The organism is Pseudomonas sp. N-137 (assembly GCF_034555295.1).
GTDB classification, from domain to species: domain Bacteria; phylum Pseudomonadota; class Gammaproteobacteria; order Pseudomonadales; family Pseudomonadaceae; genus Aquipseudomonas; species Aquipseudomonas rhizophila.
Genome location: NZ_JAXUDQ010000031.1, coordinates 57,249 through 114,919 on the forward strand (window position 1 = coordinate 57,249; position 57,671 = coordinate 114,919).

General features: G+C 61.0%; 48 protein-coding genes (1 of these 48 only partly in view). 27 read left to right on the forward strand and 21 right to left on the reverse strand.

What is annotated here, in order from left to right; all coding sequences use genetic code 11:
- Window positions 1-52 precede the first annotated feature (52 nt).
- Window positions 53-940 carry a 3-keto-5-aminohexanoate cleavage protein gene (locus T3A99_RS25930; protein ID WP_076383396.1) on the reverse strand — a complete coding sequence of 296 codons (888 nt, stop codon included), beginning with the start codon at window positions 938-940 and terminating at the stop codon, window positions 53-55.
- Between the two features lie 72 nt (window positions 941-1,012).
- Complete coding sequence (gene choX, locus T3A99_RS25935) at window positions 1,013-1,957, reverse strand: choline ABC transporter substrate-binding protein (protein WP_047230375.1); 945 nt, start codon at window positions 1,955-1,957, stop codon at window positions 1,013-1,015.
- 168 nt (window positions 1,958-2,125) lie between these two features.
- Here choX and T3A99_RS25940 point away from each other — a divergent pair, with 168 nt between their 5' ends.
- Window positions 2,126-3,085 (forward strand): GlxA family transcriptional regulator, encoded by a 960-nt coding sequence (locus T3A99_RS25940; protein WP_047230376.1) that lies wholly within the window; start codon window positions 2,126-2,128, stop codon window positions 3,083-3,085.
- A gap of 268 nt (window positions 3,086-3,353) precedes the next feature.
- Here the strand turns inward: T3A99_RS25940 and T3A99_RS25945 are convergent, their stop codons facing one another.
- The 4 genes from T3A99_RS25945 to T3A99_RS25960 all read right to left on the reverse strand — a co-directional run bounded on the left by T3A99_RS25945 (window position 3,354) and on the right by T3A99_RS25960 (window position 4,870).
- Complete coding sequence (locus tag T3A99_RS25945) at window positions 3,354-3,770, reverse strand: DUF3010 family protein (protein WP_274090681.1); 417 nt, start codon at window positions 3,768-3,770, stop codon at window positions 3,354-3,356.
- A gap of 32 nt (window positions 3,771-3,802) precedes the next feature.
- Window positions 3,803-4,129, reverse strand: a complete 327-nt coding sequence (locus T3A99_RS25950) for a helix-turn-helix domain-containing protein (protein WP_076383397.1) — start codon at window positions 4,127-4,129, stop codon at window positions 3,803-3,805.
- Window positions 4,113-4,367: a type II toxin-antitoxin system RelE family toxin gene (locus tag T3A99_RS25955; protein ID WP_047230379.1), complete on the reverse strand. Its 255-nt coding sequence runs from the start codon at window positions 4,365-4,367 to the stop codon at window positions 4,113-4,115. Before T3A99_RS25955 ends, T3A99_RS25950 begins: the two co-directional genes overlap by 17 nt.
- A gap of 101 nt (window positions 4,368-4,468) precedes the next feature.
- Window positions 4,469-4,870, reverse strand: coding sequence for a lysozyme inhibitor LprI family protein (locus T3A99_RS25960; RefSeq protein WP_076383398.1), 402 nt, complete (start codon window positions 4,868-4,870; stop codon window positions 4,469-4,471).
- 235 nt (window positions 4,871-5,105) lie between these two features.
- Here T3A99_RS25960 and T3A99_RS25965 point away from each other — a divergent pair, with 235 nt between their 5' ends.
- From T3A99_RS25965 to T3A99_RS26010, 10 genes are all read left to right on the forward strand, one after another.
- Complete coding sequence (locus T3A99_RS25965) at window positions 5,106-6,083, forward strand: dipeptidase (protein ID WP_047230381.1); 978 nt, start codon at window positions 5,106-5,108, stop codon at window positions 6,081-6,083.
- Window positions 6,084-6,161: 78 nt separating this feature from the next.
- The gene (locus T3A99_RS25970) at window positions 6,162-6,692 is read left to right on the forward strand and encodes a DUF5943 domain-containing protein (protein ID WP_065760209.1); all 531 of its coding nucleotides are present in this window, start codon (window positions 6,162-6,164) and stop codon (window positions 6,690-6,692) included.
- Window positions 6,693-6,707: 15 nt separating this feature from the next.
- A complete protein-coding gene (gene dgcA, locus T3A99_RS25975) occupies window positions 6,708-8,768 on the forward strand; it encodes a dimethylglycine demethylation protein DgcA (protein WP_322834948.1) in 2,061 nt (686 codons plus the stop codon).
- 160 nt (window positions 8,769-8,928) lie between these two features.
- Window positions 8,929-10,893, forward strand: a complete 1,965-nt coding sequence (gene dgcB / locus T3A99_RS25980) for a dimethylglycine demethylation protein DgcB (RefSeq protein ID WP_047230383.1) — start codon at window positions 8,929-8,931, stop codon at window positions 10,891-10,893.
- A complete protein-coding gene (locus T3A99_RS25985) occupies window positions 10,893-12,113 on the forward strand; it encodes an electron transfer flavoprotein subunit alpha/FixB family protein (RefSeq protein WP_322834949.1) in 1,221 nt (406 codons plus the stop codon). The genes dgcB and T3A99_RS25985 overlap by 1 nt, the downstream gene beginning before the upstream one ends.
- A gap of 15 nt (window positions 12,114-12,128) precedes the next feature.
- On the forward strand, window positions 12,129-12,899 hold the full coding sequence (locus T3A99_RS25990; protein ID WP_047230385.1) for an electron transfer flavoprotein subunit beta: 771 nt from the start codon (window positions 12,129-12,131) through the stop codon (window positions 12,897-12,899).
- A 329-nt stretch (window positions 12,900-13,228) separates the two neighbouring features.
- Window positions 13,229-13,795 carry a GNAT family N-acetyltransferase gene (locus tag T3A99_RS25995; protein WP_047230578.1) on the forward strand — a complete coding sequence of 189 codons (567 nt, stop codon included), beginning with the start codon at window positions 13,229-13,231 and terminating at the stop codon, window positions 13,793-13,795.
- Between the two features lie 1,137 nt (window positions 13,796-14,932).
- Window positions 14,933-18,385: a GMC oxidoreductase gene (locus T3A99_RS26000; RefSeq protein ID WP_047228152.1), complete on the forward strand. Its 3,453-nt coding sequence runs from the start codon at window positions 14,933-14,935 to the stop codon at window positions 18,383-18,385.
- 163 nt (window positions 18,386-18,548) lie between these two features.
- Window positions 18,549-20,417, forward strand: a complete 1,869-nt coding sequence (locus tag T3A99_RS26005) for a hypothetical protein (protein ID WP_047228151.1) — start codon at window positions 18,549-18,551, stop codon at window positions 20,415-20,417.
- Between the two features lie 27 nt (window positions 20,418-20,444).
- Entirely contained in the window at window positions 20,445-21,689 is a 1,245-nt protein-coding gene (locus tag T3A99_RS26010) for a metallophosphoesterase (RefSeq protein ID WP_322834950.1), read from the forward strand.
- A 107-nt stretch (window positions 21,690-21,796) separates the two neighbouring features.
- Here the strand turns inward: T3A99_RS26010 and gbcA are convergent, their stop codons facing one another.
- Window positions 21,797-23,092: a glycine-betaine demethylase subunit GbcA gene (gbcA, locus tag T3A99_RS26015; protein ID WP_047228149.1), complete on the reverse strand. Its 1,296-nt coding sequence runs from the start codon at window positions 23,090-23,092 to the stop codon at window positions 21,797-21,799.
- A gap of 282 nt (window positions 23,093-23,374) precedes the next feature.
- Between gbcA and gbcB the strand changes: the two genes are divergently transcribed.
- Window positions 23,375-24,475: a glycine-betaine demethylase subunit GbcB gene (gene gbcB / locus T3A99_RS26020; RefSeq protein ID WP_047228148.1), complete on the forward strand. Its 1,101-nt coding sequence runs from the start codon at window positions 23,375-23,377 to the stop codon at window positions 24,473-24,475.
- Window positions 24,476-24,647: 172 nt separating this feature from the next.
- Here gbcB and T3A99_RS26025 read toward each other — a convergent pair whose 3' ends face one another.
- Together T3A99_RS26025 and T3A99_RS26030 are read right to left on the reverse strand one after the other, a co-directional pair.
- A complete protein-coding gene (locus T3A99_RS26025; RefSeq protein ID WP_047228157.1) occupies window positions 24,648-25,181 on the reverse strand; it encodes an REP-associated tyrosine transposase in 534 nt (177 codons plus the stop codon).
- A gap of 236 nt (window positions 25,182-25,417) precedes the next feature.
- The gene (locus tag T3A99_RS26030) at window positions 25,418-26,458 is read right to left on the reverse strand and encodes a threonine aldolase family protein (protein WP_047228147.1); all 1,041 of its coding nucleotides are present in this window, start codon (window positions 26,456-26,458) and stop codon (window positions 25,418-25,420) included.
- Between the two features lie 195 nt (window positions 26,459-26,653).
- Here T3A99_RS26030 and T3A99_RS26035 point away from each other — a divergent pair, with 195 nt between their 5' ends.
- From T3A99_RS26035 to fdhA, 8 genes are all read left to right on the forward strand, one after another.
- The gene (locus T3A99_RS26035) at window positions 26,654-27,358 is read left to right on the forward strand and encodes a TraX family protein (protein ID WP_076383400.1); all 705 of its coding nucleotides are present in this window, start codon (window positions 26,654-26,656) and stop codon (window positions 27,356-27,358) included.
- A 342-nt stretch (window positions 27,359-27,700) separates the two neighbouring features.
- Window positions 27,701-28,954: a serine hydroxymethyltransferase gene (glyA, locus tag T3A99_RS26040; protein WP_047228145.1), complete on the forward strand. Its 1,254-nt coding sequence runs from the start codon at window positions 27,701-27,703 to the stop codon at window positions 28,952-28,954.
- A 21-nt stretch (window positions 28,955-28,975) separates the two neighbouring features.
- A complete protein-coding gene (locus T3A99_RS26045; RefSeq protein WP_003177603.1) occupies window positions 28,976-30,226 on the forward strand; it encodes a sarcosine oxidase subunit beta in 1,251 nt (416 codons plus the stop codon).
- Window positions 30,227-30,240: 14 nt separating this feature from the next.
- Window positions 30,241-30,570: a sarcosine oxidase subunit delta gene (locus T3A99_RS26050; RefSeq protein ID WP_003206305.1), complete on the forward strand. Its 330-nt coding sequence runs from the start codon at window positions 30,241-30,243 to the stop codon at window positions 30,568-30,570.
- Window positions 30,567-33,584: a sarcosine oxidase subunit alpha gene (locus T3A99_RS26055; RefSeq protein WP_047228144.1), complete on the forward strand. Its 3,018-nt coding sequence runs from the start codon at window positions 30,567-30,569 to the stop codon at window positions 33,582-33,584. Before T3A99_RS26050 ends, T3A99_RS26055 begins: the two co-directional genes overlap by 4 nt.
- Window positions 33,585-33,719: 135 nt before the next feature.
- Complete coding sequence (locus T3A99_RS26060; RefSeq protein WP_076383401.1) at window positions 33,720-34,352, forward strand: sarcosine oxidase subunit gamma; 633 nt, start codon at window positions 33,720-33,722, stop codon at window positions 34,350-34,352.
- 126 nt (window positions 34,353-34,478) lie between these two features.
- Window positions 34,479-35,336 carry a formyltetrahydrofolate deformylase gene (gene purU / locus T3A99_RS26065; RefSeq protein ID WP_160893951.1) on the forward strand — a complete coding sequence of 286 codons (858 nt, stop codon included), beginning with the start codon at window positions 34,479-34,481 and terminating at the stop codon, window positions 35,334-35,336.
- Window positions 35,337-35,561: 225 nt separating this feature from the next.
- Window positions 35,562-36,761, forward strand: a complete 1,200-nt coding sequence (gene fdhA, locus T3A99_RS26070; protein ID WP_047228141.1) for a formaldehyde dehydrogenase, glutathione-independent — start codon at window positions 35,562-35,564, stop codon at window positions 36,759-36,761.
- A gap of 574 nt (window positions 36,762-37,335) precedes the next feature.
- Here fdhA and T3A99_RS26075 read toward each other — a convergent pair.
- On the reverse strand, window positions 37,336-37,548 hold the full coding sequence (locus tag T3A99_RS26075; protein WP_076383403.1) for a cold-shock protein: 213 nt from the start codon (window positions 37,546-37,548) through the stop codon (window positions 37,336-37,338).
- A 275-nt stretch (window positions 37,549-37,823) separates the two neighbouring features.
- Between T3A99_RS26075 and T3A99_RS26080 the strand changes: the two genes are divergently transcribed.
- On the forward strand, window positions 37,824-38,405 hold the full coding sequence (locus T3A99_RS26080; RefSeq protein WP_047228139.1) for a DUF2780 domain-containing protein: 582 nt from the start codon (window positions 37,824-37,826) through the stop codon (window positions 38,403-38,405).
- On the opposite strand, the gene T3A99_RS26085 is transcribed toward T3A99_RS26080, so the two are convergent.
- The gene (locus T3A99_RS26085) at window positions 38,406-39,293 is read right to left on the reverse strand and encodes an acyltransferase (RefSeq protein WP_288912926.1); all 888 of its coding nucleotides are present in this window, start codon (window positions 39,291-39,293) and stop codon (window positions 38,406-38,408) included. It abuts the gene before it with no gap.
- A gap of 288 nt (window positions 39,294-39,581) precedes the next feature.
- Between T3A99_RS26085 and T3A99_RS26090 the strand changes: the two genes are divergently transcribed.
- The 4 genes from T3A99_RS26090 to creD all read left to right on the forward strand — a co-directional run bounded on the left by T3A99_RS26090 (window position 39,582) and on the right by creD (window position 43,853).
- Complete coding sequence (locus T3A99_RS26090) at window positions 39,582-40,085, forward strand: ATP-dependent zinc protease (protein WP_047228137.1); 504 nt, start codon at window positions 39,582-39,584, stop codon at window positions 40,083-40,085.
- 69 nt (window positions 40,086-40,154) lie between these two features.
- The gene (creB, locus tag T3A99_RS26095; RefSeq protein ID WP_173406475.1) at window positions 40,155-40,835 is read left to right on the forward strand and encodes a two-component system response regulator CreB; all 681 of its coding nucleotides are present in this window, start codon (window positions 40,155-40,157) and stop codon (window positions 40,833-40,835) included.
- On the forward strand, window positions 40,835-42,253 hold the full coding sequence (gene creC / locus T3A99_RS26100) for a two-component system sensor histidine kinase CreC (RefSeq protein ID WP_274090692.1): 1,419 nt from the start codon (window positions 40,835-40,837) through the stop codon (window positions 42,251-42,253). Before creB ends, creC begins: the two co-directional genes overlap by 1 nt.
- Window positions 42,254-42,479: 226 nt before the next feature.
- Window positions 42,480-43,853 carry a cell envelope integrity protein CreD gene (gene creD, locus T3A99_RS26105; RefSeq protein WP_274090693.1) on the forward strand — a complete coding sequence of 458 codons (1,374 nt, stop codon included), beginning with the start codon at window positions 42,480-42,482 and terminating at the stop codon, window positions 43,851-43,853.
- 183 nt (window positions 43,854-44,036) lie between these two features.
- Here creD and T3A99_RS26110 read toward each other — a convergent pair whose 3' ends face one another.
- From T3A99_RS26110 to T3A99_RS26145, 8 genes are all read right to left on the reverse strand, one after another.
- Entirely contained in the window at window positions 44,037-44,666 is a 630-nt protein-coding gene (locus T3A99_RS26110; RefSeq protein WP_076383408.1) for a glutathione S-transferase, read from the reverse strand.
- 188 nt (window positions 44,667-44,854) lie between these two features.
- A complete protein-coding gene (locus T3A99_RS26115; protein WP_076383409.1) occupies window positions 44,855-45,034 on the reverse strand; it encodes a hypothetical protein in 180 nt (59 codons plus the stop codon).
- Window positions 45,031-46,161 carry a PepSY-associated TM helix domain-containing protein gene (locus T3A99_RS26120; protein WP_173406477.1) on the reverse strand — a complete coding sequence of 377 codons (1,131 nt, stop codon included), beginning with the start codon at window positions 46,159-46,161 and terminating at the stop codon, window positions 45,031-45,033. Before T3A99_RS26120 ends, T3A99_RS26115 begins: the two co-directional genes overlap by 4 nt.
- Window positions 46,162-46,226: 65 nt before the next feature.
- Window positions 46,227-48,665, reverse strand: coding sequence for a TonB-dependent siderophore receptor (locus T3A99_RS26125; protein ID WP_322834951.1), 2,439 nt, complete (start codon window positions 48,663-48,665; stop codon window positions 46,227-46,229).
- 212 nt (window positions 48,666-48,877) lie between these two features.
- Window positions 48,878-49,858 carry a FecR domain-containing protein gene (locus T3A99_RS26130; RefSeq protein WP_188251818.1) on the reverse strand — a complete coding sequence of 327 codons (981 nt, stop codon included), beginning with the start codon at window positions 49,856-49,858 and terminating at the stop codon, window positions 48,878-48,880.
- A complete protein-coding gene (locus T3A99_RS26135; protein ID WP_047228128.1) occupies window positions 49,855-50,373 on the reverse strand; it encodes an RNA polymerase sigma factor in 519 nt (172 codons plus the stop codon). The genes T3A99_RS26130 and T3A99_RS26135 overlap by 4 nt, the downstream gene beginning before the upstream one ends.
- A 215-nt stretch (window positions 50,374-50,588) precedes the next feature.
- Complete coding sequence (locus T3A99_RS26140) at window positions 50,589-51,296, reverse strand: PolC-type DNA polymerase III (RefSeq protein WP_047228127.1); 708 nt, start codon at window positions 51,294-51,296, stop codon at window positions 50,589-50,591.
- Window positions 51,293-53,227 (reverse strand): putative nucleotidyltransferase substrate binding domain-containing protein, encoded by a 1,935-nt coding sequence (locus tag T3A99_RS26145; RefSeq protein WP_305468590.1) that lies wholly within the window; start codon window positions 53,225-53,227, stop codon window positions 51,293-51,295. The genes T3A99_RS26140 and T3A99_RS26145 overlap by 4 nt, the downstream gene beginning before the upstream one ends.
- 257 nt (window positions 53,228-53,484) lie before the next feature.
- On the opposite strand from T3A99_RS26145, the gene T3A99_RS26150 reads away from it, so the two are divergent.
- Window positions 53,485-53,931, forward strand: coding sequence for a response regulator (locus tag T3A99_RS26150; RefSeq protein ID WP_047228125.1), 447 nt, complete (start codon window positions 53,485-53,487; stop codon window positions 53,929-53,931).
- 126 nt (window positions 53,932-54,057) lie between these two features.
- On the opposite strand, the gene T3A99_RS26155 is transcribed toward T3A99_RS26150, so the two are convergent.
- Complete coding sequence (locus tag T3A99_RS26155) at window positions 54,058-56,235, reverse strand: malate synthase G (RefSeq protein ID WP_047228124.1); 2,178 nt, start codon at window positions 56,233-56,235, stop codon at window positions 54,058-54,060.
- Between the two features lie 553 nt (window positions 56,236-56,788).
- Here T3A99_RS26155 and T3A99_RS26160 point away from each other — a divergent pair.
- Entirely contained in the window at window positions 56,789-57,307 is a 519-nt protein-coding gene (locus T3A99_RS26160; protein ID WP_047228123.1) for a glycine cleavage system protein R, read from the forward strand.
- A gap of 217 nt (window positions 57,308-57,524) precedes the next feature.
- Here T3A99_RS26160 and rarD read toward each other — a convergent pair whose 3' ends face one another.
- Window positions 57,525-57,671: the end of an EamA family transporter RarD gene (rarD, locus tag T3A99_RS26165; RefSeq protein WP_047228122.1), read on the reverse strand. 741 nt of this gene lie beyond the right edge of the window; the window shows 147 of its 888 coding nt (coding positions 742-888); the start codon falls outside the window, past its right edge; it ends in the stop codon at window positions 57,525-57,527.

Below are 57,671 nucleotides of genomic sequence, written 5' to 3' on the forward strand. Positions count from 1 at the left end.
TCACCGCTATCGCGAGCAGGCTCGCTCCCACAGGGGAAGGTGTCGGTTGGGTTTAGCCGCGGGTGGTCAGACCCATCTTCTTGCGCCCCTCCGCCGGCGTGAGCACGCGCGCGCCGAGGCGGCTGAGGATTTCGCTGGCGCGTTCCACCAGTTGGCCATTGGTGGCGAGCACGCCTTTGTCCAGCCACAGGTTGTCTTCCAGGCCGACCCGCACGTTGCCCCCCAGCAGCACCGCCTGGGCCGCCATCGGCATTTGCATGCGGCCGATGCCGAAGCCGGCCCACACGGCGTCCGCCGGCAAGTTGTCGACCATGGCTTTCATGGTGGTGGTGTCGGCCGGCGCTCCCCACGGGATGCCCAGGCAAAGCTGGAACAGAGGGTTGTCCAACAGGCCTTCCTTGATCATCTGCTTGGCGAACCACAGGTGGCCGGTGTCGAAGATCTCCAGCTCGGCCTTGACCCCCAGTTCGGTGATGCGCTTGGCCCCGGCCCGCAGTTGCGCCGGGGTGGAAACATAAATGGTGTCGCCGTCGCCGAAGTTCAGGGTGCCGCAATCCAGAGTGCAGATTTCCGGCAGCAACTCCTCGACGTGGGCCAGGCGGGTCAGCGGGCCCACCAGGTCGGTATTGGGGCCGAACTCCATGGGATTTTCGCCGCCGCCGATCTCCAGATCGCCGCCCATGCCGGCGGTGAGGTTGACGATGATGTCCACGTCCGCCTCTCGGATGCGCTCCATCACTTCGCGGTACAACGCCACGTCACGGCTGAACTTGCCGGTCTGCGGATCGCGAACGTGACAGTGGACCACCGTGGCGCCGGCCTTGGCGGCCTCGACGGCGGCTGCGGCGATCTGTTTCGGGGTGACCGGCACGTGTGGGCTTTTGGCGGTCGTGTCGCCAGCACCGGTGAGTGCGCAGGTGATGATGACGTCGTGGTTCATGGTGCAGGTTCCTTACAGGCGTGATGAGTCACTGCGCAGCCGATTGGCGCTGCGCAGATGGATGGCGTTTGTTCAGTTGCTGGTCAGTTTCAGGTTGTCGGCGGCAGGCTTGCCATCGAAGGTGGTAACGCCTTCGAGCCAGCGTTGCTTGTCTTGCGGATTATCCTTGAGCCATTGCTTGGCCGATTCGAGCGGGTCCTTGTGATCCAGCAGTGGCTGCATCATCCGGCTCTCGTCTTCGGCGGTGAACGTCAGGTTGCTCAGCAGACGGCTGACGTTCGGGCATTTTTGCGCGTAGTCCGGCGCGGTGACGGTCCATACGGTGGCCATGCCTTCGTTCGGGCCGAGGGCGTCTTCGCTGCCGGTGAGGTAGGTCATTTGCACGTTGACGTTCATCGGGTGCGGCGCCCAGCCGAAGAACACCACGGCTTCCTTGCGGCGCACGGCGCGGTCCACGGCGGCGAGCATGCCGGCTTCGCTGGATTCCACCAGTTGGAATTTGCCCAGGCCGAACTGGTTCTTGGCGATCATCGCCTTGATCTGGGTATTGGCGCCGGAGCCAGGCTCGATGCCGTAGATCTTGCCGCCCAACTCTTTTTCGAATTTGGCGATGTCGGCGAAAGTCTTCAGGCCCTTGTCGGCCAGATAAGTCGGCACGGCCAGGGTGGCGCGGGCGTCCTTGAGGCTGGGTTGCTCCAGGACCTTGACCTGCTTGGCCTCGACGAACGGGGTGATGGTCTGGGTCATCAGTGGGTTCCAATAGCCCAGGAACATGTCCAGGCGCTGGTCGCGGATGCCGGCGAAAATGATTTGCTGGGAGGCGCTGGTCTGTTTGGTCTTGTAGCCGAGGCCGTCGAGCAACACTTGGGTCATGGCGCTGGTGGCGATGACATCGGTCCAGTTGACCACACCCAGGCGCACGTTCTGGCACGCGGCGGGATCGGCTGCCATCGCAGCGGAACTCAGGAAGGTGGTGGTGCTGAGTGCAAGAACGCAGGAGCTGATCAGTCGTTTCATGTCGGGTTCCTCGGCAGTCTTTGTTATGGGTTCCGGCATCTGCGCGCCGGTGATGCCAAGTTACGCAGCCAGTCCGCCGGCAAAACGCACAGCGGCGACTCGCTCTTGCACTGCAGCGACCTGTGGCGTATCAAGGAGCGCACGCTACCCGCCAACCGAGTGCGCTACATGTCCCAGGATTTCTACTTCTTGTTGATGCCGGGTTTTTCGGCCATCGGTTTCATTTCGGCCATCGAACCGTTGCGGGTCGCCAACCGCTTTCGCGGTGAGTTGTACCGCTGGCATGTGTTGAGCGCCGATGGCGGGGCGGTGCTGGCAAGCAATGGCATGTCGGTCAACGCCGATGCCGCGTTGGAGCCATTGAAGAAAGGCGCGACCCTCTGGGTGGTGGCGGGGTTCGAACCGCTCAAGTTCGTGACCCCGGCGTTGGAGCGCTGGCTGCATCGGCTGGACAACGAGGGCGTCACCCTGGGCGGCATCGACACCGGCAGTGTGGTCCTGGCTGAGGCGGGGCTGCTGGAAGGCCATCGCGTAACCCTGCACTGGGAAGCGATCGAGGCGTTCAAGGAATCTTATCCACAGCTGAGTGTGACCCAGGAACTGTTCGAAATTGACCGCCGGCGCATCACCTGCGCCGGCGGCACTGCGTCCATCGACCTGATGCTGGACCTGATCGGCCAGGCCCATGGCCCGCAACTGGCGATTGAGGTCAGCGAACAATTCGTGCTCGGCCGCATCCGTCCGCGCAAAGACCACCAGCGCATGGAAATTGCCAGCCGCTATGGCATTCGCAACAAGAAGCTGGTGCACGTCATCGGCGAGATGGAAACCCACAGCGAGCCGCCCCTGAGCACCTTGGCCCTGGCCGAATCCATCAACGTCACCCGCCGCCAGCTCGAACGCCTGTTCCGCCTGCACCTGAACGACACTCCCAGCAACTTCTACCTGCGCCTGCGCCTGGAAAAGGCCCGGCAACTGTTGCGCCAGACCGACATGAGTGTGCTGGAAGTGAGCATCGCCTGCGGTTTCGAGTCACCGTCGTACTTCACCCGCAGTTATCGGGCGAGGTTTGAACGGTGCCCGCGGGAAGATCGGCGGCGCCAAGGGGATGGGCGGGAGGTGGTTTGACAGGTTTTTATACTCAACTATGTTCGCGACTATAAATTACACCTGTCGCCATAATTGAGTATGAAAGCATGCGTTGACCACCGAGGCAGGGGGCAACGCCATGTTCACCGGCTCCAATCGCGACAAGCTCGTTCGGACCTCTGTGGGAGCAAGGCTTGCCCGCGACGAAAGCGGCGCGGTGCATGGGAGAGCGAGGCGCCTGTATCGCGGGCAAGCCTTGCTCCCACACACAAAACTGCCGCAAGTCCAGTGTTTGGCTGAAAGAGGCTTACTTCTTCACCAACGCCGAACACGCCGCCTTATAAGCCTCATGCTGATACTTGTTCAGCGTCGCGGGCAATGCGAAGTCGTGTTTCTTGTTCTGCGCATTGATGGTCTGCGGCGACAGCAGCGTCACCTCACAACCCTCAAGCAACTGGAAAACCCCTTCGATCTTGAACGTGGTCGGCCCGCCGGCGAACTCGCCTTTCTTGCTGCGCTTCTTGATGGCGATGCGGTCGATACCGTTATCCACCACGAACGCCCGGACCTGGGCGGCGAACGCCTTGACGTTGGCGGCCTCGTCATCATCGTCCAGGGCGATTTTCTTGGTATTCAGCGCGACGTGACTCAACGCCTGTTGATCCAGCGAGGCAACGGCAATGATCGCTTCGCTGCCTTTGATTTCGATGCCGCAGATTTTCATGTGAATTCCTTTGCTCGATAGTGGCGTGCAGCTTACAGCTCCAACTGATCGGCATGGATACCAAAGGCGGCGGCAATTTTTTCGCGAGTTGCCCGGCGAGGTTTGGCGACTGATTCCTGCTGGGCAAACGCCGGTTGAGAAATACCCAGGCGCCTGGCGACCTCATCCTGGGTCAAGTTCAGATGTTCGCGCCATGCGCGGATGGGCGTGGCGCCGTCGACGATACGACTGACCACTTCATGAGGAATCAGATCAGGTTCCAGTTTTTTTTGCGCAACGTATTGGGCATACGGAATGACCACGAATGCAGGATTCCCGTTTGCGTCGTTTATGATCTGAATATCAGTAGGTACGTTCATCGCGTTTCTTGACCTCTTGAATGCTGACGACCTTGATCGCCCCGTCCCAATCGAACATGACCCGATAGCTACCCACCCGTAGGCGGTACGCGTAGTCATGGCCGACAAGTGCTTTGACATTCACCACGTCAGGCATCTCGGCGAGCGCCGTAACGGCGTCCCGAACCTGGGCCTGATGCAGAGAGTGCATTTTCAGAAGCTGCTTAACGGCCTTTCTGGTCCAGTGAATAGTGTTCATGGAAGAATATAAGTCTTTTATAAGATTTGCTAATCCTGACTTATATTTTCTCTAGGACCAACGTATGAACGGTGTCTGAATATTGCTCCGTAAGCGGCCCTTTATTCCTGCCCAATCGACTCCAAAAACTCCGACCGGTCATCACTCACCTGGGCCATGCAGTCGTTTTCGGCGATTTTGTAGGCTTCGCTGCCGGGTTTGGCCGGGAAGACGGCGATGGCGCAGTCGGCATCGCGTTGTTTTTGCCACAGTTGCTGGGCAACTCTGATTTTGCTGGTGATGTCGTTGAGCTGGGCCTTGTTGTCGGCGTAGAGGGTTTGCAGGCGTTCGTTGAGGCTCTGCAGGTTGTCGGCGAGCAGTTGTTCGGCGGCGGCTTTGCCGTAGGCCGAGCAGGCCAGGGTCTGGACGTCGTTTTCCACGGCGTCGCAGGGGTTGTGTTCGGTGTCTTCGGTCGCGTGGGCGACGGTGCTGATCAGGGCCAAAGCCAGGATGATTGATTTCATTGCGTTGCCGCTCGAGTCCAGTGAAAACCAGTGATGCGGCGGATTCTGGCGTAAGCCTCGGGTAAAGAACAGACGGGTAGGGTGGCCCGCTCATAGCCCTTTGTCGTGGATTGACGCTTTCGGCAATTCCCCTGTCGTTTTTGCACCCGGTCGCCAATGCACCGAGGCATATGCTGGCCCCAAAGCGCCGGCACACGATTCGGCGCATGAATCGCTGACAAAAGGGGACTGCCTGATGAGCCCAGCCGAATTGCACGCCGACAGCATCGTTATCGACGGGCTGATCATTGCCAAGTGGAACCGTGACCTGTTCGAAGACATGCGCAAGGGCGGCCTGACTGCCGCCAACTGCACGGTGTCGGTGTGGGAAGGTTTTCAGGCCACCATCAACAATATTGTGGCCAGCCAGAAACTGATCCGCGAAAACAGCGATCTGGTGATCCCGGTGAAAACCACCGCCGATATCCAGCGCGCCAAGGCTCAAGGCAAGACCGGCATCATCTTTGGCTTCCAGAACGCCCACGCTTTCGAAGACCAGCTTGGCTACGTCGAGATCTTCAAGCAGCTCGGCGTTGGCGTGGTGCAGATGTGCTACAACACCCAGAACCTGGTGGGCACCGGCTGCTACGAGCGTGACGGCGGCCTGTCGGGCTTCGGTCGTGAAATCGTCGCCGAGATGAATCGGGTCGGCATCATGTGCGACCTGTCCCACGTCGGCTCCAAGACCTCCGAAGAGGTCATCCTCGAATCGAAGAAACCGGTCTGCTACTCCCACTGCCTGCCCTCGGGCCTGAAGGAGCACCCGCGCAACAAATCCGATGAAGAGCTGAAGTTCATCGCCGACCACGGCGGTTTTGTCGGCGTGACCATGTTTGCGCCGTTCCTGGCCAAGGGCATCGATTCGACCATCGACGACTACGCCGAGGCCATCGAATACACCATGAACATCGTCGGTGAGGACGCCATCGGCATCGGCACCGATTTCACTCAGGGTCACGGTCAGGATTTCTTCGAAATGCTGACCCACGACAAAGGCTATGCCCGTCGGCTGACCAGCTTCGGCAAGATCATCAACCCCCTGGGCATCCGCACCGTGGGCGAGTTCCCGAACCTCACCGAGACGCTGCTCAAGCGCGGCCATCCAGAGCGGGTGGTGCGCAAGATCATGGGCGAGAACTGGGTCAACGTCCTGAAAGACGTCTGGGGCGAATAAAGCCGCCGCATCACTGAATCCTTAACCTGCGGCCATTAGCGCCGCAGGCATACCACGAATTTTCGGAGTTAAGTTTCCATGGCCAAAATCGCCCCTCAATTGCCTATCGAAGTCGACAGTGAAACCGGTGTCTGGACCTCTGATGCCCTGCCGATGCTCTACGTGCCGCGGCACTTTTTCGTCAATAACCACATGGGCATCGAAGAAGTGCTGGGCGCCGACGCCTACGCCGAGATTCTCTACAAGGCCGGCTACAAATCCGCCTGGCACTGGTGTGAAAAAGAAGCCGAATGCCATGGCCTGGAAGGCGTCGCGGTATTCGAACACTACATGAAGCGCCTGTCCCAGCGCGGTTGGGGCCTGTTCAAGATCCAGGACATCGACCTGGAAAAAGGCACCGCCAGCGTCAAGCTGGAACACTCGGCGTTCGTCTACGTGTACGGCAAGGTCGGACGCAAGGTCGACTACATGTTCACCGGCTGGTTTGCTGGTGCCATGGACCAGATTCTCGCCGCCCGTGGCAGTTCGATCCGCACCGTGGCCGAGCAGGTCTACGGCGGTTCCGAAGAAGGCCACGACGACGGCCTGTTCATCGTCAAGCCGTTGTAAGTCGAGGATCGCGCCATGGCTTTTGAAGCAATGTTCCAGCCGATCCAGATCGGCAAACTGACCATCCGCAACCGCGTGCTCAGCACCGCTCACGCCGAGGTCTACGCCACTGACGGCGGCATGACCACCGACCGGTACGTGAAGTATTACGAAGAGAAGGCCAAGGGCGGCATCGGCCTGGCGATCTGTGGTGGATCGTCGGTGGTTGCCATCGACAGCCCGCAGGAATGGTGGAGCTCGGTGAACCTGTCCACCGACCGCATCATCCCGCACTTCCAGAACCTGGCCGACGCCATGCACAAGCATGGCGTCAAGATCATGATCCAGATTACCCACATGGGGCGTCGCTCGCGCTGGGACGGCTTCAACTGGCCGACCCTGATGTCGCCGTCCGGCGTGCGCGAGCCGGTGCACCGTGCGACCTGCAAGACCATCGAGCCGGAAGAAATCTGGCGGGTGATCGGTAACTACGCCCAGGCGGCACGGCGTGCCAAGGCCGGTGGCCTGGACGGCGTTGAGCTGTCCGCCGTGCACCAGCACATGATCGACCAGTTCTGGAGCCCACGGGTCAACAAGCGTACCGACGAATGGGGCGGCAGCTTCGAGGGGCGGATGAAGTTCGGCCTGGAAGTGCTCAAAGCCGTACGCGCCGAAGTGGGCGATGACTTCTGCGTGGGCATGCGCATCTGCGGTGATGAGTTCCACCCGGACGGCCTGTCCCACGAGGACATGAAGCAGATCGCCAAGTACTACGACGACACCGGAATGCTGGATTTCATCGGTGTGGTGGGCTCGGGTTGCGACACCCATAACACCCTGGCCAACGTTATCCCGAACATGAGTTATCCACCGGAGCCGTTCCTGCACCTGGCCGCCGGTATCAAGGAAGTGGTCAAGGTTCCGGTGCTGCACGCGCAGAACATCAAGGACCCGAACCAGGCCACGCGGATCCTCGAGGGCGGTTACGTCGACATGGTCGGTATGACCCGTGCCCACATCGCCGACCCGCACCTGATCGCCAAGATCAAGATGGGCCAGATCGACCAGATCAAGCAGTGCGTCGGCGCCAACTACTGCATCGACCGCCAGTACCAGGGCCTGGATGTGCTGTGCATCCAGAACGCTGCGACCTCCCGTGAATACATGGGCGTGCCGCACATCATCGAAAAATCCACCGGGCCCAAGCGCAAAGTGGTCGTCGTCGGTGCCGGCCCGGCCGGGATGGAAGCGGCGCGTGTGGCCGCCGAACGTGGCCACGACGTGACCCTGTTCGAGAAGAAGGAATTCATTGGTGGGCAGATCACCACCGCTTCGAAAGCCCCGCAACGGGACCAGATCGCCGGCATTACCCGCTGGTTCCAGCTGGAACTGGCCCGGCTGAAAGTCGACCTGCGCCTGGGCGTGGCGGCGGACGCGGCGACCATCATGGACCTGCGTCCGGATGTGGTGGTGCTGGCCGTCGGCGGGCATCCATTCCTCGAGCAGAACGAACACTGGGGCGCCGCCGAAGGGCTGGTGGTCAGCAGCTGGGACGTGCTCGATGGCAAGGTTGCACCGGGTAAGAACGTACTGGTCTACGACACTATTTGTGAATTCACCGGCATGTCGGTGGCCGACTTCCTCGCCGACAAGGGCAGCCAAGTCGAAATCGTTACCGACGACATCAAGCCGGGCGTGGCCATTGGCGGGACTTCGTTCCCCACTTACTACCGCAGCATGTATCCCAAGGAAGTGATCATGACCGGGGACATGATGCTGGAGAAGGTCTACCGCGAAGGCGACAAGCTGGTGGCGGTGCTGGAGAACGAATACACCGGTGCCAAGGAAGAGCGCGTGGTGGATCAGGTGGTGGTGGAAAACGGCGTGCGGCCGGATGAAGAAATCTACTACGCGCTCAAGGAAGGTTCGCGCAACAAGGGCCAGATCGACGTCGAAGCCTTGTTCGCGATCAAGCCCCAACCGTGCCTGGAGCAGAGCGGCGATGGTTACCTGCTGTTCCGCATCGGTGATTGCGTAGCGCAGCGTAATACCCACGCCGCCATCTACGACGCGCTACGGTTGTGCAAGGATTTCTAACGGCTTGCACATAGCCCTGTGGGAGCGAGCCTGCTCGCGATGAACGATAACGCGGTCTGCCTGAGGCACCGCGGCGCCTGAATCGCGAGCAGGCTCGCTCCCACGGGAACCGAGTAAGGCATCTCGACCTGCAAGACCTGAGGTCTTTGGGAGCTTCACCATGCTGAACACCCTTCTTCCCATCCTGCTGTTCGCTGCCCTGGGCCTTGCGGTCCTTGGCGCTTTGCGGCGGGTGAACATGTGGCGCCGGGGGCGACCGTCCAAGGTCGACCTGATCGGTGGTCTTTTCGCCATGCCCAAGCGCTACATGGTGGATTTGCACCATGTGGTGGCGCGGGACAAATACATCGCCAACACCCACGTCGCCACGGCGGGTGGTTTTGTGCTGGCGGCGCTGCTGGCGATTCTGGTGCATGGTTTCGGCCTGCAGAACCGCATTCTGGGCTATGCCTTGCTGTTCGCCACGCTGCTGATGTTCAGCGGCGCGATCTTCATTGCCCTGCGTCGTCGCAATCCACCGTCACGGCTGTCCAAAGGGCCGTGGATGCGCTTGCCCAAGAGCCTGTTCGCGTTCTCCATCAGTTTTTTCCTGGTGACCTTGCCGGTCGCCGGGATCTTGCCGGCCGACTTCGGGGGCTGGGTGTTGGTGGCGCTGTTGGGCCTGGGCGTGCTTTGGGGTGTGTCGGAAATGTTCTTCGGCATGACCTGGGGCGGGCCGATGAAACATGCCTTTGCCGGGGCCCTGCACCTGGCCTGGCACCGCCGCGCCGAACGCTTTGGTGGCGGCCGCTCAACCGGTCTCAAACCTTTGGACCTGAACGACCCCGCGGCACCGTTGGGCGTTGAGAAGCCCAAGGATTTCACCTGGAACCAGTTACTCGGTTTCGACGCTTGCGTGCAGTGCGGCAAGTGCGAAGCCGCGTGCCCGGCCTTTGCCGCCGGCCAGCCGCTGAACCCGAAAAAACTCATCCAGGACATGGTCGTCGGCCTGGCCGGCGGCACCGATGCGAAATTCGCCGGCAGCCCCTACCCATCCCTTGACGGCAGGGGTAAACCGGTGGGCGAACACAGCGGCAATCCACACCAGCCAATCGTCAACGGCCTGGTGGACGCCGAGACGCTGTGGTCCTGCACCACTTGCCGGGCGTGCGTCGAGGAATGCCCGATGATGATCGAGCACGTCGATGCCATCGTCGACATGCGTCGTCACCTGACCCTGGAGAAAGGCGCCACGCCGAACAAGGGCGCTGAAGTACTGGAAAATCTCATCGCCACCGACAACCCTGGCGGCTTCGCCCCGGGCGGGCGGATGAACTGGGCGGCGGACCTGAACCTGAACCTGCTCAGCGAGGTGAAGTCCACCGACGTGCTGTTCTGGGTCGGCGACGGTGCCTTCGACATGCGCAACCAGCGCACCTTGCGCGCCTTCGTCAAAGTCCTCAAGGCGGCGAACATCGACTTTGCCGTGCTCGGTCTCGAAGAGCGCGACAGCGGCGATGTGGCCCGGCGCCTGGGTGATGAAGCGACCTTCCAGCTGTTGGCCAAGCGCAACATCCAGACCCTGGGCAAATACAGCTTCAACCGGATCGTCACCTGCGACCCCCACAGCTTCCACGTACTGAAAAACGAATACGGCGCCTTCGATGGCAACTACCGGGTGCAGCACCACAGCACTTACCTGGCAGAAGTCATCGAGGCCGGCGCCCTGAACCTCGGCCAGCACAAGGGCGACAGCGTGACCTATCACGACCCCTGCTACCTGGGCCGTTACAACGGCGAATACGAGGCACCACGCCAGGTGCTGCGTGCGCTGGGCATCGAGATCAAGGAGATGCAGCGTTCCGGTTTCCGCTCCCGTTGCTGCGGCGGTGGCGGCGGCGCGCCGATCACTGACATTCCGGGCAAGCAGCGTATCCCCGATATGCGCATGGAAGACATCCGCGAAACCGGCGCCGAACTGGTGGCAGTGGGTTGTCCACAGTGCACCGCGATGCTTGAGGGGGTGGTTGAGCCACGCCCGATGATCAAGGACATCGCTGAACTGGTGGCCGACGCTCTGCTCGAAGACGCGGTTGCGAACAAACCAGCGGCTCCGGCCAAACGTGAACCTGCGGAGGTGCACTAATGAGCGACATCATCCGCCGCGACCCTCGCGCCGAGTGGATCGCCCGTAACCGCCTGCACCCACTGCACGCGGCCATGCAACCGGTCCAGCACAGCTGGATGGGTCCCAACGGTGTCATCCGCAAGAACGTTCATGGTGTCGGATTCATCGGCCCCAACGGCATCAAGCGTATCGACCGCAGCGGCGCCCAGCAGGGCGGCGCGACCAAGCGCACCGCGGCAACTGAAGTGCAATTGCCGCTGCATCAGGTGCCGCAACCGGCGTTTTATATCTGCGTGGTGCCGGACATGGTGGGCGGTCGTCTCAGCAGTCACGACCGCGATCTGCTGGGCCTGGCCCATCAATTGGCCGGTACCGGCGGCGCGGTGCTGGCGGTGGTGTTCGGCGAGCACAAGGAAAGCACCTTTGCCACGGCCGGTGTCGACCGCTTGCTGGTATTGGAAGGCGATGCGTTCAGCGGTTATGCACCGGAACAGCGAGTCCAGGGCCTGCGGGCTGTGGATAACCAATTCAACCCACGCCATTGGCTGCTGCCTGACAGCCGCACCGGTGGCGGCGAACTGGGCCGGCGGTTTGCCGCAGCCCTGGGCGAGCGCCCGGCCACGCGGGTCTGGCAGGTCAAGGGTGAGGAGTGCATCGGTCGGGCCGGTGCCGGCCTGCAAGACCTGGCGCGGCCTTTGGCGCGGTTGATCCTGGCCGCGGCCGAATGCGCCGAACCGGTGAGCGAAACCCGCCACGAAGCCTTGCCGGTGGAGTTATCCACAAGCGTGGCCCGCAGCTTGTCGCGCATCGAAGACCTGGGCGCGGTGGCGGTGGACCCGGGCGCAATCCCGATGGCCGAAGCCGAATTCATTTTTTCCGGCGGCAACGGGGTCAAGGACTGGGCGCTGTTCCACCAGACCGCTGCGGCCCTGGGCGCCACCGAGGGTGCTTCGCGGGTTGCGGTGGACGATGGCTTCATGGCGCGGGATCGCCAGGTTGGCGCGTCCGGCACCTGGGTTACGGCGCGGGTCTACGTCGCGGTGGGGATTTCCGGGGCTATCCAGCACCTGCAGGGCATCGGCGCCTGCGACAAGGTGGTGGCGATCAACCTCGATCCGGGCTGCGACATGATCAAACGGGCAGACCTGTCGGTGATTGGCGACAGCGCGGCGATTCTCCAGGCCTTGATCGCGGCGGTAGAGGCGTACCGCAACGAAGCCAAGCGCGATGCGGCTTAAGCTAAGGATTCAACCATGAGTACTCAAGTGATCAGCCTGGTGTCCATCGGCGCCCACCCCACCTCCGGTCGGCCCCGGCGCGCCGAGCAGGATGCGCGGGCCGTGGAACTGGGCCTGCAACTGGCTGGCAACGACCTGCAAGTGCTGCACGCAGGCGACGTGGCTGAACCGGCCCTGCGCGCCTATCTGGGCATGGGCCTGGACGAACTCTACGTACTGGATAACCCCGCAGGTGCCGACGCACTGCCGGCCCTGACTGATTATCTGCGCGACGCGGGAGCCCAAGTGGTGCTTACCGGCAGTCAGGCGGAAACCGGCGAAGGTTCAGGTATGTTGCCGTTCCTGCTGGCGGAAAATCTCGGCTGGCCGCTGGTGGTGGGGTTGGCCCAGGTCGAATCCATCGACAGTGGCGTAGCCTTGGTTCTGCAAGCCTTGCCCCGCGGCCAGCGGCGACGTCTCAAAGTGCGCCTGCCGTTCCTCGCCACGGTGGATAACGCGGCCCCCAAACCCCGGCAAAGCGCCTACGGCCCGGCCCGACGCGGGGCGTTGCACGCTGAAGAAGTCGAGGTGATCGACGACGCCCTGTTGGCGGTGGCGACCCTGCAACCGGCCAAACCACGGCCCAAACGCCTGAAAGTGATCAAGGCCAAGAGCGGCGCCGACCGCATGAAAGCCGCCACGGCCAAGGCCAGCGGCGGAGGTGGGCAGGTGCTCAAAGGCGTGAGCCCGGAGGCGGGCGCCGAGGCGATCCTCAAGTTGCTGATTGAGGAAGGGGTGGTTCGCTAAATCCAGGCTCACCTTGTCCCTTGTGGGAGCGAGCCTGCTCGCGATAGCGGTCTTCCATTCACCTCCAGGTTGACTGACATGGCCCCATCGCGAGCAGGCTCGCTCCCACAAGGGCTGAGGTTTACCCACAATCCCTGTGCGCGCCTCTGTGGATAACCTGTTCGATCCTATCCAGACACCGCGCAAATCAGGCCTTTCAAGCCTTCGCTCAAAAAACGTCCAATCTGACCCGCTGCAACATCCAGCCATAAAACCGCTGCCCTGGCATGTTGTCGTGACTCAAACCTGCGCCTAAAAAAAGCTATTTGATAGCTAATGGAGCCACATCAATGGAAGTTGAATTTCGTCCGGCGTTGCCCACGGATACACGGGAGATCGCTCGTCTGTTCCGGATTTCCTCAGAGGGCGCGTCGGATTACATCTGGAGCCAGCTGGCGGAGCCCGGGCAGGATCTGCTGGAGGTAGGGGCTGCTCGCTATGCCCGTGAGGATGTCGATTTTTCCTACCAGAACTGCCTTATTGCAGAAGCCGGCGGACAGGTCATCGGCATGATGCATTGTTACGTGACGCGTGAGGATCCGCTGGCGACTCCCGTCACTGATCCGATCCTGGCGCCCTACGCCGACATGGAAGTCCCCGATACCCTCTATATATCGAGCCTGGCCCTGCATGAAGGGTGGCGTAACAAGGGGCTCGGCGTGCGCTTTCTCGAGCGAGCGCAACAACGTGCCGATCAACTGGCGCTCAAAGGCCTCAGTTTGATCGACTACGCAGCGAACACCGGCGCCCGGCGCTTTTATGAGCGCCACGGTTTTGGCATCGTCAAAACCTGCCAGGTCGTCCCGCATCCGCTGATTCGGGTGACGGGGGAGGCGTATTTGATGCATCGGCCTTAACCATTACGGCGGGTTGTTCTGGAGCCAATAGCCCTCTGTGGGAGCGAGCTTGCTCGCGATAGCGGTCTGTCAGGTAACGATGAGGGTGACGGCTAGTCGGTCATCGCGAGCAAGCTCGCTCCCACAGGGGTTATGTGTTTACCCACAATCCCTGTGCGCGGCTCTGTGGATAACCTGTTCGCCCCTCGCCACACCCCACGCAGATCAAGCTCCCCAAGCCTGCGCTTAAAAAACAACCAGCCTAACTCACGGTTTTTCCTCGATTTTGTTTGTGAATAAGCGTGAGCGCAGGACGCTACTTGCCCCCAATCTCTGTTGGCGCTTCTGTGGATAAGATGTTCGCTACCCTCTACAAGCCATACGGAACGGGGCTTTCATGGGGTTGATCATAAAATGATCAATCCATCATTTTTATCCGGAAAATTCCGCTAAAACCTCGATTTACCGGCCATAGTCGCGGTTTTCCACAGAACCGTCAGAATTACCCCCAAACACTGTTGGCGCTTCTGTGGATAAGGTGTTCGCTCTCCTCCAGAAGCCAGGCTAGACAAGGCTTTCAGGTGGCTGATCAGTTTTTGACCTATATGGAAAGGAAACGCTCTTTGTTCATAAGTCACGGTTTTTCTTTAGCTTTTACTTAAAAAAATCAGTCGCAATGAGGCACTTGTCCCCATTAGCTGTGGGTGGACATGTGGATAACTTGTTTGCGAAAGCGTAAGAGCCACGGCGGGTATAGGCCCAGACGCTATAGATCAAATTTCATACAGTTCTAAGGATCCACCTTGACGTGGCCCTGGCAGCTGTCTTCACTCATGGCACAAGGACACCGCCACTTTATCCACATCTGGTTCAGGGAGAACGCATGATGGATAGCAAGCCCCCCTGCTGGTACCCGATCTCGGCTGCGACCTGTACTCCGACCTGTACTCCGACCCCTCCCACCCGGTTACCCAAACGCAGACGTCGTCGTGCCACCAATCAGCGTGCGCGTCTATAGCGCCTCGTTGAGCCCTGAGTTTCCCCTGTAACACCGTTGACTGCCGCTCCAACCCGTACGGGATAGTGGCCAGGCGTTCGTGCGCCTGTCGATTTGCAGGCAACCGCAGAGTTGCCCCATCTGCCTGAGAGGACTTGAACATGACCCGGATCTCGACCCCCATTAGCGAAATCAAGGAGCATTACGACGTTATCGTCATTGGTTCCGGCTACGGCGGTGGCATTGCTGCGTCACGCCTGTCCCGGGCTGGGCGCAAGGTTTGTCTGCTGGAGCGGGGCCGGGAGATCCAGCCCGGCGAATACCCCAACACCATGCTTGCGGCCACCGAAGAGTTGCAGGTGCATGACCCGGACGGTCACATCGGGTCGCGCACCGGACTGTTCGACCTGCACGTCAACGCCCAGCAGAACGTGGTGGTCGGTTGCGGCCTGGGCGGCACTTCGCTGATCAACGCCAACGTTTCGCTGGAGCCGGAGCCCGGTGTGTTCGAGGACTCGCGCTGGCCGCAGGCGGTGCGTGACCATTGCGATACGCTGCTCAAGGACGGTTATGCGCGGGCTCGGGAAATGCTCAAGCCCAACCCCTACCCAGATGCGGCGCCGAACCTGCCCAAGCTCGACGCCAACCGCAAGTCGGCGAGTTATCTCAAGCAGGACGCACATTTCTACAAACCGCCCATCAACGTGACATTCGACAAGTTGCCCAACAATCTGAACCATGTCGGCGTCGAGCAGTTGCCGTGCAACGGCTGTGGGGATTGCGTCTCTGGCTGTAACAACAAGGCCAAGAACACCACGCTGATGAATTACCTGCCGGATGCCTGGAACCATGGTGCGGAGATTTTCTGTCAGGCCCAGGTGCGGCACCTGGAGCGCGACGGCGACGGCTGGATCGTGCATTTCCAGTACCTGGACAGCGGTCGCGAGTTGTTCTCGGCGCCAACCCTGTTCGTGCGCGCCGACATCGTGGTGGTGTCCGCCGGCACCCTGGGCTCTACCGAGATCATGCTGCGTTCCCGGGACAAAGGCCTGTCGATGTCCAGTCAACTGGGCGAGAACATGAGCGGCAACGGCGACATCCTCGGGTTTGGCCACAACTGCGACCAGACCATCAACGGTATCGGTTTCGGCGCCCACTCGGCCAAGGAGCTGGAGCCGGTGGGACCGTGCATCACCTCGATCATCGACATGCGTACCGAGGGTGACTGGCGCAGCCGCATGGTCATCGAGGAAGGCTCGATCCCCGGCGCACTCGGTCGGCCCATGGTGCCGAGCATGGCGGCGTTCGCCGGGATGATCGGCGTGCCCACCGACACGGGCCTGGGTGCCAGCCTCAAGTACAAGGCCCGGGAAGCCGAGAGCTTTCTGCGCGGCCCGTACTACGGCGCGCTGCATAACATGCAGACGTACCTGATCATGAGTCACGACAACGGCAAAGGGCGCATGGTGCTCGACAACAAGGACCAGCTGCGCATCGACTGGCCCGGCGTCGGCGAGCAGGAAAACGTGACCCTGGGCAATGAGCGTTTGCACCAGAGCACCAAGGCGTTGGGCGGGATCTGGGTCGAGAATCCGATCTGGACCAAGCTGCTCAAGCACAGCATCGTTTCGGTCCATCCCTTGGGCGGCTGCGTGATGGGGGAAGACGCGACGCAAGGCGTGGTCAACCACAAGGGCCAGGTATTCAGTGGTGCCAGCGGGACGGATGTCTATCCCGGTCTGTACGTGACGGACGGTGCGGTGATCCCGACTTCCCTGGCGGTGAACCCGTTGTTGACCATCTCGGCGGTGAGCGAGCGCAACATGGGGCTGCTGGCGGCCGATCGTGGCTGGATCATCGACTACACCCTGCCTTCGGCCCCGCGCAAACCGGTGGCGGCGCCGACCCTTGGCGTGCAGTTCACTGAAACCATGAAGGGCTACTTTTCCACAGCCTTCACCCAGCCTCAGGGCACTGATCTTTCGCTTTACGAAGCCGCGGCCAAGCGCGGCAAAGCCGATAACTCGCCCATCGAATTCACCCTGACCATCACCGCCGCCGACCTCAATCGCCTGATCAAGGAACCGGAACACGCCGCCACCCTGGTGGGTACGCTGGATGCGCCGATGCTTTCGCCCAAGCCGCTGGTCGCCAGCAACGGAGTATTCAACCTGTTCGAGCAATACCAGGAACAGGTGGATGTGCGGCACATGAACTACGACATGAAACTGACCGCCGAGGATGGCAGCGATTATTACTTCAGCGCCTTCAAGACCGTGCCCGAGGACAACGGGGTGCTGAACATCTGGCATGACACCAGCACGCTCTATGTCACGCTGTATCGCGGGCCGGACAAGAGCGGCGAGGTCATCGGCTCGGGGGTGATGCACATTCTGCCGGCCGACTTCGCCAAGCAGATGACCACCATGAAAGTGCTCAACGCACGTAACGAGCGTGAGCGAGTGGAAGCGTTGGCCCGCTTCGGCAAGTTCTTCGCCGGCATTTTGTGGGAGAGCTACGGCGGGGTGTTCGCTGGCGATGTGTACTTCAATCCGGACGCGCCGCCTCGCAGCAAGCGGCCGCTGGACGCACCGGCGCCGACCGTGCATTTCTTCCAGACCGAGGACAACGTCGAGCTACGCCTGACTCGCTATCAAGCGGGCAGCAAAGGCCCGGTGATGCTGGTGCATGGCCTGGGGGTGGGGTCGAATATTTTCTCCACCGACACCATCCAGACCAACTTGCTGGAGTACCTGTGCAAGCACGAGTACGACGTCTGGTTGCTGGACTTGCGGGTGAGCATCCTGCTGCCGGCCAGCAAGCATGAATGGAACGGCGACCAGGTGGCCCAGTACGACTTCAAGGCTGCTATCGAGCAGATCCAGCAGGCCACGCTGGCCCGTGACGTGCAGTGCGTGGTGCATTGCTACGGTGCGACGACGTTCTTCATGTCGATGCTGGCGGGGCTGCAAGGGGTTCGCTCGGTGGTCTGCTCACAGATTGCCGCCGACACGGTGGTCGCCACCGCCACCGGACTGAAGGCCGGTTTGCATTTGCCAGGGATGCTCGATGCCATCGGCATCAAGTCCCTCACGGCCTACGCCGACACCAAGGAAAGCTGGTTCAACAAACTCTACGACAAGGCCCTCAACGGTTATGCCCGGATCGAGGCCCAAGGCTATTGCACCAACCCGGTCTGCCACCGCATCACGTTCATGTATGCGTCGCTGTACCGCCACGACACCCTCAACGAAACCCTGCACGACAACCTGCATGAATTGTTCGGTGAGTCGAACATCCAGACCTTCGAGCACCTGGCGCTGATCGTGCGCAAGGGGCACCTGGTGGACTTCAAGGGCAACGACGTCTACATGCCGCATTTCGATCGGTTGAAATTGCCGATCTGCTTCATCAGCGGCGCCGAGAACCAGTGCTACCTCCCTCAAAGCACCCTCAAGACGTACGAGCGACTGTGCGATATGCACGGCCCGCAACTGTTCAGCCGTCACGAAGTGCCGGGCTACGGCCACATCGACTGCATTTTTGGCAAGGATGCGGTGGTGGATGTGTACCCGATCATCCTTGAACACCTGGAGAAGACGGCGCTCGGTTGACGCAAGACCGAGTCGACTGCATCGCGAGCAAGCTCGCTCCCACAGGGGGCTATGCGCCGCTGAATTCGTGCACGCCACATATCCAGTGTGGGAGCGAGCTTGCTCGCGATGGCGGTCGCCAGAGCGCCGCATCTCGAGGGTCAAGAATAAGGAAAAGGATGCCATGAACACTTACATCCGTTGGTTCCAACGCATCATCTGGGTGGGCATTGTGATGAACATGGTCTTCGCGATTCCGGCGCTGTTCGCGCCGGCGTTGCTGACGTCCATGCTCGGCCTGCCGCCCGTGCTGTCCGATCCCTGGCTGGAAAACACCGGCATGTTGCTGGTGGGGATCAGCCTGTTCTACATGCCCTCGGGGTTCAACGCGCCGCGTTTCGTGGTGCATTCGTGGTTGTGCGTGCTGTCGCGGCTGGTGGCGGTGGTGTTCTGGATCTACCTGATCAACACTAACAACCAGGGTCAGTTGTTCGTGCCGATGTTGATGGGCGACTTGAGCATGTTCCTGATTCTGGGCGTGCTGCTGTACCTGGGCAGCCCGGTGGCCCATCGTCCACTGGCCTTGCTCTGCGCCGGTTGGCGGGAGTGGCGCGCCGGCTGGGCGCGGCGCTGGCACAGTCATGGTTTCAAGGTCGGCACGCTGGTGGTGGTATTGCTGCTGGGTTTCATCGGCTACCAGACCTGGTACCAGATGATACGAGAGGTGCCCCAGCCAGACTTCGCTTCCGACGAGGACCACTACAAATACGCCGCCATCGGCCTGGGCATCGAAGCGCGGATCCCTTATTACCTGTTCGCCGTGCTGCCGCAGATGTGCCCGGAAAAACTGCCCAAGCCCGGCGGTTACGAGGTGTTCGGGTTTCTCTACGAGAACGGCAACGACCTGCCGATCGGCATGGCCAAGCGGCAACTGGGCTACCCCACCGTGGAGCCGAACTGCGCGCTGTGCCACACCGGCTCGTACCGGGCCAATGCCAGTGACGTAGCGGTTCCGGTCGCCAGCGCGCCGGCCAACACCCTGCAACTGCAGGCCTTCCAGTGGTTTGCCTACGATTGTGCCAGCGACCCGAAATTCACCCCAGATGCGGTCATGGCGGCGATCAACAGCAAGTTCCAGCTGGGCTTTTTCGAAAAACTGTACAACCGTTACCTGATCATCCCGATGGCCAAGAGTGGGCTACTCAAGCAGAAGCAGGCCTACGCCTGGCAGAAACTGCGCCCGGCCCAAGGTCCGGGGCGGACCGATACCTTCAACCCGACCAAAATGGTGGTGTTCGGCTTCCCGGATGACTCCACCATCGGCACCGTGGACTTGCCGCAGGTCTGGAACCAGAAACCCCGTGAGTCGATGTATCTGCATTGGGACGGCAATAACAACAAGATTCACGAACGCAACTACGCGGCGGCCATGGCCGTGGGCGCGACACCGCAATCGGTGCTGCCGCCGAGTTTCAACCGGGTGACCAATTGGCTGCTGGGCCACAAGGCGCCGGCGTGGCCGTTCGCCCTGGACCAGGCGAAAGTCGCCCAGGGCAAACCGATCTGGGAGCAGAACTGTGCCGCTTGCCACGACTTCGGCCGTGCCGACACAGGACAGGTCACTACCAACATCGACCAGTTGGGCACCGATCCCCATCGCCTGAACTCCTTCACCGTCGGGCTGGTGACGGCGTTCCACGGCTTCAAGAAACCGCCGTTCGACTTCGGCGCGTACCGCAAGACCCAGAGCTACAGCAACACCCCCACCGACGGCATCTGGCTAAGGGCGCCGTACCTGCACAACGGCTCGGTGCCGACCCTGTGGGACTTGTTGCAACCGCCCGAGTTGCGGCCGCAAGTGTTCTACACCGGCTCCGATATCTACGACCAGGAGAAGGTCGGCTTCATCACCAGCGGCGCGCAGATGAAGGCGTCGGCGGATTTCAAATACGACACCCGCCTGGAAGGCAACCACAACGGCGGCCACCTGTATGGCACGCAGTTGTCGGATGTCGACAAACGGGCCCTGATCGAATTCATGAAAACCCTGTAGCCCAGGGCACTGCGAAGGAGCGTTCACATGTCATTACTGCACCATTGGGAACATGAGTTCGACAAGGTCAAAGTCCGCCTGCACGGGTTGGTCACGCGGCTGGAGATGTCCTGGAAAAAACTCGTCAACGACCTGGAGCCCGAAGAGTTCGAGGCCATCGTCAAGCTGCTCCAGCGTGGCCACGATCAGGCCCGGCACGTCATCGATCACGGCGACCTGCCGGATGACGAACCGGCCGTGCCGTGGGAGCTGGCCCACGGTCTTTCGATCCTGAAGATTGGCAATGCCAGCGCCTTGCCGCAAACCGAGGACGAGCTGCCGACCCGCGTGCTCAAGGACGGCACCTTGCTCGGTTGCCGCAAATGGGAGTTGCTCGACCTGTTGTGGAGTGAGGCGTTGCTCAAGTGGATCGAGAACCTGCGCCATCACGCGCCGTTCGCCACTAACCCGGCACTGGTGAAAATGGACAGCGACGTGGTGTTGGCGATTGCCGGCGACTGGGGCACCGGACCGTTCGACAGTCATGCTCCGGCCGTGGCTGTCGCCAATCAGATGCAACTGGCCGAGGCCGACTTCACCATCCATCTGGGCGATGTGTATTACGCCGGCACCCATTCCCAGGAGGACGTCGACATGGTCGGCTGGCCCCAGGGCAAGCACGGCTCGTTCACGCTCAATTCCAACCACGAGATGTACAGCGGCGCCCACGGTTATTTCAAGGAGCTGGCCAAGCGTTTCCCGGTGCAACAGGGCACCAGTTACTTTGCCCTGTACAACGACGATTGGCTGGTGGTCGGCCTCGACAGTGCCTACGCCTCGGACGCGATGAATCTGTACATGGATGGCACCCTCAACGCGCAACAGATCGACTGGATGAAAAGCCTGCCCAAGCGCAAAAAGCTGATGGTGCTCAGCCATCACCAGGGCTTCGATATTTCCGGGCACCACAAGACCGCGCTTTACCAACCGGTCTGCGATGCCCTGGGGCGTGAGCCGGACTACTGGTATTGGGGGCATCTGCACAATGGCATCTGCTACGCGCCCCAAGGCGGGCTACACGCACGCTGTGCCGGGCACGGAGCGATTCCCTACGGCACCACCAGCGAGTTGAACGGACATGCCGGGGTGATGTGGTCGGAAACGCAACTGGCGGGGGATGAGGCGTACCCGGAACGGGTGTTGAACGGGTATGTGAAGGTGCGGCTGGTGGGGGAGGAGATTGTCGAGACGTTTTATGGGGAGGATGGGTCGGTGCGGTGGTCTTCACAGTAATCGGGTGAATGTGAGGCCGCTATCGCGAGCAGGCTCGCTCCCACATTTGATCTTCGGTGCGCCAAAGATCCTTTGTGGGAGCGAGCCTGCTCGCGATGCTTTTGCTGTCAGCCCTGGACCGGAACGCCCTTGAGGTACGGCGCAGGTTCCGCCCCCAGGTTGTTGAGCATGCGCTCGCTGTACCAGTCGACGAAGTTCACCACGCCGAACTCATAAGTCTTGGAGTACGGGCCTGGCTGGTAGGCGGTGGAGTTGATGCCGCGCTGGTTTTCTTCGGCCAGGCGACGGTCCTGGTCGTTGGTGGCGTCCCAGACCTGGCGCATGCGTGCCACGTCGTAGTCCACGCCTTCGACCGCGTCCTTGTGTACGATCCACTTGGTGGTGACCATGGTCTCCTGGGCGCTGATCGGCCACACAGTGAACACGATGATGTGGTCGCCCATGCAGTGGTTCCACGAGTGGGGCAGGTGCAGGATACGCATCGAGCCCAGGTCCGGGTTCTTGATGCGGCCCATCAGTTTGGCGCAGCCCTGCTTGCCGTCCATGGTCATCGACACGGTGCCCTTGAGCAGCGGCATGCGCACGATACGGTTGCGCAGGCCGAAACTGGCGTGGGCGTAAGGGATTTTCTCGGCTTCCCAGGCTGCGGCGGAGGCCGCTACATGGTCCTTGAATGCCTGGTCGGCCCGTGGGTCGGTGACGTCGTCCCATTCCAGCAGGGTCTTGAGCAGTTCCGGGTGCGCGCCGCCGCAGTGGTAGCACTCACGGTTGTTTTCCAGCACCAGCTTCCAGTTGGCTTTTTCCATCAAGGTGGTTTGCACCGCCACCTTGGTGTTTTCCATGTCATAGGGTTCCATGTAATGGGTCAAGGTCGCCAGGAAGTCGTCGATGGCCGGTGGGTTCTCCGCCAGGCTGATGAAGATGTAGCCACCGGCGGTCTTCACGTTCACTGGCTTCAAGCCGTACTGGTTCATGTCGAAATCGGCGCCCATTTCGGTGCCGGCGAACAATAGGCGACCGTCCAGCTCGTAGGTCCACTGGTGGTAATGGCAGACCAGCTTGGCGACCTTGCCCTTGTCGCTGGTGCACAGCCGCGAGCCCCGGTGCCGGCAGACGTTGTGGAACGCATGCACCACGCCGTCGGCGCCGCGAATCACGATGATCGGGTTCTTGCCAACCTGCAGGGTCAGGTAGTTGCCCTTGGTCGGAATTTCGCAGGTCATGCCGGCGATCAACCATTCCTTCTGGAAGATTTCCTGCATGTCGATATCAAACAGGCGCTCATCGGAGTAGAACGGCTGCGGCAGCGAGAAAGTGCGCTCGCGTTCCTGCAGCATTTGCGCGGTGGCCTTGCGTGCGGGTTCCAGCGGATCGCCCAGGCTCAGGGTTGCGGTGACGTCCATCGTTTTATCCTCATGGCCCTCTACGTGGCCGGCGAAAGTGGCTAATCAAATGTGCTACGCAAGGCAGAAAATATTATTTATCTGTTGGGGCGAGTGTGGGGCCGCGCAGGGGGCGAACCTTATCCATGGGCGACATGGCCCAATCTGTTCCCGACGCGCAAGGTCCGGTCGTTGGGGGCTGGTCGCGGTAAGCATGTGAATGTCGCAGATAGGTAAATGGGCGATTCGCGCTATACGCAGAATCGCCTCATAAGAGGCCGACAGTCGGCCGTGGAGATCAGCATGTCCAACAGCTTCCTGAACCCGGTAACCACACAGACCTGGGCCAATGGTCGTCACATTGTCCGTTGCGTCAAAGTCATCCAGGAAACCTGGGATGTGCGCACCTTTTGTTTCATGGCTGATCAGCCGATTCTGTTCTTTTTCAAGCCGGGGCAATTCGTCACCCTGGAGCTTGAAATCGAAGGTCAGCCGATCATGCGCTCCTACACCATCTCCAGCTCGCCGTCGGTGCCCTACAGTTTTTCGGTGACCATCAAGCGCGTACCGGGGGGCAAGGTTTCCAACTGGCTGCACGACACCCTGCACGAAGGCCAGGAGCTGGCGGTGCACGGGCCGGTCGGCCTGTTCAATGCCATCGACTTCTCCAACCCCAAGGTGCTTTACCTCAGTGGCGGTGTCGGCATCACGCCGGTGATGTCCATGGCGCGCTGGTACTACGACACCAATGCCAACGTCGACATGGTGTTTATCCACAGCGCCCGCTCGCCCAAGGACATCATCTATCACCGCGAGCTGGAACACATGGCGTCGCGGATCGATAACTTCAACCTGCACCTGATCTGCGAAAAACATGGGCTGGGCGAGCCTTGGGCCGGGTATCGCGGCTATCTGAACCACAAGATGCTGGAGCTGATGGCGCCGGACTTCCTGGAGCGCGAAGTGTTTTGCTGTGGCCCGACGCCCTACATGAACGCGGTCAAGCGCCTGCTGGAAGCCGCTGGCTTCGACATGACGCGTTACCACGAGGAGTCCTTCGGCGCCACGCCACCGGAAGCCCGCGCCGACGCGGTGGAACAGGCCGAACAGGCTGCGGACGCCCCGGAAGTCGATGTGGCGGACCTACATCTGGTGGAGTTCACCGCCTCTGGCAAGAGTATTCGCGTGGGGCCGGGAGAAACCGTCCACGCCGCCGCCGCCAAGCTCGGCATGATGATTCCCAAGGCCTGCGGTATGGGCATCTGCGGCACCTGCAAGGTTTTGAAACTGGGCGGGGAAGTGGAGATGGATCACAACGGCGGTATCACCGAAGACGACGAGGCCGAAGGTTACATCCTGTCGTGCTGCAGCGTGCCGAAGGGGGATGTGCGGATCGAGTTCTGACACATGCTCGGCGCAAGGGGAGCGCGGAGCGTCCCGGGCTGCATTCCCACGCAGAGCGTGAGGAACGATCGATTTCACAGCCATCGCGACCTGATCATTCCCACGCTCCTGCGTGGGAATGCAACCAGGGACGCTTTGCGTCCCAGCTTCGTCGCAGTCTGCTGTCTATGGGCTAATACCACCGCTGAATCTCAATCAACCCTTCCATTCCCGCATAATTACGCGCACTGGAATAGCGCCAATGTTCCGGTAATTCCACATATCCACGTTTCACCGGGTTGAAATGGATGTAGTCCAGCTTCTGGCGCATTACCGTTTCGCTATAAATCTGCTCCGCGTGTGAGCCTTCTTGCCAGAGCTGATAAACCCTGTCCTGCTTATGGGCTCGTTTGCTGAACCGCAGGCGTTGCAAAGCTCGCTCAGCGCCTTTGCTTTGCAGGTCGTCGATAATCTGGCGTGCCGTAAAGGATTTGAACTGACGCAGACACTTGCTCAGGTTCGGAGCCTGGGCAACGAAATGCAGATGGTTTTCCAGAACGACATAGCCGAACAGTTGCAAATTCTGATGGGTTTGCTGATAGCGCCAGCATCCGAGCAAGTGATCGACGAGGTAGGGGCGAATGAACAGCGGCAGCCATTCCATCAATGTGCAGGTGAGAAAGTGGGGCTTGTCGGGTTCGGTGATGGCGTAGCGGCTCCGGCCCATGGGATGCATTCCTTTGCTGCGGGGAATGACCATGTTGCAGTCTTCGAGACGTTTGGCGATAGACGAAGAGGGCACGAGGCGGGTGGGAATAGTCCGCACACCCTCGATGATCATTCCCACGCTCCTGCGTGGGAATGCAGCCAGGGACGCTCTGCGTCCCCAAGAGCCGAACGCGGAGCGTCCGTAGAGGCGTTCCCACGCAGAGCGTGGGAACGATCATCATGTCAGTCGTTGCCTCAGGCGCTCATCACTTCCCGAATATCCACCGCCAATTCCCGCACTCGCGCTTCTTCGGTGTCCCACGAGCACATGAACCGCGCGCCGCCCTTGCCGATGAAGGTGTAGAAGCGCCAGCCCTTGGCGGTCAGCGCGGCGATGGCCGGTTCCGAGAGTTGCAGGAATACGCCGTTGGCCTGGACCGGGAACATGAGTTCCACGCCTGGGATGTCGCTCACCAGTTGCGCCAGCAGTTGGGCGCAGTGGTTGGCGTGCCGGGCGTGCTTGAGCCAGGCGTCGTTTTGCAGCAGGCCGACCCAGGGCGCCGAGAGAAAGCGCATCTTCGAGGCCAACTGCCCGGCCTGTTTGCAGCGATAGTCGAAGTCTTCTGCCAGGTCGTGGTTGAAGAACAGGATCGCTTCACCCACCGCCATGCCGTTCTTCGTCCCGCCAAAGCACAGCACATCCACCCCGGCTTTCCAGGTCAGGTCTGCCGGTGAGCAGCCGAGGAAGGCGCAGGCGTTGGAGAATCGTGCGCCGTCCATGTGCAGGTTCAGCCCCAGTTCCTTGCAGGTGGCGCTGATGGCGCGGATTTCTTCCGGGGTATAGACGCTGCCAACTTCCGTGGCCTGGGTCAGGGTCACAACGCGGGGCTTGGGGTAGTGGATGTCCTGGCGCTTGAGGGCGATCTCGCGGATCGAGTCCGGGGTCAGCTTGCCATTTTCGGTGCGCGCCACCAGCAGCTTGGAACCATTGGAAAAGAACTCCGGCGCGCCGCATTCGTCGGTTTCGACGTGGGCGGTTTCCGAGCAGATCACGCTGTGGTAACTCTGGCACAGCGAGGACAGCGCCAGGGAGTTGGCCGCGGTGCCGTTGAACGCGAAGAATACTTCGCAGTCGGTTTCGAACAAGGCACGGAAATCATCCGCCGCGCGGTGGGTCCACTCATCATCGCCGTAGGCCCGCTGATGACCCTGGTTGGCTTCTTCCATGGCCGCCCAGGCTTCGGGGCAAATGCCGGAATAGTTGTCGCTGGCGAATTGTTGACTCTTGTCGGTCATGGCCTTGCTCCTGAAATAGAGAGTCCTGGGTAAGAGATCCCTGACAGAATTCCCGGATGGAGAATTCCGTGGTCCGACGTGCTTTGAGTCCGGCACGCGGTGGTCGATAGTGGTGCGCACTTTACCCAAGATTCGCGGGGGAACACACTGGATGTTTCTGTCAGAAACTCACAACACCCTAGGGCGGCTGTACCCATGAACCGACGTGACGGAGCCTTGGACCTGCTCAAGTGGTTGGCTCTGTTGGCGATGGTGCTCGATCATCTGCGATATGTCGGTTACTCCGCCGATTGGTTGTATGTGCCGGGACGTCTGGCGTTTCCCTGGTTCTGCCTGGCGATGGCGGCGAACCTGGCGCGCAACGGGGCCAGTGCGAGCTCATGGCGTTACCTGGGCTGGCTGTTGCTGTTCAGCTCAGTGAGCGAAATTCCTTATCGGTTGTTTATTCCTGTGCCAGCTACCTTGAACGTGCTGCCGACCCTGACCCTCGGGTTGCTGGTGGCGCGTAGTTGGCAAACCCATACGCTGGAAGCGCGTTTGCTGGCGGCGGGGGCGTTGCTGCTGGCGGCGCTGTTTTCCTCGCGGCTGATGTTCGGTTTTTTCGGCGTCCTGCTGCCGCTGGCGATGTTGCTGGTATTTCGCCGGCCCTGGTATTTCGCGTTGTTGCCAGGCTTGGTGTGCCTGGCGGCCAACCAGTGGCGGGTGCTGTATGGCGCGGCCTGGCTGGGGGATGCGGTGGCGATCGGCGGGTTGGTGGCGTGTCTGTTTGCGCCATGGCTTGGGCTGGTGCTTTTGCGACACGCTGGTCGTTTTCATCCGCCGCCCATGCGGCGCTGGGCCTACGGTCTGTATCCCGCGCATTTCCTGCTGTTGCTCGCGGTTCGCCAGATCGCCGCATAGCCCTATGGGAGCAAGGCCTGTGGGATGACACTGGGATAACCCTGTGGGAGCAAGGCTTGCCCGCGATGAAAGCGACGCGGTCTCCCATGGACTGAGGCGCCTGGATCGCGAGCAAGCTTTGCTCCCACAGTGTTATCCCACAAGCCTTGCTCCCATAGGGCTGTTCCACAGGCCTTGTTCTCCGACTCTTTGAACGCATGTCGTAAACGCACCTTTGCGTGGCGTCCATAGGCATTTGACCTGCCTGCGCCGGCCATACCATCGCTTCCAAAGGGCACGACCGAACGGTGGTCAGTGCCTCACCGAGACGAAAGGCGCACCGCCGCCGCTGGGAGAGACGCGATGTTCAGCAAGCAAGACCAGATCCAGGGTTACGACGATGCACTGCTGGCGGCGATGAATGCCGAGGAGCAACGCCAGGAAGATCACATCGAGCTGATCGCGTCAGAGAACTACACCAGCAAACGTGTGATGCAGGCCCAGGGCAGCGGCCTGACCAACAAATACGCCGAAGGTTATCCGGGCAAGCGCTACTACGGTGGCTGCGAGCACGTCGACAAAGTCGAGGCCCTGGCTATCGAGCGCGCCAAGCAGTTGTTCGGTGCCGATTACGCCAACGTCCAGCCGCACTCCGGTTCTTCGGCCAACAGCGCCGTGTACCTGGCCTTGCTACAGGCCGGCGATACCATCCTGGGCATGAGCCTGGCCCACGGCGGTCACCTGACCCACGGTGCCAAGGTGTCGTCTTCGGGCAAGCTCTACAACGCGGTTCAGTACGGCATCGACACCACCACCGGCCTGATCGACTACGACGAAGTCGAGCGCCTGGCGGTCGAGCACAAGCCGAAGATGATCGTCGCCGGCTTCTCGGCCTACTCCAAGACCCTGGATTTCCCACGTTTCCGCCAGATCGCCGACAAGGTCGGTGCCCTGCTGTTCGTCGACATGGCCCACGTCGCCGGTCTGGTCGCTGCCGGTCTGTACCCGAACCCACTGCCTTACGCCGACGTGGTCACCACCACCACTCACAAGACCCTGCGCGGTCCGCGTGGCGGCCTGATCCTGGCCAAGGCCAACGAAGAGATCGAGAAGAAGCTCAACGCTGCGGTATTCCCCGGTGCCCAGGGCGGTCCGCTGATGCACGTCATCGCCGGCAAGGCGGTGTGCTTCAAGGAAGCGGCGGAGCCAGGCTTCAAGGCCTACCAGCAGCAAGTAATCGATAACGCCCAGGCCATGGCTGGCGTGTTCATCAAGCGCGGCTACGATGTAGTGTCCGGCGGCACCGATAACCACCTGTTCCTGGTCAGCCTGATCCGTCAGGGCCTGACCGGCAAGGACGCCGACGCCGCCCTGGGCCGCGCGCACATCACCGTCAACAAGAATGCCGTGCCGAACGACCCGCAATCGCCGTTCGTGACCTCGGGCCTGCGCATCGGCACCCCGGCGGTGACCACGCGCGGCTTCAAGGTCACCCAGTGCGTGACGCTGGCCGGCTGGATCTGCGACATCCTCGACAATCTCGGCGACGCCGATGTCGAGGCCAATGTTGCCCAGCAAGTGGCGGCGCTGTGCGCGGACTTCCCGGTTTATCGCTGAGTCGGTTTTGGAGTAATCACTATGCAACGCTATTCGGGCTTCGGCCTCTTCAAACACTCTCTCAGCCATCATGAAAACTGGCAGCGGATGTGGCGCACGCCGACCCCGAAAAAGGTCTACGACGTGGTCATTGTCGGCGGTGGCGGGCATGGTCTGGCGACCGCCTACTACCTGGCCAAGGAACACGGCATCACCAACGTGGCCGTGGTCGAGAAGGGCTGGCTGGGCGGCGGTAACACCGCGCGCAACACCACCATCGTGCGCTCCAACTACCTGTGGGACGAATCGGCCCACCTGTACGAACATGCGATGAAACTCTGGGAAGGCCTGTCCCAGGACCTGAACTACAACGTGATGTTCTCCCAGCGTGGCGTCTACAACCTGTGCCATACCCTGCAGGACATTCGTGATTCCGAGCGTCGCGTCAGTGCCAACCGCCTCAACGGCGTGGACGGCGAGCTGCTCAACGCCAAACAAGTGGCCGACGAGATTCCGTACCTGGACTGCTCGAAAAACACCCGCTACCCGGTGATGGGCGCCACCGTCCAGCGTCGCGGCGGCGTGGCCCGTCACGATGCCGTGGCCTGGGGCTTTGCCCGGGCGGCGGACGCGTTGGGCGTGGACCTGATCCAGCAGACCGAAGTGATCGGTTTCCGCAAGGAAAACGGCGTGTGCATCGGTGTGGAAACCAACAAGGGCTTCATCGGCGCCAAGCGCGTCGGCGTGGTCACCGCCGGTAACTCCGGACACATGGCCAAGCTCGCGGGGTTCCGCCTGCCGATCGAATCCCACCCGCTGCAAGCGCTGGTGTCCGAGCCGATCAAGCCGATCATCGACAGCGTGATCATGTCCAACGCGGTGCACGGCTACATCAGCCAGTCCGACAAGGGCGACCTGGTGATCGGTGCCGGTATCGACGGCTACAACGGCTACGGCCAGCGTGGCTCGTACCCGGTGATCGAACACACGGTTCAGGCCATCGTCGAGATGTTCCCGGTGTTGTCCCGTGTACGCATGAACCGCCAATGGGGCGGCATCGTCGACACTACGCCGGACGCCTGCCCGATCATTTCCAAGACCCCGGTGCCGAACATGTTCTTCAACTGCGGTTGGGGCACTGGCGGCTTCAAGGCCACCCCGGGCTCGGGCAACGTCTTCGCTGCAAGCCTGGCCAAGGGTGAAATGCACCCGCTGGCCGCGCCGTTTTCCATCGACCGTTTCCACAACGGTGCACTGATCGACGAACACGGCGCTGCTGCCGTCGCCCACTAACAGGAGAAATCCCTATGTTGCACATCTTCTGTCCTCACTGCGGCGAACTGCGCTCCGAAGAGGAATTCCATGCATCCGGCCAGGCGCACATCCCGCGTCCGCTGGATCCGAATGCCTGCACCGACGAGCAGTGGGGCGACTACATGTTCTTCCGTGACAACCCGCGCGGGTTGCACCATGAGCTGTGGGACCACGTCGCCGGCTGCCGCCAGTATTTCAACGTGACCCGTGACACCGTGACCTACGAGATTCTGGAAACCTACAAGATCGGCCAAAAGCCGCAATTCACCGACAAGGCTGACAGTCCGAAAGCGGCCGCGCAGGCTCTGGGAGAGAAGGTATGAGCCAGATCAATCGCCTGTCCAACGGCGGACGGATCGACCGCAACAAAGTGCTGAGCTTCACCTTCAACGGCCAGACCTATAAAGGCTTCGAGGGCGATTCCCTGGCCGCTGCACTGCTGGCCAACGGTGTCGACATCATCGGCCGCAGCTTCAAGTATTCCCGTCCGCGTGGCATCTTTGCCGCCGGCGCCGAAGAGCCGAACGCGGTACTGCAGATCGGCGCCACCGAAGCCACGCAGATCCCTAACGTGCGCGCCACGCAACAGGCGCTGTATCAAGGGTTGGTCGCCACCAGCACCAACGGCTGGCCGAACGTGAACAACGACATGATGGGTATTCTCGGCAAGGTCGGCGGCAAGCTGATGCCGCCGGGCTTCTACTACAAAACCTTCATGTACCCGCAATCGTTCTGGATGACTTACGAAAAGTACATTCGCAAGGCCGCGGGCCTGGGTCGCTCGCCGACCGAGAACGACCCGGACACCTACGACTACATGAACCGTCATTGCGACGTGCTGGTTGTCGGCGCCGGCCCTGCTGGCCTGGCCGCCGCATTGGCCGCGGCCCGCAGCGGTGCGCGGGTGATCCTGGCCGACGAGCAGGAAGAGTTCGGCGGCAGCCTGCTCGATTCCCGCGAGAGCCTGGATGGCAAACCGGCGACCGAATGGGTGGCTGCTGTTGTTGCTGAGCTCAAGTCGATGCCAGATGTGGTGCTGTTGCCGCGCGCCACGGTGAACGGTTACCACGACCATAACTTCCTGACCATCCACGAGCGCCTCACCGACCACCTGGGTGATCGCGCGCCAATCGGCCAGGTCCGCCAGCGCATCAACCGCGTCCGCGCCAAGCGCGTGGTGCTGGCGACTGGTGCCTGCGAACGGCCGCTGGTCTACGGCAACAACGACGTACCGGGCAACATGCTGGCCGGCGCGGTCTCCACCTACGTGCGCCGCTATGGCGTGGCACCGGGCAAGAAACTGGTACTGAGCACCAACAACGACCATGCCTATCGCGTGGCGCTGGACTGGCTCGACGCCAGCCTGCAAGTGGTGGCCATCGCCGACGCCCGCAGCAACCCGCGTGGCGCGCTGGTGGAAGAGGCGCGTGCCAAAGGCATCCGCATCCTCACCGGCAGCGCCGTGATCGAGGCTCGTGGCAGCAAACGCGTCACCGGGGCCCGCATCGCCGCCATTGACGTCAAGGCGCACAAGGTCACCAGTCCCGGCGAATGGCTGGACTGCGACCTGGTGGCCAGCTCCGGCGGCTACAGCCCAGTGGTTCACCTGGCTTCGCACCTGGGCGGCAAGCCGATCTGGCGCGAAGACATCCTTGGTTTCGTACCGGGCGAAGCACCGCAGAAGCGCGTGTGCGTCGGCGGCGTGAATGGCGTCTACAGCCTGGGTGACACCTTGGCCGATGGTTTCGAAGGTGGCGTGCGCGCGGCCAACGAAGCCGGTTTCAAAGCGGTGGAGGGTGTGTTGCCCAAAGCCCTGAGCCGCCAGGAAGAACCGACCCTGGCGCTGTTCCAGGTGCCGCATGAAAAATCCACTGCACGGGCGCCGAAGCAATTCGTCGACCTGCAGAACGACGTCACTGCCGCCGCCATCGAACTCGCCACCCGCGAAGGCTTCGAGTCGGTCGAACACGTCAAGCGCTACACCGCACTGGGCTTTGGTACTGACCAGGGCAAGCTGGGCAACGTCAACGGCCTGGCCATCGCGGCTCGCTCGCTGAACGTGAGCATCCCGCAGATGGGCACCACCATGTTCCGCCCGAACTACACGCCGGTGACCTTCGGCGCGATAGCCGGGCGGCACTGCGGGCACATCTTCGAACCGGTACGCTTCACCGCGCTGCATGCCTGGCATGTGAAAAACGGTGCTGAATTCGAAGACGTCGGCCAGTGGAAGCGCCCTTGGTACTTCCCGAAGAACGGCGAAGACATGCACGCTGCGGTCAAGCGCGAATGCAAAGCCGTGCGCGATAGCGTCGGCCTGCTGGATGCCTCGACTCTGGGCAAGATCGATATCCAGGGCCCGGACGCCCGCGAGTTCCTTAACCGCGTGTACACCAACGCCTGGACCAAGCTCGACGTGGGCAAGGCCCGCTACGGTTTGATGTGCAAGGAAGACGGCATGGTCTTCGACGATGGCGTGACGGCCTGTCTGGCGGACAACCATTTCGTGATGACCACCACCACTGGCGGCGCGGCGCGCGTGCTGCAATGGCTGGAGATCTATCACCAGACCGAATGGCCGGACCTGAAGGTGTACTTCACTTCGGTTACCGACCACTGGGCGACCATGACTCTGTCGGGCCCCAACAGCCGCAAGCTGCTGAGCGAAGTCACCGACATCGACCTGGACAAGGACGCTTTCCCGTTCATGACCTGGAAAGAAGGCCTGGTGGGTGGTGTACCGGCGCGGGTGTTCCGTATCTCGTTCACCGGTGAACTGTCGTACGAAGTCAACGTGCAGGCCGACTACGCCATGGGCGTGCTCGAGCAGATCGTCGAGGCCGGGAAGAAATACAACCTGACCCCGTATGGCACCGAGACCATGCACGTATTGCGGGCCGAGAAGGGCTTCATCATTGTCGGTCAGGACACTGACAGCTCGATGACCCCGGACGACCTGAACATGGGCTGGTGTGTAGGCCGGACCAAACCGTTCTCGTGGATCGGCTGGCGTGGCATGAATCGCGAAGACTGTGTGCGTGAGGACCGCAAGCAACTGGTGGGCCTCAAGCCGATCGACCCGAATGTCTGGCTGCCGGAAGGTGCGCAACTGGTGTTCAACACCAAGCAGGCGATCCCGATGACCATGGTCGGTCATGTGACGTCCAGCTACGCCCACAACTCCCTGGGTTATTCATTTGCCATGGGCGTGGTCAAGGGCGGCCTCAAGCGGATGGGCGAACGCGTGTTCGCGCCACTGGCCGACGGCAGCGTGATCGAGGCAGAGATTGTTTCTTCGGTGTTCTTCGATCCGAAGGGGGATCGGCAGAATATTTGATACCTGATCGTTCCCACGCTCCGCGTGGGAATGCATCCCGGGACGCTCCGCGTCCCAAAAGCGGACGCAGAGCGTCCATGGCGGCATTCCCACGCAGAGCGTGGGAACGATCAATCTACGAGACAGGTGCTCCATATGACCGCAGTCAACGTGTACCAACAACGCCCAACCACCGGGGCCAAGGCCGAGTCGTCGCTGCACCATGCCGACCTCGCCAGCCTGGTGGGCAAGGGTCGCAAGAACGCCGGCGTGACCGTGCGCGAGAAGAAACTCCTGGGCCACTTGACCATCCGTGGCGATGGTCATGACCCTGCGTTCGCTGCTGGCGTGCACAAGGCCCTGGGCCTGGAGCTGCCGGGCGCGCTGACCGTCATCGTCAAGGGCGAAACCAGCCTGCAATGGCTCGGCCCGGACGAGTGGCTGCTGGTGGTGCCCAGTGGCGAAGAATTTGCCGCCGAGAAAAACCTGCGCGAAGCCCTGGGCGATCTGCATATCCAGATCGTCAACGTCAGTGGCGGCCAGCAGATCCTCGAACTGTCCGGCCCGAATGTGCGCGACGTGCTGATGAAATCCACCAGCTATGACGTACACCCAAGCAATTTCCCGGTGGGCAAGGCCGTGGGCACGGTGTTCGCCAAGTCGCAACTGGTGATCCGCCACACGGGCGAAGACACCTGGGAACTGGTGATTCGCCGCAGCTTCTCCGATTACTGGTGGCTGTGGTTGCAGGATGCCGCGGCTGAGTATGGGTTGAGCGTGCAGGCATAACCATGATCGTTCCCACGCTCTGCGTGGGAATGCATCCCGGGACGCTCTGCGTCCCAAAAGCGGACGCAGAGCGTCCATGGCGGCATTCCCACGCAGAGCATGGGAACGATCAGAGGAGTATCACGAATGAGCCGCGCCCCAGACACATGGATCTTGACTGCCGACTGCCCCAGCGTGCTCGGCACGGTGGACGCGGTGACGCGCTTTCTGTTCGAGCAGGGCTGCTACGTCACCGAGCATCATTCCTTCGACGACCGGCTCTCGGCACGTTTTTTCATTCGTGTGGAGTTCCGCCAACCCGACGGTTTTGATGAGCAAAACTTCCGGGCCGGCCTGGCCGAACGTGCGCAAGCCTTTGGCATGATCTTCGAACTGACGCCACCCAACTACCGGCCCAAAGTGGTGATCATGGTCTCCAAGGCCGATCACTGCCTCAACGACTTGCTCTACCGTCAGCGCATCGGCCAGTTGTCCATGGACGTCGTGGCCGTGGTGTCCAACCACCCGGACCTCAAGCCGCTGGCCGACTGGCACCAGATTCCGTACTACCATTTCCCCTTGGACCCGAACGACAAGCCCTCCCAGGAGCGGCAGGTGTGGCAGGTGATCGAAGACACCGGCGCCGAGCTGGTGATTCTCGCCCGCTACATGCAAGTGCTGTCGCCGGAGCTGTGTCGCAAGCTCGACGGCAAGGCGATCAACATCCATCACTCGCTGCTGCCGGGCTTCAAGGGCGCCAAGCCGTATCACCAGGCCTACAACAAAGGCGTGAAACTGGTCGGCGCCACGGCGCACTACATCAACAACGACCTGGACGAAGGCCCGATCATCGCCCAGGGCGTGGAAGTGGTGGACCACAGCCACTATCCCGAAGACCTGATCGCCAAGGGCCGGGACATCGAAGGGCTGACCCTGGCCCGGGCGGTGGGGTATCACATTGAGAAAAGGGTGTTTTTGAACGCCAATCGCACAGTCGTTCTTTAGATTTTTGGGGCCGCTTCGCAGCCCATTCGCGAGCAAGCTCGCTCCCACAGGATCTGCGTCGTTATACAGATTCTGATGACACCCACAATCCACTGTGGGAGCGAGCTTGCTCGCGATGAGGCCCTTACAGACAACAAAGAAACAAGACACAAGCACTACCCGAGCAATCAACGCGCTGCCTGCCTGGGCAACGCAGTTTCATAAAAACAACAGCGAGGTGAAAGCATGTCTGGCAATCGTGGTGTCGTGTATCTCGGCAACGGCAAGGTCGAAGTACAGAAAATCGACTATCCAAAAATGCAGGACCCGCGTGGCAGGAAGATCGAGCACGGCGTCATCCTGCGCGTGGTATCCACCAACATCTGCGGCTCCGACCAGCACATGGTGCGCGGCCGCACCACCGCTCAGACCGGCCTGGTCCTGGGCCACGAAATCACCGGTGAAGTGATCGAAAAGGGCAACGACGTCGAAAACCTGAAGATCGGCGACCTGGTGTCTGTTCCGTTCAACGTGGCCTGCGGGCGCTGCCGTTCCTGCAAAGAACAACACACCGGCGTCTGCCTGACCGTCAACCCGGCCCGTGCCGGCGGTGCCTACGGTTATGTGGACATGGGTGACTGGACCGGCGGCCAGGCCGAATACGTGCTGGTGCCATACGCGGATTTCAACCTGTTGAAGCTGCCGGACCGCGACAAGGCCATGGAGAAAATCCGCGACCTGACCTGCCTGTCCGACATCCTGCCGACCGGCTACCACGGCGCCGTCACCGCCGGCGTTGGTCCTGGCAGCTCCGTCTACATCGCGGGTGCCGGTCCGGTTGGCCTGGCGGCTGCCGCTTCAGCCCGCCTGCTGGGTGCCGCTGTGGTCATTATCGGTGACGTCAACCCGATCCGCCTGGCCCACGCCAAGGCCCAGGGTTTTGAAATCGCCGACCTGTCCAAAGACACTCCGCTGCACGAACAGATCGCCGCGCTGCTGGGCGAACCGGAAGTCGACTGCGCCGTTGACGCTGTGGGCTTCGAAGCCCGTGGTCACGGCCATGAAGGCGTCAAGCACGAAGCTCCGGCCACCGTGCTCAACTCGTTGATGGGTGTGGTTCGCGTAGCCGGCAAGATCGGCATCCCCGGCCTCTACGTCACCGAAGACCCGGGCGCGGTCGATGCCGCGGCAAAAATGGGTAGCCTGAGCATCCGTTTCGGTCTGGGCTGGGCCAAGTCCCACAGCTTCCACACCGGCCAGACGCCGGTGATGAAGTACAACCGCCAACTGATGCAAGCCATCATGTGGGATCGCATCAACATCGCAGAAATCGTCGGCGTACAGGTCATCAGCCTGGACGACGCGCCTAAAGGCTACGGCGAGTTCGATGCAGGCGTACCGAAGAAGTTTGTGATCGATCCGCACAAGATGTTCAGTGCGGCCTAAGCGGTAGGCAAGACGGAAAAAGGGCGACAGTGATGTCGCCCTTTTTATTTGATAGGTTGCCCTCAAGGTTGTTTATTGAGTGTCAGCTGTTTATTCCTCCAAGCCTGCTGAGGAGGAGGGCCCTCATCCACATACTGCTCCCGGTAACTATATAAGCAGGTGTTTGCTACAGGCGTGGGCGTTGTTAACGTCATTTGGTACATCGGTTGTAGAAAGTTAGGGCCCACGGCCTCGCCCCGCCAGATAACTTTTCCAGAGGAGTCCTTCACAGAATACTCCTCGTAGACCGGTCGGCCAGGAATGGTCTCTGGCATTAAACGAAACACAATTTCCCCTACGGCGGGACAGCTTGTTGCGTTCGCAGCATGGGTCACGCCCAGGAGTCCAGCGACGGAAAGTATGCAAACTATTAAACCGCGCATTTCAGGTACTCGCTTGTTGATTGGAGCAACGATGATCGCTGAGCGTCGTGCTTGGGCCTACTGTCAGAAATGACAGTGGGTCAGACTAAAAGGAAATAGCCTTGCGGGTTTTCATGCGACGTTTCAGGGAAAGGATCTGAGTGAGCCGAGGGTTATTCCGGCGTCACTCTCAGAGCCTGCATGCCTTTATCACCCATCTCGATTTCAAACGAAACAGTCTGTTTCTGTTTCAATGTTTTATAACCCTCGCCAGCTATTGCCGAGTAATGAACGAACAACTCCTCGCCTCCTTTGCCGCAGGTAATGAAGCCATAGCCCTTTGCATCGTTAAACCATTTAACGGTTCCTTTGATTCGGTCGTTCATTTTTATTCTTCCTGCTTGCCCGAATGAAGAAAGGCACAGGGACTGTGGTTTGCCCATAGCCTTGTTTTTCGTTGTCACGGCTGCAGCTTAGAGTCCGTATGAACAGCTGCCTACTGTCAACATTGACAGTAGGCAATACCGAAGTCGTGGAGGACGTCGAGGGCTTGGGGGCGATGAGCAGGGCAGCAGGGAACAATCCCCCTGGACCCCAGTCCAACGCACGCTTTACGCCGCTCTTTATGAGCGGTTTTTTCATGCTCAAGAGGATGTCCCGGATGAAGGTTTCACGAGGTTTTGCACTGTCTTGCCTGCTCGCGTTGGCAAGCAGCCCGGCCTTCGCGCAGTTCAGCCTCAGTGATGCGGCCAATGCGGTGGCGGCGATGCAGGGCGATCAGCCGGGGGAGGGCGCGGTGGCAGCTGCGCCGCAAGCCGCCGGGTTGCTCAATACCCTGGGCTCGGAGCTCAAGATCACCCCGGAACAGGCCATCGGCGGTGCTGGTGCGATGCTGGGGCTGGCGAAGAACCGACTCAGTGAGCCGCAGTTTTCCGAATTGAGCAAAAGCGTGCCGGGCCTGGATCAGATCGCTGGCAACAACGCTATCGGTGGGCTGAATGGCTTGGGTGGCCTGGGCGGTTTGCTCGGTGGCGGGTCGGACAAGAACGCCTTGCTCGACGGCCTGCTGGGTAACGTCAAGGACACCCACGACCTGAACAACGCCTTCAGCGCGCTGGGCATGGACAGCGGCATGATCGGCCAGTTTGCCCCGGTGATCCTTGAATACCTCGGCCAGCAGGGCGTGGCCAGTTCGCTGCTGCAGAACCTGGGTGGCATCTGGGGAGCCGGCGCGGGTATCTGATCAGCCGCGCTCGTTGCGCAAGGCAGCGATGCGCTGATCTTTTTCGATCCAGAGCTGGTTCACCCAGTTCTGGACATGCTGGCGAAACACCGGATCGTTTTCGTAATCGCCCTGCCACAGCGCCGGGTCCAGCTCGCGGGTCTGGATGTCGATAATGACCTTCGGCACCGCACCGCTGATCAAATCCCAGAACCCCGGCGTCCGTTCCTGGGGGTACACCACCGTCACGTCCAGTACCGCGTCCAGTTGCTCGCCCAGCGCCGCCAGCACGAATGCCACGCCACCGGCCTTGGGTTTGAGCAGGTGTGTGAAGGGAGACTGTTGCTGTTGGCTCTTGGCGGCGGTGAAGCGTGTGCCTTCGAGGTAATTCACCACGGTGACTCGTTGGCGCTTGAACAGCTCGCAGGCCTGACGGGTGATTTCCAGGTCTTTCCCTGCCAGCTCCGGATTTTTTGCCAGGAAGGCCTTGGTGTAGCGTTTCATGAAAGGGTAATCCAGCGCCCACCAGGCCAGGCCCAGGAACGGTACCCAGATCAACTCTTTCTTGAGGAAAAACTTGAAGAACGGCGTACGCCGGTTGAGGACCTGGATCAGCGCGGGGATGTCGACCCAGGACTGGTGATTGCTGATGACCAGATAAGAGGTGTCGCGGCGCAAGTCGCCACCGCCGCGTATGTCCCAGCGGGTGGGGATGCACAGGGCGAAGATCAGTTTGTCGATTTCGGCCCAGGTTTCGGCGATCCACATCACTGCCCACGAGGCGCAGTCGCGAAGACGCCCGGGCAGGACCAGTTTGAGCAACGCGAACACCATCAACGGCCCGAACAGCACCAGGGTGTTGAGTAACAGCAGAAGGGTGACAAAACAGCCGGTGAGCAGGCGGCGCATAAATAACTCTTGCAAACAGGTGGGCGGGCCATGATAAGCAGCTTCGGGCGGCAGGCCAAATCGAGGTGAAACGAGCAACCTGTGGCGAGCGAAGTGATCTGTGGGAGCAAAGCTTGCTCGCGATGAAAGTAACGCTATTTCTCTGGAACCGTGGTGGCCGTATCGCGAGCAAGCTTTGCTCCCACAGACCCCCTTTCCCCGGCAGAGATGTTCTTGACGCCAACCGAACGAATTCACAGCCCACGGTCTAAAATCCCGCTGCCCACCCATACAAAGGAAGTCCATTACGTGAAATCCCTTCTCGCTCTGCTTTCCCTGGTGGCCCTTCCAGTGCTGGCCGCCGAACCGACTCTTTACGGGCGCTACGAATACATCGCGCTGCCGGAAATCGGCGGTGAGGTGCTCAAGGCCAAGATGGACACCGGCGCCCTGACGGCCTCGCTGTCGGCCAAGGACATCGAAACCTTTACTCGCGACGGCGAGGACTGGGTGCGTTTCCGCCTGGCGACCAAAGGTGCGAGCAACAAGCTCTTTGAGCACAAGGTCGCACGCATCAGCAAGATCAAGACCCGTTCGGAAGAAGATGAAGACGACGAATCGGCTGCCCCCAGCAAACGTCCGGTGGTGGAGCTTGAAATGTGCCTGGGTGATGTCAAGCGGACCGTTGAGGTCAACCTGACGGACCGCAGCAGCTTCAACTACCCGCTGCTGATCGGCGCCAAGGCCCTGCGCGAGTTTGATGCGGCGGTGAACCCGGCCCGACGTTTTACCGCTGACAAGCCCGACTGCTGATTTCCCTGATTGACGTGCCCCCGGGGTTGGGGCACCGTTCCGGCAACTTTACTGTCGGGCGCGGACGCCATGCCTCACATTCTGATTGTCGAAGACGAAGCCGCCATTGCCGATACGCTGGTGTTTGCCCTGCAAGGGGAGGGTTTCGGCACCACCTGGCTGAGCCTTGGCGCGGCTGCGCTTGAGCATCAGAAAAGCACCCCGGCGGACCTGATCATCCTCGACGTGGGCCTGCCGGATATCAGTGGATTCGAGACGTGCAAAAATCTCAGACGTTTCAGCGACGTTCCGGTCATCTTTCTTACAGCCCGGGATGCTGAGATCGACCGGGTAGTGGGGCTGGAGATCGGGGCCGACGATTATGTGGTCAAACCGTTCAGCCCTCGGGAAGTGGCGGCGAGGGTCCGCGCCATCCTCAAGCGCGTCGCGCCGCGACCGCCCACGGATCTGGGCGCCGGGCTATTTCAGGTCGACACAGAGCGGGTGCAGATCCACTATCGTGGCCGACCGCTGAACCTCACCCGTCACGAATTCCGCCTGTTGAACTGTCTGCTGGAGCAACCCGAGCGTGTGTTCAGCCGCGAACAACTGCTCGACGCCCTGGGTGTGGCCAGTGATGCCGGCTACGAGCGCAGCATCGACAGCCACATCAAGAGCGTGCGCGCCAAATTGCGTCTGGTCAGGGCCGAGGCTGAACCGATCCAGACTCACCGTGGCCTCGGCTACAGCTACAGCCCGGGGCAGAGCTGATGTCGCTGGGCATCCGGATTTTCCTGGTGTATGTGCTGTTCATTGGTTTGACCGGGTATTTCGTCCTCAACACAGTGATGGAAGAAATACGCCCCGGCGTGCGCCAGTCCACCGAAGAAACCCTGGTGGACACCGCTAACCTGATGGCCGAGATCCTGCGGGACGATTTCAAGGCCGGCACCCTCAACCAGAACCGCTGGCCGCAACTGCTCAAGGCTTACGGTGAGCGCCAGCCTGCAGCATCGATCTGGGGGTTGCCAAAGAACCAGGTCAACCATCGCATCTACGTCACGGACGCCAAGGGGATTGTGGTGCTCGACTCCAGCGGTGTGGCGGTGGGCCAGGATTATTCGCGCTGGAACGACGTCTACCTGACCCTGCGCGGGCAATACGGCGCACGCTCGACCCGCAGCGTTGCCGATGATCCGACGTCTTCGGTGATGCACGTTGGCGCGCCGATTCGCGACAACGGCCGGATTATCGGCGTGGTCACCGTGGCCAAGCCCAACAGTTCGCTGCAACCCTATGTCGACCGCACCGAGCGGCGCCTGTTGGCTTACGGCGCCGGGTTGATCGGCCTGGGGCTGCTGTTGGGCGCCTTGTTGTCGTGGTGGCTGAGCGCGGCGCTACGGCGTTTGACTGTTTATGCCGAGGCCGTCAGCCAGGGGCAACGGGTGGAGGTGCCGCATTATCGCGGCGGCGAGTTCGAGCAACTGGCCGGGGCGGTGGAACACATGCGCACCCAACTGGAAGGCAAGGCGTACGTCGAGCGCTACGTGCATACCCTGACTCACGAACTCAAGAGCCCGCTGGCGGCAATCCGTGGTGCCGCCGAGTTGCTGCAGAGCGACATGCCGACGGCCCAGCGTCTGCGTTTCGTCAGCAACATCGACAACGAAAGCGTGCGCATGCAGCAGTTGATCGAGCGTTTGCTCAACCTGGCCCAGGTCGAGCAGCGACAGGGACTGGAAGAAGAGGTTGCCGTGCCGCTGGCGGCATTGATGGACGAACTGCTGGAGGCCCGCAGTGGCTGGATCGAAAGCCGGCATTTGCAGATCGAGCGGCACATTGCCGTGGACCTGACATTGACGGGGGAGCCGTTTCTGTTGCGTCAGGCCCTGGGCAATCTGCTGGAAAACGCCCTGGACTTCACGCCCGTCAACGGGTTGTTGCGCATGAGTGCCGAGCGTGTCGGCAACCGCGTCGAGATCCGGCTGTTCAATCAGGCCGAACCGATTCCCGACTACGCCTTGCCGCGTCTGAGCGAACGCTTCTACTCCCTGCCGCGTCCGGACAGCGGTCGCAAGAGCACCGGGTTGGGCCTCAACTTTGTGGAGGAAGTGGTGCAGTTGCATGCCGGGGAGTTCAGTATTGGCAATGTCGAGGGTGGGGTTGAGGTGGTTTTGCGGTTGCCTTGAAACCGCCTCTGCTGCCTGACAGAACGCAACCCTGTGGGAGCGAGCCTGCTCGCGATAGCAGTGGCTCAGCTTGCACGGGTGTTGCTTGACAGTCAGCTATCGCGAGCAGGCTCGCTCCCACAGTTCGTTTGCCTTGGGCAGTCTCCACACAATCTCCACAATCTCTCCATAACCCCAGCACACAGCCGGCTCAAGCTCTCCCTCATTCGAACAGGGAGAGCCCCACATGAACCGCAGCCTCGCCGTAAAACTGGGCATGATTGCCCTATTGATCCTCCTGCTGATGATCCCGTTGTTGATGATCAACGGCCTCATCGACGAGCGTCAGGAACTGCGCGACGGTGTACTGCAGGACATCGCCCGCAGTTCCAGTCACAGCCAGCAACTCATCGGGCCGATGATCGTGGTGCCGTTTCGCAAGGATGTGCGGGTCTGGAATACCAACGAGAAGACCGGCGCGCGGTTCCTGGAAACCGTCGAGCAAAGCGGTGAGTTATATTTTCTGCCGGAGCAATTGGACGTCGACGGCCAGATCCGCACAGAAACCCGTGCACGCGGGATCTACGAGGCGCGGTTGTTTCATGCCGACAACCGGATCGACGGCCACTTCAAGGTGCCTGAGCGTTTCGGCGTGGCCACCAAGGATTTTGCCGACTACCGCTTTGACGAGCCCTATCTGAGCGTGGGCATCAGCGACATCCGCGGTATCGAGAATGCACTGACCCTGAAGCTCAACCAGCAGACCGTCGATTTCCTGCCCGGCTCGCGGATCGGCTGGCTGGGGCAGGGCGTGCATGTGCCGCTGCCAATGGTCACGGCCCAGGGCAGCACTGAGCTGACCTTCGGTTTCGACCTGCGGCTGCAAGGCACCGGTCAGTTACAGATTCTGCCGGTAGGTAAGTCCACCCAAGTGCACCTATCGGCCGACTGGCCGCACCCCAGCTTCATCGGCAACTACCTGCCTACCCAGCGCGACATCAATGAGCAGGGCTTCAGTGCCGACTGGCAGACCTCGTTTTTCTCTACCAACCTGCTGGAAACCTTGCAAGCCTGCGAGCCAAGCGATGGCTGTGAAGCGTTTCGCAGCCGTGCCTTTGGTGTGAGTTTCATCGACCCGGTGGACCAATACCTCAAGAGCGACCGGGCGATCAAATATGCACTGCTGTTCATAGCGTTGACGTTTGCCGGGTTCTTTCTCTTCGAAGTGCTCAAGAGCCTGGCGGTGCATCCGGTCCAGTACGCCTTGGTGGGCGTGGCGCTGGCGTTCTTTTACCTGTTGCTGCTGTCCCTGTCGGAACACATCGGTTTTGCCCTGGCGTATTTGCTGTCAGCCAGCGCCTGTGTGCTGCTGATCGGGTTCTATGTCTGTCATGTGTTGCGCAGCGTGAGCCACGGCCTGGGGTTTTCGGCGGGGTTGGCGGGCTTGTACGGTTTGCTCTATGGATTGTTGAGTGCCGAGGACTACGCCTTGCTGATGGGCTCGCTGTTGCTGTTCGGTCTGCTCGGTGTGTTCATGGTATTGACCCGTAAGCTGGACTGGTACCGGGTGGGAGCGAAGCCGACAGCTGCGATGACGTTCAATCTGGGAGAGGTGAAATGAGCCGGTCGCTGGGGTTGCGCGAGGACCGGCAATGGCGAGCAGTGCTGGTGACGCGCATAGGGCAGTTGTTTCCCTTGGATCCGCTGCGCTGCCATCACGGGCAAGCCTTGCTCCCACAGGCGGAGCAAGGTCTATGTGGGAGCAAGGCTTGCCCGCGACAAGGCCAGTATGGCTAACGCAGGACTAGATTCTAGGCACTGTCTCGACCATCGAAGGCCGCAAGCTCACTTCGGCAAACCACGCTGCCAATTGTGGATTGGCCTTGCGCCATTCCAGATCGGGATGGCGCAGGTCCAGGTAACCCAGGGCGCAGGCCACGCTGATGGACGCAATGTCGAAATGGCAGGCCAGTTCGGCGATTGCCTCGGCTTCGAGCATGCCCAGGGCGCGGCGGATCTTGTCTCGTTGCGCATCGAGCCACTCGGCCCAGTGTTTTTCGACGGGTCGCAGGGCGGTTTCGTAGCGAATCATCACCGCGGCATCCATGATTCCGTCAGCCAGGGACGCCAGGGTCAGGCGTCGCCACCGGGCTGCGCCGTCGCGGGGGATCAGCGGATTGCCGACGTGCTGGTGGTCGAGGTAATCAAGAATGACGCGACTGTCGTGGAGCACATTGCCGTTGGCCAGGCGCAGGGCCGGGATCTTGCTCAGGGGGTTGTCATCAATGAGTGCCTGGTCCGGCCTGACCGGCGTGAGCTGGCTGAGCTGCAACGCCACGCGGTCTTGCTGGCCGGTTTCGTGCAGCAGCACCAGGACCTTGCGCACGAAAGGCGAAGCGGGGTTGTGGAACAACGTCATGCTGGGGGCCGACATGCAGGTATCCTCGATTAACGGGCAAGGGCTTAGCCTAGACAGTTCCAAGGCGGCTGGCGAGGCCGATTGGATACCAGTGTGGGAGCGAGCCTGCTCGCGATAGCGCAGTGTCAGTCGATATCAATGTGACTGGTTCACCGCCATCGCGAGCAGGCTCGCTCCCACATTGGGTCCGCGTCGGGCTGAAGTTATCTGCGTTTGATCAGCCCCCAGGTTCCCAGCACCGTCGGCACGCCCAAACCCACCCAACTCACGGCATCCCAGGCCCCATCGCCGAGCAATGCCGAAAACAACCCCGCCGCGCTCAGCACGCCGATTGCCACGGGAATACCAAACACTTTCCAGAAACTCGACTGCCGGGGCCTCACGAGACCACCTGCGCTGCGACCGCTGCGCGCTTGGCCGCTTTTCGCCGCACGACCCAAAGGTAGACGCCGCTGCCGAGGACGATGATGGTCAGCACGTCCAGGGTCGCCCAGAAAATCTGCATCGGCCGACCGCCGTAGTCGCCGAAGTGCAGCGGCAGGGACAGGCTCATCATATCCATGTACCACGGCCGTTCAGCCACGGCGGTGACGTCCAGGGTGCTGGCGTCGATCAATACGGGTGTCAACAGATGTGAGGTCAGGTGGGTGTCACCTTTCATGAACACGCTGTAGTGGTGTTCGCTGGAAAACAGCGTACCGGGGAAGGCGATGAAGCTGGGTTCCATGCCCGGCGCAACCTCTTTGGCGATGTCCAGCAAGCGGGTCGCTGGGGCCAGTTGCGTCAGCGGCGGGGCGTCGCGATAGGGCTCGACCATGGCGCTGAGGCTGTCATTGCGCCAGGCGGCGATGATCAGGTCGGCGCACGCCGCGATGACGCCGGTCACGCCCACCGTCAGCGCCCAGACCAGCGTGACCACGCCGATCAGGTTGTGCAAATCGAGCCAGCGCAGGCGCGTGGATTTATCCTGGCGCACCGTGGCGAATTTCAGGCGGCGCATGAACGGCAGGTACAACACCACACCGGAAACGATGGCGATCACGAACAACAGGCCCATGAACGCCAACAGCAACTTGCCTGGCAAGCCGGCGAACATGTCCACATGCAGGCGCAGCATCACCATCATGAAACCGCCGTTGGCCGAGGGCATTTCCAGGGCCTCGCCGGTGCGGGCATCGAGCATGAACGTGTGGGAGGAATTGGGTTCGGTGCCCGGCGTCGGCGCCATGATGGTGATGACACCGTTGGGATCATCCTCGTCCCAGCCAAAATACTGGACCACCTCACCGGGGCGATGGGCCTTGGCTTTTTCCACCAGTTGCGCAAGGTCCAATGGCGGTGTGTCGGCCGGCATTTCGCGAAGCTCGGGGGCGTCGCCCAGCAGATGCTCGATTTCGTGATGAAAAATCAACGGCAGCCCGGTGATTGCCAGCATCAGCAGAAATACCGTGCAGATCAGGCTGGTCCAGGTGTGGACGAAGGACCAGCGACGGATGGTTTTGCTTTTCATGATTGATCCGAATGCAAAAAGGGCCACAGGTGGCCCTTCAAAAGGTTTACGCAAATGCTAACCGTTTACCATTTGTAATTCACGCTGGCGACGACGCTGCGTTGATCGCCGTAGTAGCAGTAGAAACCGTCACACGTGGACAGGTAGTCCTTGTTGAAGACGTTTTTTGCATCCACCGCCACCGATACCCCTTTGAGCGAGTTGTCCAGGCGACCCAGGTCGTAATGGGCCGAGGCGTCATACACGGTATAGGAACTGACATGGCCCCAGTCGGTGTTGGTGGTGTTGCCATAGGTGTCGCCGACGTAACGCACACCCGCACCGACACCAAAGCCGTCCAGCGGGCCGTTGTGCCAGGTGTAGTCCGCCCAGGCGGTGGCTTGGTTACGCGGCACCTGGGCCATGCGCTTGCCTTTTTCCGCCGTCGTGCCTTTGGTGATTTCACTGTCGTTGTAGGTGTAGGAGCCGATGAGCTTCAGGTTGTCGGTCACGTCGCCCGAGGCCTCCAACTCCAGGCCACGTACCTGTACTTCACCCACTTGGCGGGTGACGTTGTTTTCGGTGACAGAGTTGTTTTTCTGGGTCAGGTCGAACACCGCCGCCGTCAGCAGGGTTTTGGTGCCGGGTGGCTGGTACTTGATGCCCGCTTCGTACTGTTCGCCTTCGGTCGGCTTGAATGCATCGGTGCTGTTGACGTTGGTTCCGGCCGCTGCCTGGAAGGACTGGGCGAAAGAAATGTACGGCGTCACGCCATTGTCGAAGACGTAGCTCAGCGCCGCGTTGCCGCTGAATTTCTTGTCGCGCTGGGTGTTGGTCGCGCCGGCCTGGTTGTGGAACTCGGTGCCGGTGTGGATCCAGTCTTCACGACCACCCAGGGTCAGACGCCAGTTGTCCAGGGCGATCTGGTCCTGGATGTAGAGACCGGTTTGCTGGGTCTTCTGGTTGTAGTCGTACATGGTGAAGTACTGGACGTTGGAGAAATCCTGTCCGTAGGTCGGGTTGTGGATGTTGCTGGTCGGCACGCCAGTCGAACCCCAATCCCAGCGTGAATTGCTGTTGGAGCGCTGGTGATCCAGGCCCAGCAACAGGGTGTGGCTGAGGGCGCCGGTCTGGAAGTCGGCCTGGAAGTTGTTGTCCACGGCGAACTGGCTGATGTCTTCGTTGATGACGCTGGCGCTGCGCTTGACGTTGCCGTTGGCATCCACGGATTGGTCGGGGCCGTCTGGCCAGAATTGGCCACCTGCGGAGATGCCTTGGGTTTCCAGGTCGCTCTTGGTATAGCGCAGGTTCTGGCGGAACTGCCAAGTGTCGTTCAGACGATGTTCAAACGCATAACCGAGGGCGTAGTAGGTGCGGTCGTAGAATTCCCAGTCCGGGTCACCCAGGTTTTTGTGGTGGGAAATCTTGCCGGCCGGCGACGACAGCTTGGTGCCTTGCAGCGGCAGGAATTGCCCGGTGATGCCGGTGTCGTCGCGGGTGTACTGAGACAGGAAGGTCAGGCGGGTGTCGTCGTTGATGTTCCAGGTCAGGCTCGGGGCGATGTTGTAGCGTTTGTCCGGGATGTGATCGACCTGGGCGTTGCTGTCGCGCACCGTGCCGCTGAGTCGATAGAGGAACTGGCCTTCGTCATCGACCTTGCCGGTGCTGTCGAAGTTGATCTGCTTGTGTTCGTAGCTGCCGGCTTGCAGTTCGACCTGGTGGCTGCTTTCAGCTTGCGGACGACGGCTGACCATGTCCAGCATGCCGCCGGGTGGCGTCTGGCCGTAGATCGAAGACGCCGGACCACGCAGCACGGCGATGCGTTCGAGGTTCCAGGGCTCGATTTTCGGCGTGACGTAGTTGCCCTTGGGCAGCGGCAGACCATCGAGGAACTGCGTCGGTACAAAACCGCGCACCAGCAGCCAGTCGTTGCGTGAGTCCGAGCCGTAGCCGCTGCTCTGCACGCCAGCGGTGTAGCGCAGGGCGTCATTGAGGTTGAGGACCGAGCGATCTTCCATCTGCTGGCGTGTGACCACGGAAACCGAGCGCGGCAGTTCGACAATCGGCGTATCGGTCTTGGTGCCGGCTGCCGTGCGAGTGGCGACATAGCCATCGGTCGGACCCCACGCGGTCTCGCTGAGGCCGGCGCCGATCACGCTGGTTTCCGGCAAAGCCATGACGCCTTCGGGCACGGCCACCAGGCTGTAGGTGCCGGCGCTGCTTTGTTGCAGTTGAAGGCCGGTGCCGCGCAACGCCTCACGTAATGCGCCAATGGCATCGAACTGGCCCTGGACCGGTGCCGAGGTTTTGCCCGAGGCCAGGGACGGGGTCAGACTCAGGGCGAGCCCGGCCTGACTGGCGATCTGGTTCAGGGTGCTGGCCAATGGTGCGGCGGGCAGGTTGTAGGTGCGCACGCTCGAGGCTTGTTCGGCGGCCAGCAACGGGCCGCTGACCAACGGGGCGGCAAAAGCGATGGCAACGGCCAACAGACTGGGGCGCAACAGGGTGTCTAGCGGGCGGGACATACGGCGGCTCCTGAATGGAAATATTTCTCAATTGCCTTGGTGCCGGATGAAAATTCAAAAGTGATAGGGCTGGATGAAAATAATTTAGATTCAGATTGAGGTGAGGTGTCCAACGGGTCTTCGGATCGGGACGGCTTCATCGCGAGCAGGCTCGCTCCCACAGGGGATCACTGAAGATCAAATGTGGGAGCGAGCCTGCTCGCGATGGGGCCTCAAGGCTTGGTCTCGACCCTCGGCCCCACCATCACCCACCAGCGCGTGTGATGCTCGACTTGCACCGGCAAGGTCGGCAGCAGGGCGCTGAGTGCCAGATCGGTATCGTGCAGCGGGAAGCTGCCCGTGATGCGCAGGTCGGCTACCTGTGGCTCGACGCCCAGGTAGCCGCGACGATAGCGTCCCAGCTCATGGACCAGGTCTTCGAGGCGGGCGTTGTCCACCACCAGCATGCCGCGGGTCCAGGCATCGGCGCCCGGACTCAGGGCCATCGTCGGCCCGAGACCGTCGCGACGCATCAACACCTGCTGGCCTTCGCGCAGGATCTGCTCTTCGTCGGTGGCCTGCGGATGCGCCGCCACTGCCGACTTCAACACGCTCAGGCGCGTGCCTTCTGCTTCTCGCTTGACCAAAAACCGGGTGCCCAGGGCGCGCATGTTGCCTTCGCGGGTTTCAACGATAAACGGACGCGGATCGTTGTGGCCGGTTTCCACCAGGATCTCGCCTTCTTGCAGGACAATGCGGCGCTGCTTGTCATCGAAACGCACGTCCAGCGCACTGTGGGTGTTGAGGTTGATCAGCGTGCCGTCGGCCAAGCGCAGGACGCGTTGTTCGCCGGTGGCGGTGCGCTGGTCGGCCAGCCAGTAGTCCAGCGGCAAGTAACGATCTCCGGCAAACAACGCCAGGCCGATCACTGCAACAATGCTGGCCAGGCTGCTACCGAGCTTGCGCACCCGGCGACGGATGTTTGCTCTGGATTGCAACAACGCGGCTCGCCCAGGGCCGTTGGCGACACTGAAGCGTTGGTCAAGCATGCCCAGTTGCCGCCAGGCCCGGGCATGTTCTTCGTCGGCGGCATGCCATTGGGCGAACGCTTCCCGCTCCTGGGCACTACCGCCGCCTGAGTCCAAGGACAGTTGCCAGGCAATGGCCGCATCCAGAACCCCGGTCGAGACGGGTTTGGAAGAAGGCGTGCTCATGTCGGCTCACCATAAAGCGCGATGTAGCACTGGCGCATGCCCTGGGCCAGGTACTGCCGCACCCGGGGCACGGAAACCCCCAGGCGCTCGGCGATTTCTGCATGGCTGAGGCCGTCGAGGCGGTTGTAGAGGAAGGCGGCGCGGGCCTTGCTCGACAATTTGCCAAGCAGCCGATCGATAGCCTTGAGGTCTTCGAGGATCAGTTGCTGCTCTTCCAACGACGGCTGTTCGTTTTCCGGGATCAGCATCAGCTCGGTGAGGTAGGCCTGCTCCAGCGCCGCCCGACGGAAATAATCGAACAGCAGTCCCTTGGCGATCGCCACCAGAAACGCCCTGGGCTCTCGGGGCGCTGTCAGTTCCTCCCGGCCCAGCAGGCGCACGAAGGTGTCCTGGCTCAGATCTTCGGCCCGTTGCGGGCAGGCCACGTTGCGGCGCAGCCATGCCAATAGCCACCGGCGATGGTCACGGTACAACGCACCAACCAGATCACTGTGGGGGCTTGGGGCTGACGACACGAAGCATCACCGACGTTTTAAGTAACGAGAATTGTTCGCGATTGTCGCAGAGGCGGGGGAGAGAAAGCAATTGGCGCTGGTCGGAGCACGATCCGCGGGTTCAGGTGAGTCTGTAGGAGCAAGGCTTGCCCGCGATGGCATCGCCGGGACTGGCAGCCTGGCCGAGTCGCCTGCATCGCGGGCAAGCCTTGCTCCCACAGGTCAACCACCTTGGGCTAAAGCGAAGGCGCCCGTTGCCGTCGCTTCCATTGGCTCAGGTGCTGTTGCAGCTCAAGCGGGCTATGGATCTGCTGCTGACGGGCACGGCTGAACAGAATGAGCGCCAATTCGGCGGTGGCCAGGGCGTCGGCGCTGGCGTTATGACGGTCGAAGACTTGCAATTTGCACCAGTCGATCCAGTCGTCCAGGCCGGCCTTGCGCAGGTGCGCTTGAGGGCAGAGCATCGGCGCCAGGTCAGCGACATCCAGAAACGAATGCTGCAAGCGATAACCGAGGTAATCCTTCAGTGCTCGCCCCAGCATGTGGGAGTCGAACGGCGCATGAAATGCCAGCAGAGGGCTGTCGCCGACGAATTCCATGAACGCCAGCAGCGCCTCGGCGGGGTCGCTGCCGGCGGCAATTTCACTCGGCGCCAGGCCATGGATCAATACGCTGGGTCCCAGCTTCTGCTTGTCGCACTGCAAGGTGCGTTCGAACTGTTGGCTGAAGTCGATGGCGCCGTCCTCTATGACCACCGCACCGATGGACAGCACCTGATCCTTGTTCAGGTTCAACCCCGTGGTTTCCAGATCCAGCACCACCCAGCGTTGCTCCCTCAGGCTGCATTCACCCAGGGGCGCGGGGGCCGGCAGGCGCTCCAGGCGCTGTTGCACGTCTTCAGGCAACATCGGTTGGACCGGGCGTAACCAGGAAAAAATGCTCACAACTGGTACCTCAGCGTCAGGCTGCTTTGCAGCCGTTGGGCTTGGCGCAGGGATTCGCGCAGAATGCGCCGGTCCAGATGATTAAGGCTGTCGGGGTCGACCCGGTTGGAGTAGGGCAGGTTTTCGCGGGTCTGCAGTTGATGTTGTTGCATGCGGGTTTGCTGGATGAAGTGGTAGGCCTCTTCATAGGCCGCGCCATCGAGCGGTTGGATCACGTCCTTGATGACCAGTTGCCGCAAGCGCTCCAGGGTATTGTTGGCTTCGATGCCATTGGCCAGGGCCAGCAGGCGAGCGCCGTCGACAAAAGGCGTCAGGCCTTGCACTTTCAGGTCCAGGGTGGCTTTTTCGCCGTTCTTGCGGCTGAGCACGAAATCCCTGAAGCGTCCCACCGGTGGACGATGACGCAGCGCGTTCTCGGCCATCATGCGCTGGAACAAACGGTTATCGGCCACCTGTTCGAGCACTTGCTGGCGCAACTGCTCACAGCCTTGCTCATCGCCCCAGACCACCCGCAGGTCGAAATAGATACTCGAGCTCAATAGGTTTTCCGGCGTCGCTTCACGAATGAATGCGGCAAAGCGTCGGGCCCATTCGGCGCGGGACAGGCACAGCTCCGGGTTGCCGGCCATGATGTTGCCTTTGCACAAGGTGAAACCACAGAGGGCCAGGCTCTGGTTGATCTGTTGGGCGATGGGCAGCAGCAGCCCGCGGATCTGCGCCGCATGGGCGGCGTCCCGGGCTTCGAACAGGATGCCGTTGTCCTGATCGGTGTGCAGGGTCTGCTCGCGCCGGCCTTCACTGCCGAAACACAACCAACTGAACGGCACGCCCGGGTCACCCTTGTCGGCCAGGGTCAGTTCGATGACCCGGCACACGGTGTGGTCGTTGAGCAGTGTGATGATCTGGGTGATCTGCGTCGACGACGCACCATGGGCCAGCATGCGCTCGACCAATTGACCGATCTCGCCGCGCAGGGCCACCAGGGTCTCGACTTTCGGAGCGCTGCTGATGGTCCGTGCCAGATGTACCAGGTCGACCCGCTGCAGGGAAAACAGATCGCGCTCGGACACCACGCCGCACAAGCGATGGTCCTTGACCAGACAAACATGGGCAATGTGGCGCTCAGTCATGGCGATGGCCGCGTCGAAGGCGCTGTGGTCCGGCGAGAGATAGAAGGGTGTCGGGGTCATGTGCGCGGCGATGGCTTCGGAAAAATCCCCGGAGCCGTCGGCGACCACATGCCGCAGGTCGCGCAGGGTAAAAATCCCTACCGGCGCTTTTTGCTCGTTCACCACCACAATGCTTCCGACCTGCTGTTCGTGCATCAGTTTCACGGCTTCGCGCAGGGGCATGTCGGGGTTGCAACTCACCGGATGACGCATCGCCAGCTCGCCCAGCCGGGTGTTGAGGGAGTATTGGGTGCCGAGGGTTTGCGCGGACTTCTGCTGGACTTGCTGATTGAACTGGTCGAGCAGGCTGCTGACTCCACGCAGCGCGAAATCACGAAACGGGCTCGACAGGGCGAACAGCTTGATGAATGCCTGCTTGTTCAACTGCAGGCAGAAGGTGTCCTCGCCGGCACGGTGTTCGGTGCGCGTGGCCCGCTCGCCCAGCAGCGCGGCAAGGGGGAAGCATTCGCCGGTGGTGATTTCGAAGGTGGTCTCGGTGCCACCTTTTGCCGAATGCGGACGCTCGCCCACGACCCGGCCCTGCTTGACGATATAAAAGTGTTCCACCGTGCCGTCGGCCGGTTTGATGATGGTGTCCCCCGGTGCGTAAAAACGCAGCAGGCATTGCTCCACCAGATAAGCCAGGTGAGCGTTTTCCATTTGGTTGAACGGGGGAAAACGCTGAAGGAATTGCAGCGTTCCCTGGATGTTCTGCAACACCGCGGTTTTCCCAGCCTGGGTAAAGGCGTCCGTTTTTTTCATAACCATGGCGCAGTCTTTTTTGAATTGTTGTGGTCGGATCTGTCCCCATGGTCAACCCCTGAGGGAAGGGTGCCCATTGGACGTAAGTCTAGGTCAACGCAAAAGGCTGGGAACGATAGAAAAATCCCTCGTGTGGTCTATCCGAAGCCTGCAATAAATGTACTTGGAAAAAAATCCGACGAAGTGCACATTGAAGCGACGCAGAACGATGTCTGACCACTGTGCCAGGGGATCGATTAAAGAACGTAGAGAGCATCATGTCCGACCACGATATTTTGAGTGACGCCGAGCGCGAGGCGCTGAGTGCCGTCATGCTGGAACCCGACCTGCCGCCGCAACGAGTCTTGATTGTCGATGACGACAAGGACGCCCGTGAGCTGCTATCGGAAATTCTGGCCCTGGACGGCATTCACTGCATGACCGCCGCCAGCGGTGAAACGGCGCTCAAGTTGCTGGAAACCAAGCCGTCGATTGGCCTATTGATCACTGACTTGCGTATGGGCAATGTCGATGGCCTTGAACTGGTCCGCCTGGTCCGTGAGTCGGAGCGGGCAGCGCTGCCGATCATCCTCGTCTCCGGCGATGCCGACGTGAAGGACGCCATCGAAGCGATGCACCTGAGCGTAGTGGATTTTTTGCTCAAGCCTATTGATACGGAAAAATTGCTGGGTCTGGTCAAGCATGAGCTGGGGATGGATCTTTAAAGTTGTCTGTGGGAGCCGATGAATCCCACAATGACTCGAGCATCAGCTAGGGCTTGGTGATTTTGCAATGAAAAAGCCCTGATCTTTCGATCAGGGCTTTTTCTTGTGCTGCGTTTTACCCTTCAATCACAGCCCATTGGCTGCCTTGAACTCGCGACGACGACGGTGCAGCACCGGCTCGGTATAGCCGTTAGGCTGCCGGGTGCCTTCGATCACCAACTCCACTGCCGCCTGGAAGGCGATGTTGCTGTCGAAGTCCGGCGCCAGTGGACGGTACAGCGGGTCGCTGGCGTTCTGGCGGTCCACCACCGGCGCCATGCGCTTGAGGCTTTCCATCACCTGGTCCTGGGTGACGATGCCATGGCGCAGCCAGTTGGCGATGTGCTGGCTGGAAATACGCAGCGTCGCACGGTCTTCCATCAGGCCAATATCGTTGATGTCCGGCACCTTGGAGCAACCTACGCCCTGGTCGATCCAGCGCACCACGTAACCGAGGATGCCCTGGGCATTGTTGTCCAGTTCGTTCCTGATCTGCTCCGGCGTCCAGTTCGGGTTCACGGCCAACGGGATGGTCAGGATGTCGTCCACCGAGGCGCGGGCACGTTGGGCCAGTTCGGCCTGACGGGCGAACACGTCGACCTTGTGATAATGCAGCGCGTGCAGCGCTGCAGCGGTCGGCGACGGAACCCACGCGGTGTTGGCACCGGCCATGGGATGAGCGATTTTCTGCTCCAGCATCGCTGCCATCAGGTCCGGCATGGCCCACATGCCCTTGCCGATCTGTGCGCGACCCTGCAGGCCGGTGCTCAGGCCGATATCGACGTTCCAATTCTCATACGCGGCGATCCACTTCTCGGCTTTCATATCAGCCTTGCGCACCATCGGGCCGGCTTCCATGGAGGTGTGGATTTCGTCGCCGGTGCGGTCCAGGAAGCCGGTGTTGATGAACACCACGCGTTCACTGGCGGCCTTGATGCAGGCCTTGAGGTTGACCGTGGTCCGGCGCTCCTCGTCCATGATCCCGACCTTGAGGGTGTTGCGCGGCAGGTTCAGCACGTCCTCGACGCGACCGAACAGTTCGTTGGTGAACGCCGCTTCTTCCGGCCCGTGCATCTTTGGCTTGACGATGTACACCGAGCCGGTACGGCTGTTGCGGCGCGAAGTATTGCCGTTGAGGCTGTGGATTGCCGCCAGGCTGGTGACCAGGCCATCCAGGATGCCTTCCGGTACTTCCTGACCGTCCTTGTCCAGGATCGCGTCGATAGTCATCAGATGACCGACGTTGCGCACGAACAGGAGCGAGCGGCCATGCAGGGTCAGGCCCGAACCGTCGACCGTCGTGTACGCACGATCGGGGTTCATGGTGCGGGTAAACGTCTGACCGCCCTTGGCGACCTGTTCCGACAGATCGCCCTTCATCAGGCCGAGCCAGTTACGGTAGATCACCACTTTGTCATCGGCATCGACGGCGGCGACCGAGTCTTCGCAGTCCATGATGGTGGTCAGCGCCGCTTCCATCAGGATGTCTTTGACGCCGGCGGCATCGGTCTGGCCGACGGGGGTGCTGGCGTCGATCTGGATTTCGAAGTGCAGGCCGTTGTGCTTCAACAGCACGGTGGTCGGTGCCGAAGCGTCGCCCTGGAAACCGATCAGTTGCGCGTCGTCACGCAGGCCGCTGTTGCTGCCGCCCTTGAGGGCAACCACCAGTTTGCCATCGACGATCTTGTAAGCGGTGGAATCGACATGGGAGCCGGCCGCCAACGGCGCGGCTTCGTCGAGGAAGGCGCGGGCAAAGGCAATGACCTTGTCGCCGCGTACCTTGTTGTAGCCTTTGCCTTTCTCCGCGCCGTCGGCTTCGCTGATGGCATCGGTGCCGTACAGCGCGTCGTACAAAGAACCCCAGCGGGCGTTCGAGGCATTGAGGGCGAAGCGGGCATTCATCACCGGCACGACCAGCTGCGGGCCGGCCATGCGGGCGATTTCGTCATCGACATTTTGCGTCGTGGCCTGGAAATCCGCCGCTTCTGGCAGCAGATAACCGATGTCTTGCAGGAAGGCTTTGTAAGCCACGGCGTCGTGGGCCTGGCCGGCACGGGCCTGGTGCCAGGCATCGATCTGTGCCTGGAAATCGTCGCGTTTGGCGAGTAGGGCTTTGTTCTTCGGGGCCAGGTCGTGGATGACTTTGTCGGCACCGGCCCAGAACGCATCGGCGGTGAGGCCGGTTCCGGGGATAGCTTCGTTATTCACGAAGTCGAACAGGACTTTGGCGACCCGCAGGCCACCGACTTGAACGTGTTCAGTCATTGCTTGCCTCACTCTGCTCAGCTATTTCGCTTTTCAGCTCTTCGATTTTGACAATGAAGCCTCGGGACATTTAAACCACAAACCCCGGAACCAGTACATGCCATCGCTGGCGGCTGGGTGGGACCTGTCACGGGCGTTAAGCCTTGCTGACGGGGCTTTCAGGGATGCGACCGCGCCTTGAACAGTCATTGGTCCAACATTATGTAGTGCGCGCTGCGGCATACTACATGATCAATTGCGGTTGTGAAAATTAGACTAATTGCGTCGTTCCGCGACCCACTAAAGTGTTACGGTCACGACGAGGCACGGGATGTTCTCAAAAAACGTATGGATTGTTCCATATAAATCTTGATCTTTGTACACGATGTATCTGGTTTCATCCTGTGGGAGCAGAGCTTGCTGCGATACAGGTGCCCTGGTTTCAGAAGGACCGAGTTGTTTTCATCGCGAGCAAGCTTTGCTCCCACAGAGGCGAGGTTTATATCTTTAGGGCACGAGCCTGTCCGCGACCACCTGCCTATACTCTTCTTTCCACAACAAGAGGGCTCGCGCCATGGACCATCTCGTCATCACTGTTTTCGCCCCGGACAAGCCCGGGTTGGTCGAGCAGATCGCCCTTTGCATCGCCGAGCACGGCGGTAACTGGCTGGAAAGCCGCATGTCCCGTCTGGCGGGACAATTTGCCGGGATCCTGCGCCTGAGCGTTCCGGCTGAGTCCCATGATGAATTGATCGAAGCCTTGCAAGGCCTGTCGGCCCACAACATCCGCGTGCTGATCGCCGAGGGCATCGTCGAAGAGTCCTGCACTTGGAAGCCTATCGCGATGGAGCTGGTGGGTAATGATCGCCCGGGGATCGTGCGCGACATCACGCGCTTGCTGAGTGAGCAGGGCGTCAACGTCGAGCGACTGGTCACGGACGTGCGGCCGGCGCCGATGAGCAGCGAGTTGCTGTTTCATGCCGAAGCGATCCTCGGGGTGCCAGTGACCTTGTCCCTGGACACTTTGCAGGAGCGTTTGGAAACCCTGGCCGATGAACTGATGGTGGAGCTGAAACTCAGCGACGAGAACTGATAAAGGTTATCCAAGGAAAAACTGCGCCTGCCTGTGGATAACCTGTAGAGACACCTCGCCAGCCCACGTCCGCCGGGCGCTGGCGGGATATGATTAAAAAATCACCAGTTTTCAAGGGCTTGTGCACAAACGGCGGGGATCACGCTGTGGATAACCTTGGGAAGGATAAGCGCAGGCCACGCCAGGCGTGGCCTGTGGAGGTTCGTACGTTTTTTGATCAGTTGCGCCGGCGCATGCTGATCACGGCATCGACGCTATACACCGCAAGCCCAGCCCAGATAAACAGGAACGCCACCAATGTGCTGGACGACAGATGCTCACCGAACAGCAGTACGGCGAGCAACAACACCAGCGTCGGTGCGAT

Coding starts and splice junctions, on each gene's coding strand:
- T3A99_RS26010 (WP_322834950.1), top strand. CDS start 20,445: ATGTCATTACTGCACCATTGGGAACATGAGTTCGACAAGGTCAAAGTC.
- T3A99_RS26125 (WP_322834951.1), bottom strand. CDS start 48,665: ATGTCCCGCCCGCTAGACACCCTGTTGCGCCCCAGTCTGTTGGCCGTT.
- T3A99_RS26130 (WP_188251818.1), bottom strand. CDS start 49,858: ATGAGCACGCCTTCTTCCAAACCCGTCTCGACCGGGGTTCTGGATGCG.
- gbcB (WP_047228148.1), top strand. CDS start 23,375: ATGTCCAACAGCTTCCTGAACCCGGTAACCACACAGACCTGGGCCAAT.
- creD (WP_274090693.1), top strand. CDS start 42,480: ATGAACCGCAGCCTCGCCGTAAAACTGGGCATGATTGCCCTATTGATC.
- T3A99_RS25965 (WP_047230381.1), top strand. CDS start 5,106: ATGAGCCCAGCCGAATTGCACGCCGACAGCATCGTTATCGACGGGCTG.
- T3A99_RS25930 (WP_076383396.1), bottom strand. CDS start 940: ATGAACCACGACGTCATCATCACCTGCGCACTCACCGGTGCTGGCGAC.
- T3A99_RS25970 (WP_065760209.1), top strand. CDS start 6,162: ATGGCCAAAATCGCCCCTCAATTGCCTATCGAAGTCGACAGTGAAACC.
- T3A99_RS25985 (WP_322834949.1), top strand. CDS start 10,893: ATGAGCGACATCATCCGCCGCGACCCTCGCGCCGAGTGGATCGCCCGT.
- T3A99_RS26160 (WP_047228123.1), top strand. CDS start 56,789: ATGGACCATCTCGTCATCACTGTTTTCGCCCCGGACAAGCCCGGGTTG.
- T3A99_RS25945 (WP_274090681.1), bottom strand. CDS start 3,770: ATGAAAATCTGCGGCATCGAAATCAAAGGCAGCGAAGCGATCATTGCC.
- T3A99_RS26025 (WP_047228157.1), bottom strand. CDS start 25,181: ATGGGCCGGAGCCGCTACGCCATCACCGAACCCGACAAGCCCCACTTT.
- T3A99_RS26045 (WP_003177603.1), top strand. CDS start 28,976: ATGCAACGCTATTCGGGCTTCGGCCTCTTCAAACACTCTCTCAGCCAT.
- T3A99_RS26005 (WP_047228151.1), top strand. CDS start 18,549: ATGAACACTTACATCCGTTGGTTCCAACGCATCATCTGGGTGGGCATT.
- dgcB (WP_047230383.1), top strand. CDS start 8,929: ATGCTGAACACCCTTCTTCCCATCCTGCTGTTCGCTGCCCTGGGCCTT.
- choX (WP_047230375.1), bottom strand. CDS start 1,957: ATGAAACGACTGATCAGCTCCTGCGTTCTTGCACTCAGCACCACCACC.
- T3A99_RS26155 (WP_047228124.1), bottom strand. CDS start 56,235: ATGACTGAACACGTTCAAGTCGGTGGCCTGCGGGTCGCCAAAGTCCTG.
- T3A99_RS26035 (WP_076383400.1), top strand. CDS start 26,654: ATGAACCGACGTGACGGAGCCTTGGACCTGCTCAAGTGGTTGGCTCTG.
- T3A99_RS25940 (WP_047230376.1), top strand. CDS start 2,126: ATGTCCCAGGATTTCTACTTCTTGTTGATGCCGGGTTTTTCGGCCATC.
- T3A99_RS26000 (WP_047228152.1), top strand. CDS start 14,933: ATGACCCGGATCTCGACCCCCATTAGCGAAATCAAGGAGCATTACGAC.
- T3A99_RS26060 (WP_076383401.1), top strand. CDS start 33,720: ATGACCGCAGTCAACGTGTACCAACAACGCCCAACCACCGGGGCCAAG.
- creC (WP_274090692.1), top strand. CDS start 40,835: ATGTCGCTGGGCATCCGGATTTTCCTGGTGTATGTGCTGTTCATTGGT.
- T3A99_RS26085 (WP_288912926.1), bottom strand. CDS start 39,293: ATGCGCCGCCTGCTCACCGGCTGTTTTGTCACCCTTCTGCTGTTACTC.
- T3A99_RS26110 (WP_076383408.1), bottom strand. CDS start 44,666: ATGTCGGCCCCCAGCATGACGTTGTTCCACAACCCCGCTTCGCCTTTC.
- dgcA (WP_322834948.1), top strand. CDS start 6,708: ATGGCTTTTGAAGCAATGTTCCAGCCGATCCAGATCGGCAAACTGACC.
- T3A99_RS26050 (WP_003206305.1), top strand. CDS start 30,241: ATGTTGCACATCTTCTGTCCTCACTGCGGCGAACTGCGCTCCGAAGAG.
- T3A99_RS25950 (WP_076383397.1), bottom strand. CDS start 4,129: ATGAACGTACCTACTGATATTCAGATCATAAACGACGCAAACGGGAAT.
- T3A99_RS25955 (WP_047230379.1), bottom strand. CDS start 4,367: ATGAACACTATTCACTGGACCAGAAAGGCCGTTAAGCAGCTTCTGAAA.
- creB (WP_173406475.1), top strand. CDS start 40,155: ATGCCTCACATTCTGATTGTCGAAGACGAAGCCGCCATTGCCGATACG.
- gbcA (WP_047228149.1), bottom strand. CDS start 23,092: ATGGACGTCACCGCAACCCTGAGCCTGGGCGATCCGCTGGAACCCGCA.
- T3A99_RS25995 (WP_047230578.1), top strand. CDS start 13,229: ATGGAAGTTGAATTTCGTCCGGCGTTGCCCACGGATACACGGGAGATC.
- T3A99_RS26150 (WP_047228125.1), top strand. CDS start 53,485: ATGTCCGACCACGATATTTTGAGTGACGCCGAGCGCGAGGCGCTGAGT.
- T3A99_RS26145 (WP_305468590.1), bottom strand. CDS start 53,227: ATGAAAAAAACGGACGCCTTTACCCAGGCTGGGAAAACCGCGGTGTTG.
- T3A99_RS26055 (WP_047228144.1), top strand. CDS start 30,567: ATGAGCCAGATCAATCGCCTGTCCAACGGCGGACGGATCGACCGCAAC.
- T3A99_RS26030 (WP_047228147.1), bottom strand. CDS start 26,458: ATGACCGACAAGAGTCAACAATTCGCCAGCGACAACTATTCCGGCATT.
- purU (WP_160893951.1), top strand. CDS start 34,479: ATGAGCCGCGCCCCAGACACATGGATCTTGACTGCCGACTGCCCCAGC.
- glyA (WP_047228145.1), top strand. CDS start 27,701: ATGTTCAGCAAGCAAGACCAGATCCAGGGTTACGACGATGCACTGCTG.
- T3A99_RS26080 (WP_047228139.1), top strand. CDS start 37,824: ATGAAGGTTTCACGAGGTTTTGCACTGTCTTGCCTGCTCGCGTTGGCA.
- T3A99_RS25990 (WP_047230385.1), top strand. CDS start 12,129: ATGAGTACTCAAGTGATCAGCCTGGTGTCCATCGGCGCCCACCCCACC.
- T3A99_RS26075 (WP_076383403.1), bottom strand. CDS start 37,548: ATGAACGACCGAATCAAAGGAACCGTTAAATGGTTTAACGATGCAAAG.
- T3A99_RS25960 (WP_076383398.1), bottom strand. CDS start 4,870: ATGAAATCAATCATCCTGGCTTTGGCCCTGATCAGCACCGTCGCCCAC.
- fdhA (WP_047228141.1), top strand. CDS start 35,562: ATGTCTGGCAATCGTGGTGTCGTGTATCTCGGCAACGGCAAGGTCGAA.
- T3A99_RS26120 (WP_173406477.1), bottom strand. CDS start 46,161: ATGAAAAGCAAAACCATCCGTCGCTGGTCCTTCGTCCACACCTGGACC.